Here is a 56316-nt window from a genome sequence, read left to right as displayed (position 1 = left end):
CCCTGGTGCGTGCCCGGGCCTCCCGGCCCGGCGCTCCCGCGGGGGCGCGCCCCGAAGGCCTTTCGCCCTGGCGTTACGGTGGCCCTACCGGCGACACTTGTGCGGCCGCACAGGCTGTACGGTGCCGCCGACCACAGCAGGCCGCGGTCCGGTGATCCCGGGTCGGCGGCGGAACGAGGAGGAGTTCTGGTGTCCCGCCGCAGAATCGGCTTCTGGTACCGGCTCGCAGCCGTCATCGCCAAACCGCCGCTTGTCGTTCTCTTCAAGCGGGACTGGCGCGGAATGGAGCACATTCCGGCCCAGGGCGGATTCATCACGGCGGTCAACCACAACTCGTACCTCGACCCCCTGTCGTACGCGCATTTCCAGTACAACACCGGGCGGGTCCCCCGCTTCCTGGCGAAGGCGCCGCTGTTCAAGCCCGCCTTCGTCGGCGCGATACTGCGCGGCACCGGCCAGATCCCCGTCTACCGGGAGAGCACCGACGCCGCCAACGCCTTCCGCGCCGCGGTGGACGCGATCAACTCCGGCGAGTGCGTCGCCTTCTACCCGGAGGGCACGCTGACCCGCGACCCCGAGATGTGGCCGATGGTGGGCAAGACAGGCGTCGCCCGGGTCGCGCTGATGACCAAGGCCCCCGTGATCCCCGTCGCCCAGTGGGGCGCCAACGAGGTCATGCCGCCCTACGCCAAGGACAAGAAGGTCCGCCTCTTCCCGCGCAGGACCCTGCGGGTCGTCGCCGGGCCCCCGGTGGACCTGTCGGCCTTCCACGGTCAGGAGGCCAACGCCGAAGTGCTCAGGGACGCCACCGACACCATCATGGCCGCGGTCAGCGAGCTGCTGGGCGAACTGCGCGGCCAGACACCGCCCGCCGAGCGCTTCGACCCGCGCAAGAAGAAGGGGACCACCAAGTGACGACGCGCTGCGCGGTCTACGGCGCGGGCTCCTGGGGCACCGCCTTCGCGATGGTGCTCGCGGACGCGGGCGCCCAGGTGACCATGTGGGGCCGCCGCCCCGAAGTGGTCGAGGCCGTCAACAACACGCGCAGCAACCCGTTCTACCTCCCCGGGACCGAGCTGCCCGCGACGATCACCGCGACCACTGACCCCGCCGAGGCCGCCCGGGACGCGGAGTTCGTGATCCTCTCCGTACCGTCGCAGACGCTCCGCGGCAACCTGGCCGAGTGGCAGTCGCTGCTGCCCCGCGACTCGGTGCTGGTCAGCCTGATGAAGGGCGTCGAACTCGGCACGGCCAAGCGGATGAGCGAGGTCATCGAGGAGGTCGCCAAGGCGGGCCCGGAGCGCGTCGCCGTGCTGTCCGGCCCCAACCTGGCCAAGGAGATCGCCGCGCGGCAGCCCGCCGCCTGCGTCGTCGCCTGCCGCGACGAGGCGGTCGCCAAGCGGCTGCAGGCCGCCAGCCACACCGCCTACTTCCGCCCGTACACCAACACCGACGTCGTCGGCTGCGAACTGGGCGGCGCCGTGAAGAACGTGATCGGCCTCGCGGTCGGCATCGCCGACGGCATGGGCCTGGGCGACAACACCAAGGGCTCGCTGATCACGCGCGGACTCGCGGAGACCACCCGGCTCGGTATCGCGCTCGGCGCCGACCCGCTGACCTTCTCCGGACTCGCCGGCCTGGGCGACCTGGTCGCCACCTGCTCCTCCCCCCTGTCGCGCAACCACACCTTCGGCTTCAACCTGGGTAAGGGCATGACGCTGCAGGAGACCATCGCGGTCACCCGGCAGACCGCCGAAGGCGTCAAGTCCTGCGAGTCGGTGCTCGACCTGGCCCGCCGGCACGGCGTCGACATGCCGATCACCGAGACCGTGGTCGACATCGTGCACAACGGCAAGCAGCCGGTCGTCGCGGTCAAGGAGCTGATGTCGCGGTCCGCCAAGTCGGAACGCTGACGTCCTGAACGGTAAGGTCAACGCGACATGAGCATTCAGCCTTCTTCCCGCAAGCCGCGCGTCGCCGTCGTCTTCGGCGGACGCAGCTCCGAGCACGCCATCTCGGTCGTCACCGCAGGCGCCGTACTGAGCGCGATCGACCGCGACAAGTACGACGTGCTGCCGATCGGGATCACCACCGACGGCCGTTGGGCGCTCACCGCCGACGACCCGTCCCGGATGGCGATCGCCGACCGCGCGCTGCCGAGCGTCGAGCAGCTCGCCGAGTCCTCCGACGGCTCGGTGATGCTGCCGGTGGACCCGGCCAGCCGCGAGGTCGTCTACAGCGAGCCCGGCTCGGTGCCCAAGGCGCTGGGCGACGTCGACGTCGTCTTCCCCATGCTGCACGGCCCCTACGGCGAGGACGGCACCCTCCAGGGCCTGCTGGAGCTCTCCGGTGTGCCCTACGTCGGCTCCGGCGTGCTCGCCTCGGCCGTCGGCATGGACAAGGAGTACATGAAGCGGGTCTTCATCTCCTTCGGCCTGCCGGTCGGCCCGTACCTGGTGATCCGCCCCCGCGAGTGGGAGAACGACCCCGCCGCGGCCCGCAAGAAGGTCGTGGACTTCGCGGCCGACCACGGCTGGCCGGTCTTCGTCAAGCCCGCCCGCGCCGGCTCCTCGATGGGCATCAGCAAGGTCAACGACCTCGCCGGACTGGACGAGGCGATCGAGGAGGCCCGCCGGCACGACCCCAAGGTGCTGGTGGAGTCGCTGCTGCGCGGCCGCGAGATCGAATGCGGCGTCCTGGAGTTCGAGGACGGCCCGCGCGCCTCCGTCCCCGCGGAGATCCCGCCGGTCACGGCGCACGACTTCTACGACTTCGAGGCGAAGTACATCGACTCCGCCGAGGGCGTCGTCCCCGCGCCGCTGACCCCGGAGCAGACCGCGGAGGTGCAGCGGCTCGCCGTGGCCGCGTTCGACGCGGCCTCCTGCGAGGGCCTGGTCCGCGCGGACTTCTTCCTGCAGGACGACGGCGAGTTCGTGATCAACGAGATCAACACGATGCCCGGCTTCACGCCGATCTCCATGTACCCGCGCATGTGGCAGGAGAGCGGCGTCGGCTACGCGGAACTGGTGGACCGGCTGATCCAGGCCGCGCTGCAGCGCCCCACCGGGCTGCGCTGAGCCGCGACCGGCCGGGAGCCGTAACCCGGGTCCGTCAGAGCTCGGAGGGGATCGTCGTCTCCACGGCGTGCCCGAGGTCGGTCAGCGGATTGACCTCGGGCTGGTACCTGGCGGGTACCGTCACCTCGACGAAGGCCTTGCGGCCGGTCGTCGTGAAGCGGTAGCCGTCCTCGGTCGGCTCGATGAGCCAGCTCACGCCGTTGACCTCCACCGCGTCCGCGGTGGGGTTGTACGCCGGGCTGCCCGGGGTCAGCATCTCGGGTCGCGGCACGCCGCAGCGCAGCACCACCGTAGGATCCCCCCATCCGGCGGTGAGGTCGGAGACGGGGCTCAGCGAACGCTTCGACAGGCCGTCGACCTTCCCCGGGAGCACGTCGTGGAGTGCGCCGCACATCCGGGCGGCGGAGGCGGAGGGCGACGGCACCGCGACCCCGCCCCCCTCACCGTCCGAGGCGGAAATCCAGACCGCCGCCGCGGAGAAGCACGCGACGGCGGACACGGAGACTAGCGCTACCCGGCGGTACATCACCCGCCGAGCCTACAGGGGGCCTACAGATGGACGACCGGACAGGTCAGGGTGCGGGTGATGCCCTCCACCTGCTGCACCTTCGCCACCACGAGGCGCCCCAGGTCGTCGACCGTGTCGGCCTGGGCACGCACGATCACGTCGTACGGTCCGGTGACGTCCTCGGCCTGGATGACCCCGGAAATCTTGGAGATCACCTCCGCTACTGCCGAGGCCTTTCCCACCTCGGTCTGGATCAGAATGTACGCCTGTACCACGGAACCTCCAGGGCGGCTACGAGGATCATGTGGGAGGGAACGTCACGGTACCGCGTCGCCGCATGCCGCGGGGAGACCCGCGCGGTACCGGCCGTGCCGAAGCCGCCGCGCAAGCGCACACAGAAGGGGACCGGCCAGGTGAAGGGGACAGTCAGATGAAGGGCACCGTGGGCGAACTGGGGGAGTTCGGACTCATCAGGGAGTTGACCGCCCGGCTCACCTCCAGCCCCGCCGTCCGGCTCGGACCGGGTGACGACGCGGCCGTGGTCGCGGCCCCGGACCGGCGGGTGGTGGCCACCACCGACGCGCTCGTGGAGGGGCGGCACTTCCGCCGCGACTGGTCCACCGCCTACGACGTGGGCCGCAAGGCCGCCGCGCAGAACCTCGCCGACATCGCCGCCATGGGCGCCGTGCCGACCGCGGTGCTGCTTGCCCTGGTCGTCCCGGCCGACCTGCCGGTGACCTGGCCGGTCGAGCTGATGGACGGCATCCGGGACGAGTGCCAGGTGGCCGGCGCCGCGGTGGTCGGCGGCGACGTCGTCCGCGGTGACACGATCATGGTCTCCATCACCGCACTGGGTGACCTGCGCGACCGTGAACCCATCACCCGGTCCGGTGCCCGCCCCGGCGACGTCGTCGCGGTCACGGGCTGGCTGGGCTGGTCCGCTGCGGGACTCGCCGTCCTCTCCCGGGGGTTCCGCTCCCCGCGTGCCTTCGTCGAGGCCCACCGCCGCCCCGAACCGCCGTACCACGCGGGTCCCGCGGCCGCGGAACTCGGCGCGACGGCCATGACCGACGTCAGCGACGGGCTCGTCGCCGACCTCGGCCACATCGCCGCCGCCAGCGGCGTCGCCATAGACCTGTCCTCCGCCGACATCGACATCCCGGCACAGATGGCCGACATCGGCCAGGCCGTCGGGGTCGACCCGCTGCACTGGGTGCTGACCGGGGGAGAGGACCACGCGATAGTCGCCGCCTTCCCCCCGGACACCAAGCTGCCCGCCCGTTGGCGGGTCATCGGCCGGGTGGTGAAGGCCACCACGGCGCCCCAGGTCACCGTGGACGGCGCCCCTTGGGACAAGGCGGGCGGCTGGGACCACTTCGGGGCCGAGTGACGGCGGCGACTAGATTCGCCGTATGACGATCCCACCGCGTGTGCTCACCGTCGCCGGCTCCGACTCCGGCGGCGGCGCGGGCATCCAGGCCGACCTGAAGACCATGCTCGCCCTCGGCGTCCACGGGATGAGCGTGGTGACCGCCGTCACGGCGCAGAACTCCCTGGGCGTCCAGGGCGCCTGGGAACTCCCGGTGGAGGCCGTACGGGCCCAGTTCCGCAGCGTCGTGGACGACATCGGCGTCCAGGCGGTCAAGACCGGGATGCTCTCCTCGGCCGGGCTCGTCACCGCCGTCGCCGAACTCCTCGCCCCGCTCGACGTCCCGGTGGTCGTCGACCCGGTGGGCGTCTCCAAGCACGGCGACCCGCTGCTCGCCGCCGACGCCGTCGAGGTCGTGAGGACGCGGCTGCTGCCGCTGGCCACCGTCGCCACCCCCAACCTGGACGAGGTGCGTCAGATCACAGGAGTCGTCGTGGACGGCGAACCGGCCATGCGCGAAGCGGCGGCGGCCGTCCTCAAGTGCGGCCCCCGCTGGGTCCTGATCAAGGGTGGCCACCTGAGCGGCGACGCCGTCGACCTGCTCACCGACGGGAGCAACGAGCACTGGCTGCGCGCCCCGCGGCATGACAACCGCCACACCCATGGCACGGGCTGCACCCTGGCGTCCGCCGTCGCCTCGTTCCTGGCGCGGGGGCTGGACGTCCCCGAGGCGGCCCACGCCGCCAAGGAGTACGTCACCGGCGCCATTGAGGCGGGCTTCCCCCTGGGCGGCGGCATCGGACCCGTGGACCATGCCTGGCGGCAGCGCTGACGGGCCCCCGGCAGGAGGGCACGGCAAAAAGCCGGTCCACCACGAGGGTGGACCGGCTCGGGTAGCCGCAAGGCTGCGCTACGACGTCCTATGCGTCAGCGCGCGACCTTGCCGGCCTTGATGCACGAGGTGCAGACGTTGAGGCGCTTCGGCGTCCGACCGACCACGGCACGCACCGTCTGGATGTTGGGGTTCCAACGACGGCGAGTACGGCGGTGCGAGTGCGAGATGTTGTTGCCGAAGCCCGGCCCCTTGCCGCAGACGTCGCAGTTGGCAGCCACGGGTCACTCCAAAGACTTCAGATGCGCTAACGGATAAATCCCGGCGGCGCCGATGTCCGTCCAAATGCATTGAAGGAAGACCGGTTGTGCCGAGGGACGGCCCGGGACAGCCCCGGGCAACCGGAGCAGCATACTACGTCCGCTCCTGTCCCTCGAAACTACCATGGTCAGCGGTACGGGGCGGGCGCCCGGAGGGCCCCGGTCCTCAGTACGCTGCCTGCGGACACCTCCCCACCCCAGGTCCCCGGCCGCCCCCGCAGGAGGAACACGTGCCGCCGACGCTCGACCCTCCCGCGGTGCGCGCATGGTGCCGGCTGTCCCTCCAGGCGCTGGGGCGGGCACGCGAGGAGATCGACGCGATCAACGTCTATCCCGTCGCCGACGGGGACACCGGCACGAACCTCTTCCTGACCGTGGAGTCCGCCGCCCAGTCCGTGGACGCCGTCTTCGAGGGCCACGCCGCCTCGGGCGGCACCCCGGACCTCACCTCGTGCCTGCGCTCCATGGCCCACGGCGCGCTCATAGGGGCGCGCGGCAACTCCGGGACGATCCTCGCCCAACTGCTGCGCGGCATGGCCGAGGTCCTCACCGAGGACGCCGGCGACCTGCGGCCGGCCCTGCGCCGGGCAGCGGAGTCCGCGTACCAGGCGGTCGCGCACCCGGTCGAGGGCACGATGCTGACCGTCGCCACGGCGGCCGCGGAGGCCGCCTCCGTGGTGAACGGCGATGTCCACGAGGTATCGCGGGCCGCGTACGAGGCCGCGCGCCTCGCGCTGGCGGCAACTCCGCGGCAGCTGGCCGTCCTCGGGGACGCCGGTGTCGTCGACGCCGGCGGACGCGGCCTCGTGGCCGTCCTGGGCGCCCTCGCGGACGCGGTCTCCGGCCAGGCCCCGATGGGCCCGCTCGACGACGCCCTGCGGGTGCCGCTGCCCAGGGGCGCGTCCCCGGTCGTGCCCTACGGCTGCGCGACCGCCGGGGACGGCGGCGACCCGCACGCGGTGCCCGGCGGGCCGGGATTCGAGGTCATCTACCTCCTGGAGGCACCCGACCGCGCCGTTCCCGCGCTGCGCATGCGACTGGACCGGCTCGGCGACTCCCTGGTGGTCGTCGGCGGGGACGGGCTCTGGAACGTCCACGTCCACGTCGACGACGTGGGCGCCGCCATCGAGGCGGGGATCGAGGCCGGACGGCCGTACCGCATCAAGGTGACGCACTTCGGGGACCAGGCCCGCGCGCTGGAACGCGGGCGCCGCGGGACGCCCGGCCGGCCGGCGGAGCGCGCGCTCCGGGCCGTCGTCGCCGTGGTGCGCGGCGAAGGCCTGGCCGAGCTCTGCGCGCAGGCCGGCGCCACCGTGGTCGCCGTACGACCCGGGGAGCAGCCCGCGAGCGGCGACATCGCGGAGGCCATCCGCCGCGCCCACGCCCGCGAGGTCGTGCTCCTGCCCAACGACGTCGAACTGCGGCACGCGGTGGGCGCCGCGGCCGAACAGGCCCGTGCGGAGGGCGTCCGCGTGGCCCTCATCCCCACCCGGTCCGCGGTCCAGGGCATCGCGGCCCTGGCCGTCCACGAGCCCACCCGGCGCTTCGACGAGGACGTCGTCGCCATGACCTCCGCGGCCGGCGCCACGCGCTCCGCCGAGCTCGCCGTCGCGGAGGCCCAGTCCTGGACCATGGCCGGGGTCTGCCAGGGCGGGGACGTCCTCGGCCTCATCGACGGGGACGTCGCGGTGATCGGCGGCAACCTCGTGGAGACCGGGATCATCGTCCTGGACCGCATGCTCGCGGCGGGCGGGGAGATGGTCACGCTCGTCATCGGGGCCGACGCGCCCGCGGATCTGGCGGACCGGCTCGAGGCGCACGTCCGCGACAGCCATCTCGCGGTCGACACGGTCGTCTACGACGGCGGCCAGGAAACGTGCCCCCTCCTCATCGGCGTCGAATAACCCCAGGCCCGGTTGTTGTGTGCGGGTCGTTTGTGGTTGCGGTTGGGGGGTTTTTCCCCGCCGCCCGCCCGATTGCCCCGGTGCGGTCAGTGCGGGTCTGCGCTCTGTTCGTCGGTGGGTCGGTGGCGCGCTGGCGCACGTCCTCAGCGCTCGCGGATTTGCCGGGTCATTCCGTCACCGGCATCACCGCTCGTCGCTTCCGGGCGCACCCCGCCACACCCCCTCCCGCTGCGTGGGCGCATGACGGCCGGAGGGGGTGCGGAGGCGAACTGGGGTGACCCCGGATTGCCTCTTCACCCGCACCGGCCGACCCGGTTTATGGACGGAGGAGGGCAGGCGGGCGGGAGACGGCCGCAGGGTGGGCGAGGAGGCGGTCCGGGGTTGCCGCAGGTGCCCTACTTACCCCCCTCCGGCCGTCAGTCGCCCCAACGACGGGAGGGGGTGTGGCGGGGTGCGTCCATGGGGGTCCCCCCGGCCGAAGGCTGGGGGAGACGAGCGGCGGATCCGGGACGGAATGTTCCGGCAAATCCGCGAGCGCTGTGGGGGTCCCCCCGGCCGAAGGCTGGGGGAGTGCGCCGGCGCGCCACCGACCCCCAACGCACACAGCGAGGCGGTCACTGACCGACCGGGGCAACAGGCGGGCGGGCGGGGAAAAGACCGCAACCGCAACCACAACGGCGCCGCAGACGAGGCACCGCCCGCACAATGTCCGTCGCGTGCGCAAAGATGGACGGGATGTCTGCTGCCCTTGACGAACCGCTCGCAAAATCCGTCGGCGGCCGCACCGCAAAGGTGTTCGCCGACCACCTCGACCTGCGCACGGTCGGCGACCTGCTGCACCACTACCCCCGCCGCTACGCGGAACGCGGCGAGCTGACCCGCCTGTCCGACCTCCCGCTCGACGAGCACGTCACCGTGGTCGCCCGCGTCGCCAAGGCGACGAAGAAGACGTACGGCCCGGGCAAGGCGCGCCTCGAGGTGGTCGTCACGGACGGCAGCGGCTCGCTGACGCTGGTCTTCTTCGGGCGGGGGGTGTTCAAGCCGGAGCACGACCTCCTCCCGGGCCGGCGCGGCATGTTCGCCGGCAAGGTCTCCGTGTTCAACCGGGCCCTGCAGCTGGCGCATCCCGAGTACCAGCTGCTGGACGCCGACGACAGCAAGGAGGCGGTGGACGCCTTCGCGAACCGGCTGATCCCGATCTACCCGGCGGTCAAGCAGGTCAACTCGTGGACGATCGCGAAGACCGTGGACACCGTGCTGACCTCCCTGGGCGCCACGCAGTGGGCCGGTACGGGCGAGCCGCTGCCGGCCGCGCTGCGGGAGTCGCGGGGGCTCGCGCCGCTGCCGGAGGCCCTGGAGAAGATCCACCGCCCGCGGTCCAAGGCCGACATCGCGATCGCCAAGGAGCGCCTCAAGTGGGACGAGGCCTTCGTGCTGCAGGTGGCCCTCGCGCGGCGCCGGGCGGCGGACGACGCGCTGCCCGCAGTGCCGCGCGTGCCGGCGGAGGACGGGCTGCTGAAGGCCTTCGACGCGCGGCTGCCGTTCACGCTCACCGAGGGCCAGCAGAAGGTGTCGGCGGAGATCTTCGCGGACCTGGCGACGGACCACCCGATGCACCGGCTGCTGCAGGGCGAGGTGGGTTCCGGCAAGACGATGGTGGCGCTGCGCGCCATGCTGGGTGTGGTCGACGCGGGCGGCCAGGCCGCGATGCTGGCGCCGACGGAGGTGCTGGCGCAGCAGCACCACCGGTCGATCACGGAGATGATGGGCGACCTCGCCGAGGGCGGCATGCTCGGCGGCTCGGACCTGGGCACGAAGGTCGTGCTGCTGACCGGTTCCATGGGGGCTGCCGCCCGCCGCCAGGCGCTGCTCGACCTGGTGACCGGTGAGGCCGGGATCGTCGTGGGCACGCACGCCCTGATCGAGGACAAGGTGCAGTTCCACGACCTGGGTCTGGTCGTGGTCGACGAACAGCACCGCTTCGGCGTCGAGCAGCGCGACGCGCTGCGGAGCAAGGCAAAGCAGCTGCCGCACCTGCTGGTGATGACGGCGACGCCGATCCCGCGCACCGTCGCGATGACGGTCTTCGGCGACCTGGAGACGTCCGTCCTGGACCAGTTGCCGGCCGGCCGTTCGCCGATCGCCACGCATGTGGTGCCGGCGAAGGACAAGCCGCACTTCCTGGCGCGCGCCTGGGAGCGGGTGCGCGAGGAGGTCGAGAACGGGCACCAGGCGTACGTGGTGTGCCCGCGGATCGGCGACTCGGACGATGAAGCGGACGCGAAGAAGAAGTCCGCGGAGGACGAGGCGGAGCGGCGGCCGCCGCTGGCCGTGCTCGAGACCGCCGAGCAGCTGGCCAAGGGGCCGCTGGCGGGGCTGCGCGTGGAGGTGCTGCACGGGCGGATGCAGCCGGAGGCGAAGGACGACGTGATGCGCCGCTTCGCCGCGGGCGACGTCGACGTGCTGGTGGCGACCACGGTGATCGAGGTCGGCGTCAACGTGCCCAACGCGACCGCCATGGTGATCATGGACGCGGACCGCTTCGGCGTCTCGCAGCTGCACCAGCTGCGCGGCCGGGTCGGCCGGGGTTCGGCGGCCGGCCTGTGCCTGCTGGTGTCCGAGATGCCGGAGGCGACCTCGGCCCGCGCCCGGCTGGACGCCGTGGCCGGGACGCTGGACGGCTTCGAGCTGTCCCGCATCGACCTGGAACAGCGGCGCGAGGGCGACGTGCTGGGGCAGGCCCAGTCCGGGACCCGTTCGTCGCTGCGCATGCTGACGGTGATCGACGACGAGGACGTGATCGCGGCCGCCCGCGAGGAGGCAACCTCACTGGTCGCCGCGGACCCCGAACTGGAGGGTCAGCCCGATCTGCGCAGCGCGCTGGAGAGCCTGGTCGACGCGGACCGCGAGCAGTACCTCGACAAGGGCTGACGGACCGTCATTGTCAGTGCCCCCTGGGAGAATGGACACAGTCCGCGCCGATCCGCTCGGGAATAGGCGTAGTTGGACCTTTGGGGGCTGATTTCATGTCGTTCCGTCATCTCAACGAACTGCCGCTCGGTGAGAAGGTCTTCCGGATCGAGCTCTCCAGCGACGACGACACCACCGTCACCCTGACCCTGGCCGGCTGGTCCGAGGACGACCCGGACACCCTCCTCGCCTCCGGCACGCTCACGCTGCCGCTGACCGACGTCCCGTCCCTGCGCATCGCCCTCAACCGCGCCCTGCGCGCCCTCGCGCTCGTGGCCGACGTCTCCGAGCCCATCCCCGACCGCGACGTGCTGCGCGAGCTCTTCCCGGGGCACGGCGCGCCCTGGGTGCCGCAGCACGAGGAGGAGCTGGTCCGCCGGTTCCACGACGGCGAGTCCATCGCCCGCATAGCCGCCCGCTTCGGCCGCACGCCCGACTCCGTCCGGACGAAGCTGCGTGAGCTCGGTCACGACCCGCGCCGCCCCGAGTACTGCCCGCCCGACGGCTGCCTGTCCTGGTCGCGCTACGCCTCGCCCGCGCTCGTCGGGACGGTGGTGGGTTCCCCCCTGCCGGAGGCCGGGGGCGAGCAGGGCCGGGACTGACCTACGTATCGTGGGGGAGCGGCGCCGCGCAGGCGCCGTTCCGCCCGCCCACGAGACGAGTGAGCCGCAGATGACCCGCGTGATCGCCGGAGCCGCCGGTGGCCGCCGCCTGGCCGTGCCGCCGGGCAACGGAACCCGACCCACCTCCGACCGGGCGAAGGAGGGGTTGTTCTCCACCTGGGAGTCGCTGCGCGGCGCCCTGCACGGGGCGCGGGTCGTCGACCTGTACGGGGGATCGGGCGCCGTCGGCCTGGAGGCGCTGTCGCGTGGCGCGGCGCACGTGCTGCTGGTCGAGTCCGATCCCCGCGCCGCCCGGGTCATCCGGGAGAACGTCCGCGTCCTCGGGCTGCCCGGGGCCGAGGTGCGGGCCGGCAAGGCCGAGAAGGTGATCGCGGGGGAGCCCCCGGCGGAGCCGTACGACCTGGTGTTCCTGGACCCGCCGTACGCCGTCACCGACGACGAGCTGCGCGAGATCCTGCTCACACTCCGTACCCGGGGCTGGCTCGACGCGGACGCCGTCGCCACCGTGGAAAGGAGCACCCGAGGCGGGGAATTCCGCTGGCCCGAGGGGTACGAAGGGATCAGGGCCCGCCGGTACGGCGAAGGGACGTTTTGGTACGGTCGCGCCGCCGACGTTACTGACGCGTCATGAACCACCCGCAGAACCCTCAGAGCGAGGAGTCACCGTTGCGCCGCGCCGTCTGTCCGGGGTCCTTCGATCCCGTCACCAATGGACACCTCGACATCATCGCCCGCGCCTCGCGCCTCTACGACGAGGTGTACGTGGCCGTGATGATCAACAAGTCGAAGCAGGGCCTCTTCTCGATCGAGGAGCGCATCGCCCTCATCGAGGAGGTCACCGCCGAGTACGGCAACGTGCGCGTGGAGGCCTTCCACGGCCTGCTGGTGGACTTCTGCAAGCAGCGCGACATCCCCGCCATCGTGAAGGGCCTGCGCGCGGTCAGCGACTTCGACTACGAGCTGCAGATGGCCCAGATGAACAACGGGCTGTCCGGCGTGGAGACCCTCTTCGTCCCCACCAACCCCACCTACAGCTTCCTGTCCTCCAGCCTCGTCAAGGAGGTGGCGCAATGGGGCGGCGACGTCGCTCACTTGCTGCCCCCCGTCGTGCTGGAGGCCCTCAAGAAGAAGCTCGCGCAGCAGTAGAGTCTGGGACGTGGACGTCCAGAAGAAGCTCGACGAGATCGTGGCCGCCGTGGAGGCCGCCCGGTCCATGCCGATGTCGGCCTCCTGCGTGGTCAACCGTGCCGAGCTGCTCGCCATGCTCGAAGACGTGCGGTCGGCATTGCCCGACTCGCTCTCCCAGGCCCAGCAGCTGCTGGGCGGGCGGGAGCAGATGGTCGAGGAGGCCCGGGCCGAGGCCGGCCGGATCATCGAGGCCGCGCACGCGGAACGCGGCTCGCTGATCTCCGACACCGAGATCGCCCGCCGCTCCCAGCAGGAGGCCGAGCGCATCGTCACCGAGGCGCAGCGCGAGGCCACCGAGATCCGGGCCGAGGCCGACGACTACGTCGACAGCAAGCTCGCCAACTTCGAGGTCGTGCTGACCAAGACCATCGGCTCGGTGGACCGCGGCCGCGAGAAGCTGCTGGGCCACGGCCCGGCCCTCGACGAGAACGGCTATCCGTACGAGGACGACGACGCGCCGGAGCGCAGCGGCGACCCCGAGACGCTGCGCCGCCGTGCCGACGAGTACGTGGACGCCAAGCTGGGCGCCTTCGAGGCGGTCCTCAGCAAGACCCTGGAGGCCGTCGGACGGGGCCGTCTGAAGCTCACCGGCCACCGCCCCATCGACGAGCTGGGCGCCCACATGGCCGCCCACGACGCGGACGGCGAGGGCCAGGTCCCCGGGCAGTCCGACGCCGAGTACCTCGCGGGCCTGGCCGCCCCCGTGGCCCCGGGCGACTACCGGTACGACCCGAACGCCGTGCAGCAGCCCGACTACGGCTACCAGCAGCCCGACCCGTACCAGCAGCAGGTGCAGCAGCCGGACCCGTACCAGCAGCAGGGCCAGGGGCAGTACGCCGACCCGTACGCCGCGCAGCCGCAGCAGGCGTACTACGACCCGAACTACGGCTGGCAGCAGCCGCAGCAGACCGGGTACGAGCAGCAACAGCAGTACATCCCGCAGCAGCACCAGCAGGGCCAGGGCGCGGCGCTGGACGAGACGAGCTTCTTCGACACCAGCATGATCGACCTGAACCGGCTGCGTGAGCTGGAGCAGGAGCGCGGTTTGGGCTGAGCCCGGGGGACCGGTATCCTGATCCCTCAGCCGTGTGATCCCCGGCGCTTTGGCGTGCCCGCCGTCGTGACGACGGGCACGCGCCGGACCGATGAAAGCAGGAACCCTGAACACCCGCCTCGACCACCGCAACCCGCTCGTGTTCGACACGCATGAGCTGGGTCGTCGTCCTGGGGCGATGAAGAAGGTCTCCCGCTCGGTGCCGGCCCCCAAGGACATGGGCATCGAGGTCATCGGTGTCCGCGAGGGCGCGGAGATCACGCTGGACCTCCGCCTGGAGTCGGTGATGGAGGGGGTGCTCGTCACGGGCACCGCCCGCGCACCGCTCTCGGGGGAGTGCGTAAGGTGTCTGGAGCCGGTCGAGCGCGAGCTCGAGACGGACTTCCAGGAGTTGTACTCCTACCCCGACGCCGACACCCGGACCGGTGGGCACCACAGTGCCGCCGACGCCGGTGACGACGCCGAGGAGGAGGACACTCTCTTCCTCGAGGGCGACCTGTTCGACCTCGAGCCCGTGCTGCGCGACGCGGTGGTTCTCGAACTGCCGCTGCAGCCGGTGTGCCAGGACGACTGTGCCGGTCTGTGCTCCGAGTGCGGGGCGCGGCTGGCGGACGACCCGGACCACCACCACGAGGTCACCGACATCCGTTGGGCGGCCCTGCAGGAAATCCAGCTGAGCGGTGCCGAGGACGGCGCCGACGAGAACCAGGAGAAGTAGCCGTGGCTGTTCCCAAGCGGAAGATGTCGCGCAGCAACACGCGCCACCGCCGTTCGCAGTGGAAGGCTGCGCCCGTGAGCCTGGTGGCGTGCGAGCGCTGCCACGAGCCGAAGCAGCAGCACATCGCGTGCCCGAGCTGCGGCACCTACAACCGTCGTCAGGTCCTCGAGGTCTGATCGGCGGGTGAGGGGCTCCATGTCGTCAGACGGCGCAACGTCGACGGACGCCGGTAAGGCAGCCTCGTCCCCCGCGGTTCTGGAAGGGCGGCTCGGGTACACACTCGAACCCGCCCTTCTGGTGCGTGCGCTGACCCACCGCTCGTACGCGTACGAGAACGGTGGTCTGCCCACCAACGAGCGCCTGGAGTTCCTCGGGGACTCCGTGCTCGGCCTGGTGGTCACGGACACGCTCTACCGCACCCACCCGGACCTCCCGGAGGGCACGCTCGCCAAGCTGCGGGCCGCGGTGGTGAACTCCCGAGCCCTGGCCGATGTCGGCCGCGGCCTCGACCTGGGCAGCTTCATCCGCCTGGGCCGGGGCGAGGAGGGCACGGGCGGCCGGGACAAGGCGTCCATCCTCGCGGACACCCTCGAGGCGGTGATCGGTGCGGTCTACCTGGACCAGGGTCTGGACGCCGCGTCGGAGCTGGTGCACCGGCTCTTCGATCCGCTGATCGAGAGGTCCTCCAACCTCGGTGCGGGACTGGACTGGAAGACCAGCCTCCAGGAACTCACCGCGGGCGAGGGACTCGGTGTCCCGGAGTACGTGGTCTCCGAGACCGGACCCGACCACGAGAAGACCTTCACGGCTGCCGCCCGCGTCGGTGGTGTCGAGTACGGCACCGGCACCGGCCGCAGCAAGAAGGAAGCAGAGCAGCAGGCCGCCGAGGCCGCCTGGCGCGGAATCCGTGCCAAGCGCGACGCGAACGGCACTGTCGCGAGCTGAACCCGTCAGGCCCGTCCGGCCGGCCCCGAAGGCCGCCCGGGCGGGCCTTCCGGTTCCCCGGGCGGGGAACCGCCGTCCGAGAGGAGCGCACCGCGTGCCGGAGCTGCCCGAGGTCGAAGTCGTACGCCGCGGTCTTGACCGCTGGGTGAGCGGCCGCACGGTCGCCCGGGCCGAGGTGCTGCACGCGCGTTCCGTGCGCCGCCACCTCGCCGGCGGCGCGGACTTCACCGCCCGGCTGGAGGCGCAGACCTTCGGTCCCGCCCTGCGCCGCGGCAAGTACCTGTGGCTGCCGCTCCAGGACTCCCCGCTGGCCCTCCTCGGCCACCTCGGCATGAGCGGGCAACTGCTCGTCCAGCCCGAGGACGCGCCCGCCGAGACCCACCTGCGGATCCGGATCGGATTCGAGGACGACCTCGGTACGGAGCTGCGCTTCGTCGACCAGCGCACCTTCGGCGGCCTGTCGCTGCACGAGTGCGTGCCCGGCGACCCGGAGCGCCTGCCGGTCCCCCTGTCGCACATCGCGCGCGACCCGCTCGACCCCCGCTTCGACGACGCGGCCTTCCACACCGCGCTGCGCCGTCGCCGCACCACGATCAAGCGGGCGCTGCTGGACCAGTCGCTGATCAGCGGGGTCGGCAACATCTACGCCGACGAGGCGCTGTGGCGGACCAGGCTGCACTACGAGCGGCCGACGGCGACCCTGACCCGTCCGGTCACCACCGAACTGCTCACCCACATCCGCGAGGTCATGACGGACGCCCTCGCCGCCGGCGGCACGAGCTTCGACAGTCTGTACGTGAACGTCAACGGGGAGTCCGGCTACTTCGACCGCTCCCTGGACGCCTACGGCCGTGAGGACGAGCCCTGCCGCCGCTGCGGCACCCCCATCCGCCGCCGCCCCTGGATGAACCGGTCGAGCTACTTCTGCCCGCGCTGTCAGCGGCCGCCGCGCGGCACGGCGGGCCCGGCAGCCCTCGGCGTCCGCTCGTCGTAGCGGCGTGCGGCCGCAGCCGCACGGCGGAGAACGTTCCGCCCACGCCCTCGGCGCGGCGCCGCAGCGCGTCGAACCGCGGTGCCCGCCGGAAACCCCCGGCGCGGGCGGGGCCGTACGGCGCACAATGGGCGGATGCTTCCCGACGGCCCGCCCTCGCCGCCCTCCACGCCCGCCCCCGCCGCCACGTACGCCGAGTCCGCGGAGCCGCAACCGGAGATCCCCCTGCTCGGCGGGGACGTGACCGAGGGCGTCGTCCGCGTCGGCGACACGGTCCGTCGTCCCACCGGCGCGCACAGCCCCCTGGTGCACGCCCTCCTCCGGCACCTGGAGGACGTCGGATTCCCCGGCGCCCCGCGCCTCCTCGGTATCGATGCGGTCGGCCGCGAGGTGCTGAGCTATGTCACGGGTGAGGTCGCCGGACGTCCGCGGCCCGCCTGGATCGCCGACGAGGACCGCCTCGTCTCGGTCGGCCGCCTGGTCCGTGCCTACGACGACGCGGCCACCGGTTTCACCCCGCCCGACGGCGTACGGGTCCCCGCCGGCCCCGCCCCGCATCCGGACATGCCCCCCGCGCCGGCCCACCCCGCCGAGGTGGTCGGGCACATGGACTTCACGCCCGACAACATCGTCTTCCGGGACGGCCGGGCCGCCGCGCTCATCGACTTCGACCTGGCCAGGCCGGTCCCGAGGGTCGAGGAGATCCACAACGCGATGCTCTACTGGGCCCCCATCGGCGACCCCGCCGACGCCGACCCGAGCCTGCGCGACGTCGACGTCCCCCGCCGCTGCCGCCTCCTCGCCGACGCGTACGGCATGTCCGGCACCGACCGCGGCCGTCTGCTGGAGGTCGCCGTGGTGCGGACCCGCCGCGCGTGGTTCTCGATGAAGCGCATGGCCGAGGCCGAGGGCGGCGGATGGGCCCGCATGTGGCACGAAGGCGTCGGCGACCAGATCAAACGCCGCGAGGCATGGCTGGAGCGCCACGGCTCGTCGATCGAGGCGGCGCTCACCGCTCCGTAGCGCCGGGGGAGCGCCGCTCACGGCCGGGCAGGACTCCGTACAGGTCGAGCGCCAATCCGGCCGACCACCCGAGGAGGCGCCCCGTGCCCCTCACCACTGGTTCCTCCACCGCGCCCCACCCCACTCAGCCGGAATCCGCCCCCGGACAGCGGACGGTCATGCCCACCTCTACGTACGCGGAGCCGGCCCCGTTCAACGCAACGCCGACGGCCGGCGACCGACTACCTCAGTAGCCGAAGTCCTGCGTCCACCAGGGGCCGCCCTCGCCGAAGACGGCGCCGACGCCGATCTTCTTGAAGTCGCAGTTGAGGATGTTGGCGCGGTGGCCCTCGCTGTTCATCCAGGCGTCCATGACCTCCTGGGCCGTGGCCTGGCCGCGGGCGATGTTCTCGCCGCCGAGGTTCTTGACGCCGGCCTGTGCGGCGCGGTCCCAGGGGTCGTCGCCGTCGGGGTCGGTGTGGTCGAAGAAGCCCCGGGCGGCCATGTCGGCGCTGAAGTCCGAGGCGAGCTCGGAGAGCTTCTTGTCGGTGTGCAGCGGCTGGCAGCCGGCGGTCGCCCGGACGGTGTTGACCAGGGCCAGGACGGAGACCTCGGCGACGCTCTGGTCGCCGTCCGGCACCTCGTCGTCGCCGGGCGCGGTGGTGGCCGCGGGCAGGGACGGGATGGCGGCCGGCGCGGTGGACGCGGAGGGCTGCGGCGCGGCGGGCGTGGTGGCGGTCTCGTCCGGGGCGGTGGTGGGAGCGGAGGCGGACGGGGCCGGCGGCGTCGCGGTGGTCGCGGGTGCCGACGGAGGGGCCACGGAGGGCGCGGTCGTACGGGCGTCCCCGCGGCTGGCGGGGGCCGAGGTGTCGCGGTCGGCGGGCACGGCGCCGACGTCCTGCGGGCTCGCGGTGTTCGGCAGCCCGGCGGCCTGGACCTGGCCGGGAGCGTCGTCGTGGTACGCGAACCCGCCGGAACCGTCCGGCGAGGGCAGCAGTCCGCTGGAGACGCCGATCGCGCCGACGGCCAGCGCGGCGGACGAGGCCAGCAGCCCGGTGCGCACCGGGTTCTGCTTGCGCCGCTTGGCCCTGCTGGTCTGCCCGCGGTGGCGCGGCGCCTCCGAGAACGGCGCCGGCTCAGAGGCTTTACGACTGTGGCGGCCCATCCGGTGCAGTCCTTTATGTCGACGGTGTTCACCCGAACGGGTGAGTCCTGTTGCGGCGCGACTGTACCGAAAGACAGGCGGGGCCGGTGTGAACCCTGTGCAACTTGCGCGTTAGCGTGCTTCCATGAACGACGCTGTCCGACTCACGGCCTGGGTGCGAGGCCGAGTGCACCAAGTGGGTTTCCGCTGGTGGACCCGGGTGAACGCACTGGACATCGGTGGGCTCGACGGCTATGTGAGCAATCTCTCTGACGGACGTGTGCAGATCGTGGCCGAAGGCGACCGGTCGCAATGCGACGGTCTGCTCGACCGGCTGCGGACCGGCGACACGCCCGGACGCGTCGACGGCGTCACCGAAATCTGGGGCGAGCCGCGCGGCGGCTATGAGGGCTTCGCGATCCGCTGAGGCGGAGTCCGGCGCACCGCCCCGTCCTCGCAGGTGAGGGGTGAGGTGACAGATCACCGGCAATCTCACGTGGCAAGAGCGACAAGGAGGTTGCCATTTCGCGCACCGCGTGCGAGGCTGCCGACATCGAGGACGCGGTGATCTTCGGGGAGCGATTGACGGCCCCGTCCTCCACGCCACGCGGGACGCCCGCGGCGCCCTTCTCGCGCCGTGTTTTCCAAGGCGCACCCGACGACCGGGCTGTGATCGTGTTGACCGTCCAACCAATTGGTGAGACGCTGGAAGCCCCGCGCACCGCAGCTGTAGGCATGGCAAAGGGCAGCTTCGGCGCACACGGCGCGGGTGCCTCTAACCCCTCACAAACGACCCACACCGCTCCCCGGTCGGTCACTCAGCGTGGAGGACCATCCATCATGGCAAAGGCGCTTCTCGGTTACGTCGGCGGTCCCGACCCGCGACTCCTCGCCGAGATGCGAAGGCTGCAGCAGCGTGTCCAGGACCTGGAAACCGAGCTCGTTCGGATCCAGGCCGAGAACGACGCGCTTGCCGCTGCTTCGCGCGAGCTCGTCGACGTACCTCACGCGGAGCCGGTTCTCGCCTGATCCGGCCTTTCGGCCGGTCAAGTGGAAACGACTCCGTTTGGGAATGTGCAAGGGACGCCCCGGCGTCCCTTCGTCGTTTTCCGCCCCGTTGCCCTCCCATGATCTCCGCCCTTGCATTGCATGTGCCCCCCGCATTCCTCGGTGAAACCGGGAGCGGGAGGTAGAGTCCAGCGGCGTGCACCTCAAGAGCCTGACCCTGCGCGGGTTCAAGTCATTCGCCTCGGCGACGACGCTGCGGTTCGAACCCGGAATCACGTGTGTCGTCGGCCCGAACGGTTCCGGCAAGTCCAATGTCGTGGACGCGCTTTCCTGGGTCATGGGCGAACAGGGCGCCAAGTCGCTGCGCGGCGGCAAGATGGAGGACGTGATCTTCGCCGGCACGACGGGGCGGCCGCCGCTCGGCCGTGCCGAGGTGTCGCTCACGATCGACAACAGCGACGGTGCCCTTCCGATCGAATACGCCGAGGTCACCATCACGCGGATCATGTTCCGCAACGGCGGCAGCGAATACCAGATCAACGGGGACACCTGCAGGTTGCTGGACATCCAGGAACTGCTCTCCGACTCCGGTATCGGCCGCGAAATGCACGTGATCGTCGGTCAGGGACAGCTGGATTCGGTTCTGCACGCCGATCCCATGGGCCGTCGCGCCTTCATCGAGGAAGCGGCCGGCGTCCTCAAGCACCGCAAGCGCAAGGAAAAGGCGCTGCGCAAGCTGGACGCCATGCAGGCGAACCTGGCCCGCGTCCAGGACCTCACCGGTGAGCTGCGCCGTCAGCTCAAGCCGCTGGGACGGCAGGCACAGGTGGCCCGCCGGGCGGTGGTCATCCAGGCCGACCTGCGCGACTCCCGGCTGCGGCTGCTCGCCGACGACCTGGTCACCCTGCGGGAGGCGCTGAACGCCGAGGTCGCCGACGAGGCCGCCCTCAAGGAGCGCCGCGACGCCGTCGAGACGGACCTGGCGGCCGCCGTGCAGCAAGAGGCGCGGCTGGAGGAGCAGGTCAGGGCGCTCGCCCCGCGGCTCGCCGACGCCCGGGCCACCTGGTACGGACTGTCGCAGCTGGCCGAGCGGGTCCGCGGCACGATCGGCCTGGCCGAGCAGCGGGTACGCCATGCCACCGCGCAGCCCGCCGAGGAGCGGCGCGGCCGCGACCCGGAGGACATGGAGCGCGAGGCGGCCCGTATCCGCGAGCAGGAGGCGGAGCTCACCGACGCCCTGGAGGCCGCGCAGCGCGCGCTGGACGACACGGTCGACCACCGCGCGGAGCTGGAACGCCGCCTCGCAGAGGAGGAAAAGGCCCTCAAGGCCGCCGCCCGGGCCATCGCCGACCGCCGCGAGGGCCTGGCCCGGCTGCAGGGTCAGGTCAACGCCGCCCGCTCCAAGGCCGGATCGGCCGAGGCCGAGATCGGCCGGCTGACCGCCGCCCGCGACGAGGCGCGCGAGCGCGCCGAGTCCGCCCAGGAGGAGTACGAGGAACTCCGCGCCCGGGTCGAGGACCTGGACGCCGACGACTCCGAGCTCGACGAACGCCTGGAGGCGGCCAAGGACGAGCAGGCCCGCGCCGACGAGGCCCACTCCGCCGCCCGCGAGGCCGCCACCGCCGCCGAACGCCGAAGGGCTGCCCTCGCCGCGCGCCACGACGCCCTCGCGCTCGGCCTGCGCCGCAAGGACGGCACCGGTGCCCTGCTCGCCGCGGGCGACCGCCTGGCCGGGTTGCTCGGCCCCGCCGCCGAACTCCTCACCGTCGCCCCGGGCCACGAGGTGCCGGTCGCCGCCGCGCTGGGCGCCGCCGCAGACGCCGTGGCCGTCTCCGGCCCGTCCGCCGCCGCCGAGGCGCTGCGGCTGCTGCGCAAGGACGACGCGGGCCGCGCCGCGCTGCTCGTCGCCGGTGGCACCGCCCTGCCGGAGGCCGCCGAGGTGCCCCCGGGCGCGCGGGCGGCGGCCGCACTCGTCGCGGGCCCCGACGAACTGCTCCCGGCCGTGCGCCGTCTGCTGCGGGACCACGTCGTCGTGGACACCCTCGCCGACGCCGAGTCACTGGTCGCCGCCCACCCGCGGCTGACCGCGGTGACCGCGGAAGGCGACGTCCTCGGCGCCCACTTCGCCCACGGCGGCTCGGCCGGCGCCCCCAGCCTGCTGGAGGTCCAGGCCGCGGTCGACGAGGCCGCCGCGGAGCTGGAGGCCCTGGCCGGGCGCTGCGAGGCGCTCGCGGAGGAGCAGGCCGCGGCCAAGGAACGCCGGTCGGCCGCCGCACGGGTGGTCGACGAGCTGACGCAGCGTCGCCGGGCCGCGGAGAAGGAGAAGTCGGCCGTGGCCCAGCAGCTGGGCCGGCTGGGTGGCCAGGCACGTGCCGCGGCCGGGGAGGCGGAACGTTCTGCCGCCGCCGTGGGCCGCGCCGAGGAGTCGCTGGCGGCCGCCGTAGAGGAGTTCGAGGAGCTCTCCTTCCGGCTGAGCGAGGCGGAGGCCGCCCCCGCCGAAGAGGAGCCGGACACCTCCGTACGGGACCGGCTGGCCGCCGACGGCGCCAATGCCCGCCAGACCGAGATGGAGGCACGGCTCCAGGTCCGTACCCACGAGGAGCGGGTCAAGGGCCTGGCCGGCCGCGCCGAAGGGCTGGACCGGGCCGCCCGTGCCGAGCGCGAGGCCAGGGCCCGGGCCGCCCGCCGCAAGGCGCGCCTGGAGTACGAGGCGCAGGTCGCCTCCGCGGTCCTGAGGGGTGCGCAGGGCCTGCTGGCCTACGTCCAGGTCTCGCTGGGGCGCGCGGACGAGGAGCGGGGCGCGGCCGAGCGGGCCAAGGCCGAGCGCGAGGCGGAGCTGGACACCGCGCGGCGCCGAGGCCGGGAGATGAAGTCCGAACTGGACCGGCTGACCGACTCCGTCCACAAGGGCGAGGTGCTGGGCGCCGAGAAGCGTCTGCGGATCGAGCAGTTGGAGGGCAAGGCGCTGGAGGAGTACGGCGTGGAGCCCGGGGGACTGGTCGCGGAGTACGGACCGGACGTGCTCGTGCCGCCGTCCGCGCCCGCCGAGGGCGAGGTGCTGCCGGAGGACCCGGAGCACCCGCGGAACAAGCCGCGCCCGTACCACCGGGGCGAGCAGGAGAAGCGGCTCAAGGCGGCGGAGAAGGCGTACCAGCAGCTGGGCAAGGTCAACCCGCTGGCGCTGGAGGAGTTCGCGGCGCTGGAGGAGCGGCACAAGTTCCTCTCGGAGCAACTGGAGGACCTGAGGAAGACCCGGGCCGACCTGCTCCAGGTGGTCAAGGAGGTCGACGAGCGGGTCGAGCAGGTCTTCACCTCCGCGTACCACGACACGGCCCGGGAGTTCGAGGGCGTCTTCTCCCGGCTCTTCCCCGGCGGCGAGGGCCGGCTGATCCTCACCGACCCCGAGAACATGCTCACCACCGGTGTGGAGGTCGAGGCCCGTCCGCCGGGCAAGAAGGTGAAGCGGCTGTCGCTGCTGTCCGGCGGCGAGCGCTCGCTGACCGCCGTGGCGCTGCTGGTGTCGATCTTCAAGGCCCGGCCGAGCCCGTTCTACGTGATGGACGAGGTCGAGGCGGCGCTGGACGACACGAACCTGCAGCGGCTCATCCGGATCATGCGGGAGCTGCAGGAGAGCTCCCAGCTGATCGTCATCACCCACCAGAAGCGGACCATGGAGGTCGCCGACGCGCTGTACGGCGTCTCCATGCAGGGCGACGGTGTGTCGAAGGTCATCAGCCAGCGCCTCAAGGACTGATCGACTTCAAGTTGTGAACGAATGAAGGGGATCTCGGGAGGATCCTCTGCTTCTTTGTGTCGAGATGGGCGGGTTTTACTTTGAGGATTGTAGGAATAAGGTCTGCGATGTTGTTTTAGTGTTCGAGTGATGGCGACTTGGGGAGTCCCGGCACTCGTTGCTCCTGCCCCCACCTGAGGGCTCAACGCAGAGTCCGGGAGATTCACCAGTGACCACCACCGCACGGAAGTCCCGAACGGCGGCCCGCTCCGGCGGCCCCGCCGACCACCTCGGGCACGTCGTCTTCATCACCGCGGCCGCCGCCATGGGCGGTTTCCTCTTCGGCTACGACAGCTCCGTCATCAACGGCGCCGTCGAGGGCATCCGCGGAAGGTACGACATCGGCCCCGCCGCGCTCGCCCAGGTCGTCGCCATCGCACTGATCGGCTGCGCGATCGGCGCCGCCACCGCGGGCCGCGTCGCCGACCGCATCGGGCGCATCCGCGTCATGCGGATCGCCGCCGCGCTCTTCACGGTCAGCGCCGTCGGCTCCGCCCTTCCCTTCGGGCTCTGGGACCTGGCGCTGTGGCGCGTCATCGGCGGCTTCGCCATCGGCATGGCGTCGGTGATCGGCCCCGCCTACATCGCCGAGGTCGCTCCCGCCGCGTACCGCGGCCGGCTCGGCTCCTTCCAGCAGGCCGCGATCGTGATCGGCATCGCCGTCTCCCAGCTCGTCAACTGGGGCCTGCTCCAGGCCGCCGACGGCGACCAGCGCGGTGAGCTGCTGGGCCTGGAGGCGTGGCAGGTCATGCTCGGCGTGATGGTCGTGCCCGCCGCCCTGTACGGGCTGCTGTCCTTCGCCATCCCCGAATCGCCCCGCTTCCTGATCTCCGCAGGGCGGATCGCCGATGCCGAGAAGGTGCTGCGCGACGTCGAGGGCGAGGACGCCGACACGGGCGCGCGGGTCGCCGAGATCCGCGAGCACATGCGCAGTGAGCACCGCTCCGGCTTCAAGGACCTGCTCGGCGGGCGCCTCGGCTTCGCCCCGGTCGTGTGGATCGGCATCGGGCTGTCGGTGTTCCAGCAGCTCGTCGGCATCAACGTGATCTTCTACTACTCGGCCACCCTCTGGCAGTCCGTGGGCGTCGACCCGAGCAGCTCGTTCTTCTACTCCTTCACCACGTCGATCATCAACATCGTCGGCACCGTGATCGCGATGTTGTTCGTCGACCGCATCGGCCGCAAGCCGCTCGCCCTCATCGGCTCCGTCGGCATGGCGGTCTCCCTGGGCCTGGTCGCCTGGGCCTTCTCCCACAAGACCGGCACCGGCGACCACATCAGCCTCCCCGGCACCGAAGGCGCCGTGGCGCTCGTCGGCGCGCACGCCTTTGTGCTCTTCTTCGCCCTGTCGTGGGGCGTGGTGGTCTGGGTCCTCCTCGGCGAGATGTTCCCGAACCGGATCCGCGCCGCGGCGCTCGGCGTCGCCGCCTCCGCGCAGTGGATCGCCAACTGGGTGATCACGGCCAGCTTCCCCAGCCTGTCGGACTGGAACCTGTCGCTGACCTATGTCATCTACACGGCCTTCGCGGTGCTCTCCATCCCCTTCGTCGTGAAGTTCGTCCCGGAGACGAAGGGCAAGACCCTGGAGGAGATGGGCTGAGGGCCCGCCGGCTTCGGCCGCGCCGCCCCCGTGGTGCCCGCACGGGCCCCGGGGCGGCGCGGCCGGCCCGGCCGCTCGCGACCGCCCGGTCAGTCCTTGAGCCGGGGCAGCACCTGCTCCGCGAACAGCCGCAGGCTCCGCCAGCCCTCCTCGACCGGCATCCCCCCGCACAGCGGGTGCAGCACGAGCGCGGCGGCCGGGTCGGTGCTCGCCTCCGCGAAGGCGACGCACTCGTCGGGCGTGATCACGCGGTACACGCCCTCGCGGCGCAGTTCCTCCGGGGAAGCCGCCGTGGAACGCACCGCCGAGCGGATGCCGGCGGACTGCCAGGAGGCGTAGGTGGCGGCCTCGTGGAACAGGTGCCGCCCGTACTCGGCCCAGGTGCGGTCGGGATCCTCGGACAGGTGGAGCAGCGGCACCTGCGGCGGGGGCATCAGGCACCAGCCCTCCGTGCCGTGCTCGGCGAGCTGCTCCCGGTAGTACGCCTCCAGCTCCGGCAGGTGGGCGCTGGGGAAGAAGGGCAGGCCGAACCGCGCCGCCCGGCGCGCCGCGGCGCGCGAGCTGCCGCCGACGATCAGCAGCGGGTGCGGGGAGCTGTGCGGGCGGGGCGTGACCCGCACGGTCCGGCCGCGGAAGGCGAAGGGCTCACCGGTCCACGCCTTCAGGAGCGTGTCCAGCAGTTCGTCCTGGAGGGCGCCGCGCCGGTGCCAGTCGACCCCGAGGGCCGCGTACTCCTCGGGGCGGTAGCCGATGCCGGCGACGGTGACCAGCCGTCCGCCGCCGACGTGGTCCAGCACCGCGAGGTCCTCCGCCAGCCGCAGCGGGTCGTACAGCGGCCCGATCAGCGCGGAGACGGTGACCGCGATCCGGCGGGTCGCGCCGAGGGCGGCCCCCGCGAAGGTGAGGGGCGAGGGCAGCCAGCCGTCGGGGGAGCCGTGGTGTTCCTCGGTCTGGAGGGTGGCGACGCCGTGCTCGTCGGCGTACCCGGCCATCTCCAGGGCGGCCCGGTAGCGGTGGCTCAGCACCCCGGGCGAGGCCGCGGGGTCGACGAGGTTGAAACGTACGACAGTGGCGGGCATGCGCCGACGTTAGCTGACGAACCGTCAGATGAACAGAGTCGCGGACGCCCGCCGGGTGGCTCCCGGTAGGGCGGGCCGCGTGACCGATACTGGACGGGTTATGGAAACCGTCATTCTTGCCGTAGTCATCGCCCTGGTCGTGATCCTGGCGGCCGGCGGGCTGGTGGTGGGCAGCCGCCGCAGGAAGCAGCTGCCCCCCGCGCCGCCCACCGAGCAGCCGACGATCACCGCGCCTCCCGCCGAACCGCACATCGGCGACGAGGCCGAGGCCCCGCGGGACGAGCCCCGCCGGACCATCGAAGAGGTCGAGCTCCCCGAGTCCGAGGACGCCTCCGCAGGCGGCGTCCTCGTCGAGGAGCGTCCGGCCGCCCCCGAGATCGAGCGGCCCGAGCCCACCGCCGGCCGCCTGGTGCGGCTGCGCTCCCGGCTCTCCCGTTCGCAGAACGCGCTCGGCAAGGGGCTGCTCACGCTGCTCTCGCGCGAGCACCTCGACGAGGACACCTGGGAGGAGATCGAGGACACCCTGCTCACCGCGGACGTCGGTGTCGCGCCCACCCAGGAGCTGGTGGAGCGGCTGCGCACGCGGGTGAAGGTGCTCGGCACCCGCACCCCCGCCGACCTGCGGCAGCTGCTGCACGAGGAGCTGCTGACCCTCATCGGCACGGACCTGGACCGCACGCTCCACACGGACGGCCTGCCGAACGCGGACGGGGCCGACCAGCCGGCCGTGCTGATGGTCGTCGGCGTCAACGGCACCGGCAAGACCACCACCACCGGCAAGCTCGCCCGTGTCCTGGTGGCCGACGGCCGCAGCGTCGTGCTGGGCGCCGCCGACACCTTCCGTGCGGCGGCCGCGGACCAGCTGCAGACCTGGGGCGAGCGGGTCGGCGCCCGCACCGTGCGCGGGCCCGAGGCCGGCGACCCGGCGTCGGTCGCCTTCGACGCGGTCAAGGAGGGCATCGCCGAGGGCGCGGACGTCGTCCTCATCGACACCGCGGGCCGGCTGCACACCAAGACCGGCCTGATGGACGAGCTCGGCAAGGTCAAGCGCGTCGTGGAGAAGCACGGCCCGGTGAACGAGGTCCTGCTGGTCCTGGACGCCACGACCGGCCAGAACGGCCTGGTGCAGGCCCGGGTCTTCGCCGAGGTCGTCGACATCACCGGCATCGTGCTCACCAAGCTCGACGGCACCGCCAAGGGCGGCATCGTCGTCGCGGTCCAGCGCGAGCTGGGCGTCCCGGTCAAGCTGATCGGCCTGGGCGAGGGAGCGGACGACCTCGCGCCGTTCGAGCCCGAGGCCTTCGTGGACGCGCTGATCGGCTCGTAGCCGGCGGCAGCGGTCAGCCTGCGGACAAAGGGGCGCACTCCCGGGAGTGCGCCCCTTTCTCATGGCTCACGCGCAGGCGCGGTCCCGGTGGCAGACGTACGCCAGCGTGCCGAGCAGCAGCCGGGCCTCCGGGGGCTGGCGGGCGGCGTCCAGCGCCGGCGGTCGCAGCCAGCGGACCGGGCCGAGGCCGCCGAGGTCGGAGGGCGGGGCGGTCACGTGGTCGCCCGGCCCGAGGCAGCGCAGGTCGAGGTCGGCGTCGTCCCAGCCCATGCGGTACAGCAGGTGCGGGAGCTCGGCGGCGGCCCCCGGCGCGACGAAGAACTGCGCCCGGCCGTCCGGGGTGGCGACGACCGGGCCGAGCCGCAGTCCCATCCGCTCCAGGCGCACCAGAGCGCGCACGCCGGATCGTTCCGCCACGTCGATCACGTCGAAGGTGCGCCCCACGGGAAGCATGAGCGCCGCGCCCGGCACGCGCTCCCAGGCGGCCACGGCCTCCTCGAGGGTCGCCCCGGCCGGCACCTCGCCGGCGAACTCCAGTACGTGGGCGCCCGGTGCCTCGCACCCCGGGTCACCGCAGGAGCACTGGCCGCCCCCGCGCGTGGCGCGCGCACCCGGCGCCACCGCCCATCCGCACAACCCGGTGTACTCCGCCACGGTGGTGCACGCCGAGGCGTGCGTCCGGCGGCGCGCGCCGGAGCGGATGTGTCGCATCTCCCGCATGCTGCCGATCGTGAAGCCCATGACACCCCCAACGGGTCGTAGTTGCCGATGGTTACGCCCGTGCCTGATCGGCATGTGTCAAGTGAATCGCTCCACGCGCACATGTAGTTCATTCGAAGGGGTGGCGAATGGTGGCGTTTTCGCTGGAGGCATCGCCGGATGGGTGATCGTAGGATTACTTTCGGTTTGCAAGCCCCGGAAGTGTGCGGGCCGGCGGGTATGCCGGAGGCAAGACTCGTAGGACACTGAGGCACTGGGGGCCAGGCAGGCAACGGCCCTCATCCCCGGAGGTGTTGGGCGACGGAATGGGGGCGTCACGGTGGGCGGCACACAGGACAAGCAGCCCAACGCGCAGTTGACCTCTTGGTTTGTGCGCAGCGGCTGGTCCAAGGGCGAACTCGCCCGTCAGGTGAACCGCAGAGCACGCCAGATGGGTGCACTGCACGTCAGCACGGACACCTCACGGGTGCGCCGCTGGCTGGACGGCGAGCAGCCGCGCGAACCCATCCCGCGCATCCTGTCCGAGCTGTTCTCCGAACGCTTCGGCACCGTCGTCCCGGTGGAGGACCTGGGGCTGCGCCCCGCCCACCAGCCGCCGGCCTCCACGGGAGTGGACCTGCCGTGGGCCGGGCCGCAGACGGTCCAGCTGATCAACGAGTTCTCCCGCAGCGACCTGATGCTCGGCCGCCGCGGCTTCCTCGGGACCTCCCTGGCGCTGGCCGCCGGCCCCGCACTCGTCGAGCCGATGCAGCGCTGGCTGGTGCCCACCCCCGCGTCCGGTGCCGACGTCCCCCCGCCGCGCGACTCCGGCGCCAGGGTCCGGCTCTCCGAGCCCGAGCTGGAGCTGCTGGAGGCCACCACGGTGATGTTCCGGCAGTGGGACAACCAATGCGGCGGCGGCCTGCGCCGCAAGGCCGTGGTCGGCCAGCTGCACGAGGTCACCGACCTGCTCCAGGAGCCGCATCCGCAGTCCGTCGCCAAGCGGCTCTACCGCGTCACCGCCGAGCTCGCGGCGCTCGCCGGCTGGATGTCGTACGACGTCGGCCTGCACCCCACGGCGCAGAAGTACCTGGTCCTGGCCCTGCACGCGGCCAAGGAGGCCGACGACCGCCCGCTGGGCGCCTTCGTCCTGTCCAGCATGAGCCGTCAGATGATCCACCTGGACCGGCCCGACGACGCACTGGAACTCATCCACCTGGCGCAGTACGGCAGCAGGGACAGCGCGAGCGCCACCACCCAGGCGATGCTGTACGCGATGGAGGCCCGCGCCTACGCCAACATGGGCCAGGTCAGCAAGTGCCACCGTGCCGTGCGGATGGCCGAGGACTCCTACACCGACTCCCGGCCCGCCGAGGACCCGGACTGGATCAGCTTCTTCAACGAGGCCGAGCTCAACGCCGAGAACGCCCACTCCTACCGTGACCTGGCGTACGTGGCCGGCCGCAGCCCCACGTACGCCTCGCTGGCCCACCCGGTGATGCAGCGGGCCGTCGACCTGTTCGCCAAGGACAGCGTCCACCAGCGCGCATACGCCCTCAACCTGATCGGCATGGCCACCGTGCACCTGCTGCAGCGCAGCCCGGAGGAGGCCGCCGACCTCACCGTCCAGGCCATCGACGTCGCCAAGCACGTACGTTCCGAGCGGGTGAACACCCGCATCCGCAAGACCGCCGACAGCGCCCTGCGCGACTTCGGCAAGGTCGCCGAGGTCGCCCAGCTCAGCGAGCGCCTGGCCGCCGACCTCCCCGAGGTCGCCGAGACCGCCTGACCGGCGGTCCGCCCCGCACCCCGGCCGCGGCCGGCCATCCCGACAGCCCGACTCGGCTCCCCCATGCCAGGTCAACCGGGTGGCTCGCCGCGGCCGGTCCTCGTCCACCGACGCGTCGTCCGCCGAGGAGGCGTCCCGGCGCGCCCCTTCGACGGCGTGGCGAGGTTTGTACACCCCGGCCCGCGCGGCACGTATACAGCTCGTCGGCCCGCCCGAGGGGTCACGGAGTCGTGACGGCGTCGTCATGGCGGCGCCCGCAGGGGCGGCGGTTCATCGCGTCGTAACACGGACGACTTCTTCGTCACGGTGACGAAACACCCGATGGCGTCGACGGAAACCCGGCTGGGACAACCTCATGGCGAAAACCGGCCCACCGAGCCCGCTTCCCGCACGGGCCGTTCGGATGACGAGGAGACGCCGATGGCAGCAGGCTTTTTGACGCTTGCCGCAGATACGCCCACGTTCGACAGCGGTAGCACGGCGTTCATGCTGCTGAGCGCAGCGCTGGTGCTCGTGATGACCCCCGGCCTCGCCTTCTTCTACGGCGGCATGGTGCGGGTCAAGAGCGTGCTGAACATGCTGATGATGAGCTTCATCGCCATCGCCATCGTCACCGTGCTGTGGACGCTCTACGGCTTCAGCGTCGCATTCGACTCCGGGAACGCCTTCTTCGGCGGCTTCGAGTGGGCCGGCATGCGCAACATCGGGATCTCCCAGCTGTGGGACGGCTACACCATCCCGGTCTACGTCTTCGCCGTGTTCCAGCTGATGTTCGCGATCATCACGCCGGCCCTGATCAGCGGCGCCCTGGCGGACCGGGTGAAGTTCACCGCCTGGTCGCTCTTCGTGGCCCTGTGGGCGACGGTCGTGTACTTCCCGGTCGCCCACATGGTCTGGGCTTCCGACGGCTTCCTCTTCACCCGCGGCGTGATCGACTTCGCCGGTGGTACGGCGGTGCACATCAACGCCGGTGCCGCGGCGCTCGGGGTGATCCTCGTCATCCGCAAGCGGGTGGGCTTCAAGAAGGACCCGTTCCGGCCGCACAACCTGCCGCTGGTCATGCTCGGCGCCGGTCTGCTGTGGTTCGGCTGGTTCGGCTTCAACGCCGGATCCTGGCTCGCCTCCGACGGCGTCGCGGCCGTGGCCTTCACCAACACCCAGGTCGCCACCGCCGCCGCGATGCTCGGCTGGCTCGCCTACGAGAAGATCAAGCACGGCTCCTTCACCACCCTCGGCGCCGCCTCCGGCGCGGTCGCCGGCCTCGTCGCCATCACCCCGGCCTGCGGCTCGGTCAGCCCGCTCGGCGCCATCGCGGTCGGTGTCATCGCCGGTGTGGCCTGCGCCGCCGCGGTCGGCCTGAAGTTCAAGTTCGGCTACGACGACTCCCTCGACGTGGTCGGCGTCCACATGGTCGGCGGCATCGTCGGCTCCCTGCTCATCGGCTTCTTCGCCACCGGCGGGGTCGGCCAGACCGCCAAGGGCGTCTTCTACGGCGGCGGCTTCGACCAGCTGTGGAAGCAGTTCCTCGGCGTCGGCGTGGTCCTCGCGTACTCGCTGGTCGCCTCGGCGATCCTTGCCAAGCTCATCGACCTGGTGATCGGATTCACCGTCAGCGAGGACACCGAGGTCGCGGGCATCGACCAGGCCGAGCACGCGGAGACCGGCTACGACTTCGCGGGTGTGGCCGGCGCGGTCCGCTCCGCCCTCTCCTCCCTGGACAGCAGCAGTGGCACCGGCACCCAGGTGACCGACGCCCCGTCGAAGAAGGTGGACGCGTGAAGCTCATCACCGCGGTCGTGAAACCGCACCGGCTGGACGAGATCAAGGAGGCCCTGCAGGCCTTCGGCGTCCAGGGCCTGACGGTCACCGAGGCCAGCGGCTACGGCCGCCAGCGGGGCCACACCGAGGTCTACCGCGGTGCCGAGTACACCGTGGACCTGGTGCCCAAGATCCGCATCGAGGTGCTCGTCGAGGACGGCGACGCCGACCAGCTGGTCGACGTCATCGTCAAGGCGGCCCGCACCGGCAAGATCGGTGACGGCAAGGTCTGGAGCATCCCGGTCGAGACCGCCGTACGGGTCCGGACCGGGGAGCGCGGTCCGGACGCACTCTGAGGACGCGGGGGCGCGGCCGGGAACCCGGCCGCGCCCCTTCGCACCACCGGATCCGAGCAGTTCCACCGCACGGCCTGCGACGGGAGACACAGTGACGGAGAACGTCGACGCGAAAGCCCACGACGGACACGCCCCTGCAGGCTACGCGGCGGCCCGGCTGGCCCTCCTGACCGGCGAGGGCCCGTCCGGGCCGCCGCGGCGCAAGGCGCTGGCCGCCCTCACCGACGGCTGGCTCGCCGACCTCGCCCGCGGCGCCGCCGACCGGACCGGGGCCCGTGGCTGGTCGCTGGTCGCCGTCGGCGGCTACGGCAGGGGCGAGCTCTCCCCGCGCAGCGACCTCGACCTGCTGCTCCTCCACGACGGCTCCGCCGGACCCGGGGACCTCGCCGGCCTCGCCGACGGGATCTGGTACCCGGTCTGGGACCTGGGGGTCGCCCTCGACCACTCCGTCCGCACCCCCGCCGAGGCCCGCAGGACCGCCGCCGAGGACCTCAAGGTCCAGCTCGGCCTCCTCGACGCCCGCCACGTCGCGGGCGACACCGCCCTCACCGCCTCCCTGCGCACCGCCGTCCTCGCCGACTGGCGCAACCAGGCCCCCAAGCGGCTCCCCGCACTCCACGAGCTGTGCATGGAGCGGGCCGAGCGCCACGGCGAGCTCTCGTACCTGCTGGAGCCCGACCTCAAGGAGGCCCGCGGCGGCCTGCGCGACGCCACCGCCCTGCGTGCCGTCGCCGCCTCCTGGCTGGCCGACGCGCCCCGCGAGGGACTGGAGGACGCCCGCACCCGGCTGCTCGACGCCCGGGACGCCCTCCACCTGGTGACCGGCCGCGCCACCGACCGGCTGGCCCTGCAGGAGCAGGACCAGGTGGCCGGCGCGCTCGGCCTGCTGGACGCCGACGCGCTGCTGCGCCAGGTGTACGAGGCCGCCCGGACCGTCGGCTACGCCTTCGACGTCACCTGGCGCGAGGTCGGCCGGGTCCTGCGCTCCCGCCAGATGCGGCCCCGCAGGCGCGGGCTGCTCGGCCGCTCCCGTCCCGAGCAGGCGAACGCACCCGAGCGCACCCCGCTCGCCGAGGGCGTCGTGGAGCACGAGGGCGAGGCCGTCCTCGCGCTCACCGCCAGGCCCGAGCGCGACCCCGTGCTGCCGCTGCGCGCCGCGGCGGCCGCCGCCGAGCACGGCGTACCGCTGTCGCTGCACGCGGTCCGCCGGCTGAGCGTGGCCCAGGCGACCAGGCCGCTGCCCGTGCCGTGGCCCGCCGAGGCCCGTGAACAGCTCGTCACGCTGCTGGGCGCGGGGGAGTCCACCGTGCAGGTGTGGGAGGCCCTGGAAGCGGAGGGCATGATCACCCGGCTGCTCCCCGACTGGGAGCGGGTCCGCTGCCGCCCGCAGCGCAACGCCGTGCACATCTGGACAGTCGACCGGCACCTCATCGAGTGCGCGGTGCGCGCCTCGCGCCTGACCCGCCGGGTCGGCCGTCCCGACCTGCTGCTCATCGCCGCCCTGCTGCACGACATCGGCAAGGGCTGGCCCGGCGACCACTCCGAGGCCGGCGAGGTCATCGCCCGCGACGTCGCGGCCCGCTTCGGCTTCGGCCGCGCCGACGTGGAGACGCTGGCCCTGCTCGTCCGCCACCACCTGCTGCTGATCGACACCGCGACCCGGCGTGACCTGGACGACCCCGCCACCGTGCAGGGGGTCGCCGACGCCGTCCGCGACTCCGAGACCCTGGAGCTGCTGCACGCGCTGACCGAGGCGGACGCCCTCGCCACCGGCCCGGCGGCCTGGAGCGCCTGGCGTTCCTCGCTCGTCGGCGACCTGGTCAAACGGGTCTCCGCCGTCCTGGCGAGCGGGGCGGTGCCCGAGCCCGCCGACCGCGAGCCCTCCGCGGAGGAGGAGCGCCTGGCCGTCGAGGCGGCCCGCACCGGCGGCCCGGTCATCGCGCTGCACGCCCACGCCGAGCCCGACCCCGAGGGGACCGCCCCGCGGACCGCGGAAGGCGAACCCGAGCCCGTCGGCGTGGAACTGCTGCTCGCCGTCCCCGACCGCCCCGGGCTGCTCGCCGCGGCGGCCGGGGTGCTCGCCCTGCACCGGCTCACCGTCCGCGCCGCCGACCTGCGCGCGGTCGACCCCATCGGCGACGGCCCGGTGACCCTCCTGCGCTGGCGGGTGGCCGCCGAGTACGGCTCGCTGCCCGAGGCGGCGCGGCTGCGCAACGACTTCGCCCGGGCCTTCGCGGGCTCCCTCGACATCGAGGCGCGGCTGGCGGAGCGCGAGTCCGCGCATCCGCGCCGTCGCGGGGTCACGCCCCCGCCGCCCCGGGTCACCGTCGCCCCCGGCAGTTCGAGCGCGGCCACCGTCATCGAGGTCCGCGCCCACGACGCCCCGGGGCTGCTGCACCGCATCGGCCGGGCCCTGGAGTCCACCGGCGTGAACGTCCGGTCGGCCCGGATCAGTACGCTCGGCGCCAACGCGGTGGACGCGTTCTACGTCACCGGCACGGCCGGCGATCCGCTCCCCGACGTACGCGCGGCCGAGGTCGCCGACGAGGTGGAGCGGGCCCTGCGCTGACGCGGTGGAGACCATTCGCGGGCCGGGCGGATACCCTTGAGGACGACCTGTTCACCCGCCCCCGACCTGAGGATCCGCGACCGACGTGTTCGACACCCTTTCCGACCGCCTCGCAGCGACGTTCAAGAACCTCCGGGGCAAGGGCCGCCTCTCCGAGGCGGACATCGACGCCACGGCGCGCGAGATCCGCATCGCGCTGCTGGAGGCGGACGTCGCGCTGCCGGTGGTCCGTGCCTTCATCAAGCAGGTCAAGGACCGGGCGACCGGGGCCGAGGTGTCCCAGGCGCTCAACCCCGCGCAGCAGGTCATCAAGATCGTCAACGACGAGCTCGTCGGCATCCTCGGCGGTGAGACCCGCCGCCTGCGCTTCGCCAAGCAGCCGCCGACCGTCATCATGCTCGCCGGTCTGCAGGGTGCCGGCAAGACGACCCTGGCCGGCAAGCTCGGCCTCTGGCTGAAGGGCCAGGGCCACGCCCCGCTGCTGGTCGCGGCCGACCTCCAGCGTCCCAACGCCGTCAACCAGCTCCAGGTCGTCGCCGAGCGGGCGGGCGTCGCGGCCTTCGCGCCGGAGCCCGGCAACGGCGTGGGCGACCCGGTCCAGGTCGCCAAGGACTCCCTCGAGCACGCCCGCACCAAGCAGTACGACGTCGTCATCGTCGACACCGCCGGCCGCCTCGGCATCGACGCCGAGATGATGCAGCAGGCCGCGGACATCCGCGACGCCGTGCAGCCCGACGAGATCCTCTTCGTCGTCGACGCCATGATCGGCCAGGACGCGGTCAACACCGCCGAGGCCTTCCGCGACGGCGTCGGCTTCGACGGCGTGGTGCTCTCCAAGCTCGACGGCGACGCCCGCGGTGGCGCGGCGCTGTCCATCGCGCACGTCACCGGCCGCCAGATCATGTTCGCCTCCAACGGCGAGAAGCTGGACGACTTCGACGCCTTCCACCCCGACCGGATGGCCTCGCGCATCCTGGGCATGGGTGACGTCCTCAGCCTGATCGAGAAGGCCGAGCAGACTTTCAGCCAGGCCGAGGCCCAGAAGATGGCCGAGAAGCTGGCCAAGGGTCCCAAGGAGTTCACCCTCGACGACTTCCTCCAGCAGATGGAGCAGGTCCGCAAGATGGGCTCGATCTCCAAGCTGCTCGGCATGCTCCCGGGCATGGGCCAGATCAAGGACCAGATCAACAACCTCGACGAGCGCGACGTGGACCGCACGGCCGCGATCATCAAGTCGATGACCCCGGGCGAGCGCCAGGACCCCATGATCATCAACGGCTCGCGCCGCGCCCGCATCGCCCGCGGTTCCGGTGTGGACGTCAGCGCCGTGAAGGGCCTGGTGGAGCGGTTCTTCGAGGCCCGCAAGATGATGTCGCGGATGGCCCAGGGCGGCATCCCCGGGATGCCCGGCATGCCGGGCATGGGTGGCGGCGCCCGTCAGAAGAAGCAGCAGAAGAAGGCCAAGGGCAAGCGGCAGAGCGGCAACCCGCTCAAGCGGGCCGAGCAGGCGAAGGCCGACGCCGAGCGTCGCGAGCAGCAGGCCGGCGGCGCCTTCGGCCTGCCGGCCGGCCAGGACGGCCAGAACTTCGAACTGCCCGACGAGTTCAAGAAGTTCATGGGCTGATCCGGCCCGGTTCCCGTACGGCGGCGGCACTCCCAGGAGAGGGAGCGCCGCCGCCGCGCGTGCATCATGGACCCATGCGCGTACACATCCGCCCCCCGGAGCCGGCCGACGCCCCCGCCTACCGGCAGGCGGTACTGCGGTCCGCCGAGCACGTCGGACGGTGGAACCCGGTGGAACCGGACGGGCTGCCCGAACTGCTGCGGCGGCAGGGCCCCGTGCTGCGGACGTTCCTGATCCTCGACGAGGAGAGCGGCGGCATCGTCGGCAAGTGCAACGTGGCCAACATCGTCATGGGGCGCTTCCGCAACGCCAGCCTGGGCTACGACAGCTACGTGCCCTTCGTCGGCACCGGGCGGATGAGCGAGGGCCTGCGGCTGGTCGTCGACCGCTGCTTCGCCCCCGAACCGCAGGGCCTGGGCCTGCACCGGCTGGAGATCAACGTGCAGCCGGAGAACGAACGGTCGGTCGCCATGGCCAAGCGCCTCGGCTTCCGTCACGAGGGCTTCACTCCGCGCATGCTCTACCTGAACGACGCCTGGCGCGACCACGAGCGCTTCGCGATCACAGCGGAGGAGTGGCCCGGGGCCTGAGGGGCGCCGGAGCGGTGCTGTCCTTATGGTCGGGATATGGGCAATCCCGTACCGCCCCGGCAGAATCCGGACGACCCATGGCGGACGGAGGGCGCGCCACCCTCGCCGCCCACCCGGCGAAGGCGCCGCATGGGCGGCTGGGGCGGCATGATCCTGGCGGCGCTCGTCGTCTTCCTCATCACCGACCTGGTGCTCTCGTTCTTCACCGGGCCCCGGCCGACCACGATCTCGTACACGGAGTTCGACCGGCAGCTCACCGCGGACAACATCTCGAAGATCTACTCCAAGGGCGACTCCATCGAGGGGCAGCTCAAGAAGAAGCAGGACGTGCCAGGGGCGGCCGAGGGCACGTACATGCAGTTCAAGACCCAGCGGCCGGTCTTCGCCGACGACGACCTGTGGGCGACCCTGACGAAGAACGAGGTCACCGTCACCGCGGAACCGGTGGTCCAGCAGCGCGGACTGCTCTACAACCTGCTGCTGTCGCTGGCCCCGGTGCTGCTGCTGGTGCTGCTCTGGCTCTACGTCTCCCGCCGGATGAGCAAGCTCGCGGGCGGGCTCGGCGGACTGGGCGGCATCGGCCGCAGGGCCCCGCCGCGGCCGGTCGTCCCCGAGCTGGGCGGCCGTACGACCTTCGCCGACGTGGCGGGCATCGACGAGGTGGAGGCCGAGCTCAACGAGGTCGTCGACTTCCTCAAGCGCCCGCAGGCCTACCGGGCGCTCGGGGCGCGGATGCCGCGCGGCGTGCTGCTCGCCGGGCCGCCCGGCACCGGCAAGACCCTGCTCGCCCGGGCCGTGGCCGGCGAGGCCGATGTGCCGTTCTTCTCCGCCTCCGCCTCCGAGTTCATCGAGATGATCGTGGGCGTCGGCGCCGGCCGGGTGCGCGAGCTGTTCGCCGAGGCCCGCAAGGTCGCCCCGGCGATCATCTTCATCGACGAGATCGACACCATCGGCCGCGCCCGGGGCGCCGCGGGCGGCATCGGCGGCCACGACGAGCGGGAGCAGACCCTCAACCAGATCCTCACCGAGATGGACGGCTTCTCAGGCTCCGAGGGCGTCGTCGTCACGGCCGCCACCAACCGGCCGGACGTCCTGGACCCCGCCCTGACCCGGCCCGGCCGCTTCGACCGCGTCGTCCACGTCAGCCCGCCCGACCGTACGGGCCGTGAGGCCATCCTCCGCATCCACCTGCGCCAGGTCCCCCTGGAGGGCGGCATCGACCTGACCGCCGTGGCCCGTGCGACGCCCGGGATGACGGGCGCGGAGCTCGCCAACCTCGCCAACGAGGCCGCGCTGCTCGCAGTCAAGCGCGGCAAGGGCGCCGTCGGGCAGAGCGAGCTCTCCGACGCCCTGGAGAAGGTGCAGCTGGGCGCGGCGCGCCCGCTCGTCATACCCGCCGAGGAGCGCCGCCGCACCGCCTACCACGAGTCCGGGCACGCCCTGCTCGGCATGCTGCACCCGGGCGCCGACCCCGTACGCAAGATCACCATCGTGCCGCGCGGCCGCGCCCTCGGCGTCACCCTCTCCACCCCCGACTCCGACCGCTACGCCTACACCGAGGAGTACCTGCGCGGCCGGATCATCGGCGCGCTCGGCGGCATGGCCGCCGAACACGTCGTCTTCGGGGTGATCACCACCGGCGCCGAGAACGACCTGGAGCAGGTCACCAACGTCGTCCGGGGCATGGTCGGCCGCTGGGGCATGAGCGAGAAGGTCGGCCCGCTCTCCGCGATCCCGGCCGACTCCCAGCAGCCCTACGGACTGTCCGCCGCCCCCGCCACCCTCGACGTGATCGACGCCGAGATGCGCCGGATCGTCGACGAGTGCTACGGGACCGCCTGCCGGCTGCTGAGCCGGCACCGCGAGCAACTGGACGCGCTCGCGGAACGCCTTCTGGAGGCGGAGACGCTGGAGGAGGACGAGGCCTACGAGGCGGCCGGCATACCGCGGCTCGCGAAGGCCGCCGAGTAGTCGCCGAGTAGTCGCCGGGCAACCGTCGCGTGGCCTCGGCCGCGGTCGCGGCCAGGTGCGCGCGGGAACGTCCCGGCTACACCCGGGCCACCAGGTACCGGAACACGTTCTCCATCCGGACCGTGCCGTTGGCGCGCCGGTAGACGTGCAGCACCTCACGCAGCTCCTTGCGCACCTGGTCCTCGTCGGTGGCCGCCACGGCGGCGTCGAAGAGCCCGGTCGACACCAGGCCGCGCACCGCGCTGTCCATGTCGGGGTAGCCGAACGGGCAGGACACCCGCCCCGAGCCGTCCGGGCGCAGCCCCGCGCCCCGCGCCAGGTCCTCCAGGTCGTCCCGGCCGCTGAGCCGCACCGCGGCCGCGGCGGTGGCGTCGCGCGGTTCGGCCAGCCGTGCCGCGACCCGCAGCACCCGCCCGGTGGCGCAGCGCTCGGGCGGCCCCCAGCCGGCCAGCACGACCGGGCTGCCCCGCTCGGCCAGGCCCGCCGCCGCCCTGAGCTCCGGGACCAGCGCCGCCGGCGCCGTCCCCGGGTCGAGGGCGGTGACCATCGTGAACGGCGCTCCGTCCGGCAGGGGGACCTCCTCCGGGCCGCCCGGCACGAGCCTGGTGCGCCCGCGCGACCGTACCGGCGGGGTGCCCCACTGCGGCTCGGGCAGCAGCCGCTGCCGGGCCAACGCGAGACGCCGTTCGTCCGGATCGCATCCCGTGACGACCGCGCCCCGGGCCGAGGCCATCAGCAGCGCGAGTCCCGAGCCGCACCCGATGCCGAGCAGCCGGGTGCGGGGGCCGACCTCCAATCGCTCGTGCACCGCCTCGTAGAGCGGTACGAGCATCCGCTCCTGGATCTCCGCCCAGTCACGCGCCCTGCCGTCGGTCCGGTGTGTCCGTGGGTGCCGTGCGAGCGTAGGTGTCATCGAGCGCCCCAATCAGCCGCGTCGCCGTCTCGCCGAAAGCCTTCCTCGTACGCCCCCCGGTTACGCCGCGCATGTTCTCTGTCACGCCGCGCATGCCCCCGGAGCCAGCCAACTCCCCTTCCGGGTCGTAGTCCAGAGGTTTGAACGTGAGGATTGCGCCGATTCCCGACCCGGCCGATTCACGTCCGGTGCCGCTGTCCCCGTACCATCTGCGGCATGGCAAAGGCTCCCGTACTCACGCCCCAGGCGGACGACTTCCCGCGCTGGTACCAGGACCTGATCAACAAGGCCGAGCTGGCCGACAACGGCCCGGTGCGCGGCACCATGGTCATCCGGCCGTACGGGTACTCGCTGTGGGAGCGGATGCAGCAGGAGATGGACGCGCGGATCAAGGAGGCGGGCGCCCAGAACGCGTACTTCCCGCTCTTCATCCCGCAGTCCTACCTGACCCGGGAGGCCGAGCACGTCGAGGGCTTCGCGCCGGAGCTGGCCGTGGTCACCCACGGCGGCGGCAAGGAGCTGGAGGAGCCGGTCGTCGTCCGGCCCACCTCCGAGACGATCATCAACGAGTACTTCTCCAAGTGGGTGCAGAGCTACCGCGACCTGCCCCTGCTCATCAACCAGTGGGCCAACGTGGTCCGTTGGGAGATGCGCTCGCGGCTCTTCCTCCGTACGAGTGAGTTCCTGTGGCAGGAGGGCCACACGGCGCACGCCACCTACGAGGACGCCCGCGACTACGCCGCGATGATCCACCGCGACGTGTACGGCGACTTCATGACCGAAGTCCTCGGCATCGACGTGGTCCTGGGCCGCAAGACCGCCCGCGAGCGCTTCGCCGGCGCCGTCAACACCCTCACCCTCGAGGGCATGATGGGCGACGGCAAGGCGCTGCAGCTGGGCACCAGCCACGAGCTGGGCACCAACTTCGCCAAGGCCTTCAACACCTCGTACCTGTCGAAGGAGGGGCAGCAGGAGCTGGTCTGGCAGACCTCCTGGGGCGTGTCGACCCGCATGGTCGGCGGCCTGATCATGTCCCACGGCGACGACAACGGACTGCGCGTGCCGCCGCGCCTGGCGCCGGTGCAGGCCGTCGTCCTGGCGATCAAGGGTGACGACGCGGTCGTCGCCAAGGTCCGCGAGATCGGCGACCGGCTCAAGGCCGCGGGCGTCCGCGTCCAGGTCGACGTGCGCACCGACACCCCGTTCGGCCGGCGCGCCGTGGACTGGGAGCTCAAGGGCGTCCCCGTCCGCGTCGAGGTCGGGCCGCGCGACCTGGAGAACGGCACGGCGATGCTCGCCCGCCGCGTCCCCGGGGGCAAGGAGCCGGTGGCGATCGACGAGCTGGCCGCGCTGCTGCCCAAGGTGCTGGAGGAGGACCAGGCCACGCTGCTGCGCCAGTCCCGCGAGCGCCGCGAGTCCCGCACCGTGGACGTGGGGACGATCGCCGAGGCCGCCGAGGCCGCGGCCACCGGCTGGGGCCGCATCCCGTGGGCGGACCTCGGCCCGGAGGGCGAGGCCAGGCTGGCGGAGCAGGGCGTGTCCGTCCGCTGCCTCCTCACCGAGGACGGCCGGGTTCCGGAAGCGGACGACGCGCCGGGTACCGTCGCGATCGTCGCGCGGGCATACTGACCGTCAACTGACTGAAAAGCGACGTACGTAATCGGCGGTACGTCCATGCTTGAGGCGGGTGCGTGACTTCTCCACTGTCCTCCGCACCCGCCCTCAGCCGTACGCATCATCCGGAACTGACTAGTACGTGCAAAATATTTGGGATGGCCCGGTATCGGAACACAGGGCGCCCCCGGCTCGTTGTCACGACGTGAGCACGACACCACCAGTCCTCGCCGCCGAGCTGGCAGTCGCATGGGCCGACATTCAACGGCACCATCCCGAACTGCCCGACCTGGCCGCCCCCGAGTCCCTGATCGGAGAGTCCTCGTCCGCGTGCGGCACGGAGCTCTCCTTCGAGCGCCTGCTGCACGAGGCCGTCCACGGAGTCGCCGCCGCACGCGGCGTCCGGGACACCTCGCGGGCAGGTCGCTACCACAACCGTCGATTCCTCGCCATCGCCGACGAGCTCGGCCTCGACCACTCCGAGGAGCCGCACCCCAGCAGCGGCTTCTCCCTGGTCCAGCTGCGCCCGGACACCAAGAAGCGCTACCGGGCGACGATCGACCGCCTGCAGCGCGCGCTCAGAGCGCACACCGCGGCGACCGCCGCCGACACCGCCCGCAGTTTCCGCGGGCCCGCCGCCCGGCACGGGTCCTCGGGCGGAGGCGTACGGGTGAAGGCGGTCTGCGACTGCGGACGCAACGTCCGGGTCGTGCCGTCCGTGCTCGCGCAGGCGCCGATCGTCTGCGGGGCGTGCGGTACACCGTTCCGGATTCCGGAGGCCGCGGCGGTCGCGTGAGCGCACGCCGCGGCACGGGGGCGGAACGGCACGGGGGACACCGCCGGCGGGGTCGCCGGCGTACGGCGGCATGCCCGCCGTATGGCAGAATGGTCAGCTGAGCACTCGGCAGCCGTGCAGGACCCCTCTCTCCTTCGGCTGACGCGTCCGTCGGGCGACCGGCTCCACAACCCCACGTGGCGGTCCGGCCTGCCCAACCACGTCAACACCAGGAGAACCCACTCCCGTGGCAGTCAAGATCAAGCTGAAGCGTCTGGGCAAGATCCGTTCGCCTCACTACCGCATCGTCGTCGCCGACTCCCGTACCCGCCGTGACGGCCGGGCCATCGAGGAGATCGGTCTGTACCACCCGGTCCAGAACCCGTCGCGCATCGAGGTCAACGCCGATCGCGTCGCGTACTGGCTGGGTGTCGGCGCGCAGCCGACCGAGCCCGTGCTCGCCATCCTGAAGAAGACCGGCGACTGGCAGAAGTTCAAGGGCGAGCCGGCTCCGGCCCCGCTCCTGGTCGCCGAGCCCAAGGCCGACAAGCGCGCCCTCTTCGAGGCCGCCGCCAAGGACGCCGGTGACGAGCCCAAGGGTGAGGCCATCACCCAGAAGGCCAAGAAGTCCGACAAGAAGGACGAGGCCGCCGAGGCGGCCGAGTCGACCGAGGCCTGATCGTGCTCGAGGAGGCCCTCGAGCACCTGGTCAAGGGCATCGTCGACAATCCCGACGAGGTGCAGGTCGCCGCGCGCACCCTGCGCCGCGGGAAGGTCCTCGAGGTCCGGGTGCACCCCGACGACCTCGGCAAGGTGATCGGCCGCAACGGCCGCACCGCCCGCGCCCTGCGCACCGTCGTGGGCGCGATCGGCGGACGGGGTGTACGCGTCGACCTCGTCGACGTGGACAACGTCCGCTGAGGTACGCAGCACCGGCACGGGCCGGGGGTGGCAATCGGGCCGCCCCCGGCCCGTGGTCTTATCCGACACGTGAGCACAGGAGCGCGAACAAGTGCAGCTGGTAGTGGGACGCATCGGCCGCGCCCATGGCATCAAGGGCGAGGTCTCGGTGGAGGTGCGCACCGACGAGCCGGAACTGCGGCTCGCCCCGGGCGCCGTGCTCGTCACGGACCCGGCCTCGGCCGGCCCGCTCACCGTCGAGACCGGCCGGGTGCACAGCGGCCGGCTGATGCTGCGCTTCGCGGGTGTCAAGGACCGCACCGGTGCCGAGGCACTGCGCAACGTCCTGCTCATCGCCGACGTCGACCCGGACGAGACGCCGGAGGACCCCGAGGAGTTCTACGACCACCAGCTGGTCGACCTCGACGTGGTCACCACCGACGGGACCGAGGTCGGCCGGATCAAGGAGATCTCCCACCTGCCGTTCCACGACCTGCTGGTTGTCGAACGGCCGGACGGCAGCGAGGTGATGGTGCCCTTCGTCGCCGAGATCGTCCCCGAGATCGACCTCGAGCAGCAGCGGGCGGTCATCGACCCCCCGCCCGGCCTGCTGGACGAGGCCGAGGCGGAGCAGTAGGACCATGCGCATCGACGTCGTCACGATCTTCCCCGAGTACCTGGAGCCGCTGAACGTCTCCCTGGTCGGCAAGGCCCGGGCGCGCGGCCAGTTGGACGTACGCCTCCACGACCTGCGCGAGTGGACCCACGACCGGCACAACACGGTCGACGACACCCCCTACGGCGGCGGGCCCGGCATGGTCATGAAGCCCGAGCCGTGGGGCGAGGCCCTGGACGCGGTCCTGGATTCGGGCGAGGGTGAGCCCGTGCTGGTGGTCCCCACCCCGAGCGGCCGCCCCTTCACCCAGGAGCTCGCGGTCGAGCTGTCCGGGAAGCCCTGGCTGGTCTTCACCCCCGCCCGCTACGAGGGCATCGACCGGCGGGTCATCGAGGAGTACGGCGACCGGCTCGACGTCCGCGAGGTCTCCATCGGCGACTACGTACTGGCCGGCGGCGAGGCCCCGGTCCTGGTCATGGTCGAGGCGGTCGCCCGCCTGCTGCCCGGCGTACTCGGCAACGCCGAGTCCCACCGCGACGACTCCTTCGCCCCCGGCGCGATGGCCGACCTGCTGGAGGGCCCGGTCTTCACCAAGCCCCCGGTCTGGCGCGACCGCGGCGTGCCGGAGGTGCTGCTCAGCGGCCACCACGGCAAGGTCGCCCGCTGGCGCCGCGACGAGGCCTTCCGCCGTACCTCGGAGAACCGCCCCGACCTGATCGAGCGCTGCGACCCGGCGACCCTGGACAAGAAGGACCGCTCGATGCTCGCCGCACTCGGCTGGGTGCTCGGCGAGGACGGGCGATTTGGGCGAGCCGCGGAGTCCGTGGAAGAATAGGCGGCTGCCGTAGTGCGTCCGGCGTGCGCCCCTGCCACAGGGGGACATGACGACCGTCCGACGGGCCGGCATTCGTATCACCACCACAATCCGCCGATGACCTGTGGCATGGGCGAAGAAAGCAGACGAACATGTCCCACGTGCTCGACACCGTCGACGCCGCGTCGCTGCGCAGCGACGTCCCGGCCTTCCGCCCGGGTGACACCGTCAACGTCCACGTCCGCGTGATCGAGGGCAACCGCTCCCGTATCCAGCAGTTCAAGGGCGTTGTCATCCGTCGCCAGGGTTCCGGCGTCCGTGAGACCTTCACGGTGCGCAAGGTCTCCTTCAGCGTCGGCGTCGAGCGTACCTTCCCGGTGCACAGCCCGATCTTCGAGAAGATCGAGCTCGTGACCCGCGGTGACGTGCGTCGCGCCAAGCTGTACTACCTCCGTGAGCTGCGCGGCAAGGCCGCGAAGATCAAGGAGAAGCGCGAGCGCTGAGCCCGCCGGGCGCATGCGGAGCCCTATAGGCTCTGCGCTCGATGGACACAGAGGTACACCCCCCGGAGCGCGACCGCGCCGATGCCGCCGAACGGCGGGATGAGCGGTCGCGCTTCGGCGTACGTACACAGCGGTACGCGCTGCTCGTCGTGGCGGCCGCGGCCGTGGTCGCGCTGGTCAACGTCTTCGTGGCGCAGCCCTTCGAGATCCCCAGCGGGTCGATGGAGAACACCCTGCGGGCCGGGGACCGGGTGCTTGTCAACAAACTGGCGTACCGTTTCGGCAGTACGCCGGCCAGGGGCGACATCGTGGTGTTCGACGGCAAGGGTTCGTTCGTGCAGGACTCCGGCGGGACCGACTTCGTCAAGCGCGTCGTCGGTGTCGGTGGGGACCGGGTGACCTGCTGTGACGAGGGGGGCAGGATCACCGTCAACGGGCGCCCGCTGGAGGAGACCTATCTTTATCCCGGGGACACGCCGTCCCGGGTAGCGTTCGACATCGAGGTTCCGAAGGGGAGGCTGTGGGTGATGGGTGACCACCGTGCCGACAGCCGGGATTCCCGTGACCATCTCGGTGACCCCGGCGGGGGCACGGTTCCGGTGGACAAGGTGATCGGCCGGGCGGAGGCGACCATTTGGCCGCTGGGCCGCCGCCGATCCCTCGACGGCGCCCATGGGTAGCCGCGGTCGGGCGCGTCCCGGCCAGCCGAGCCGAGCCGAGTACCTGGGCGAGGAGCCGGCGGGCCCGCGCAGGGGCGGCGGCCGGGCCGACCGGCGCAAGCTGGCGCGGAAGGTCAAGCGCAGGCGCCGTCGTTCCGCCGCCAAGGAGATACCCCTGCTCATCGGGGTCGCGCTGCTGATCGCGCTGGTGCTCAAGACCTTCCTGCTGCAGGCCTTCGTCATCCCCTCGGGCTCGATGGAGCAGACGATCAGGATCGGCGACCGCGTCGTCGTCGACAAGCTCACGCCGTGGTTCGGCTCCCGTCCGCAGCGCGGCGACGTGGTGGTGTTCAAGGACCCGGGCAACTGGCTGGACGGCGAACAGGCCCAGTCCGGCGAGGACCCGGTGGTCGTCAAGCAGGTCAAGGAGTTCTTCACCTTCATCGGACTGCTGCCGTCCGCGGACGAGCAGGACCTGATCAAGCGGGTGGTCGCGGTGGGCGGCGACACGGTGAAGTGCTGCGACGCCCAGGGGAAGGTCACCGTCAACGGGACCCCGCTGGACGAGCCCTACATCCATCCCGGGAATCCGCCGTCGGAGATCAAGTTCACGGTCAAGGTCCCGCCCAACCGGCTCTTCGTGATGGGCGACCACCGCTCCAACTCCGCGGACTCCCGCTTCCACCTCAAGGACGCGGGCAACGGCACCGTGCCCGAAAGCCTGGTGGTGGGCAGGGCGTTCGCCGTGGCCTGGCCGATGGGCCACTGGGCGGGGCTGAAGGAACCGGCGACGTATGCCGGCGTCGCCGCGGCCGGGGGTTCGGGCGCGTCTGCCGCGAGGGCGGGTCCGGGAGTGGCAACATCCAACAATCGGCAAGGAATGACCCCGCTCCCGACTCCTGCGGAACTTCCGCTCGTTATGGGGGCAGTGGGCTTGCGCCGCACATGGCGCGGGCGGCAGCGCGCAGCAAGCGGAGTAGGGAGTGGATGTGGGGGACCTGGTGGTCGGCGCAAGGTCCGGACGCGGAGAGCCGGAGGATCGGGACCCCATGTCGGGCGGCTCGGCGGGCAACGGCGAGGCGCCGGTAGGAAAGAAGGGCCCGGACGCGGGCGCGGAGACCTCCGAAGAGGCGAGGGACACGGACGACCGTGACGGCGGCGGGGAGAAGAAGCAGCAGCAGCGCTCCTTCTGGAAGGAGCTGCCGCTGCTGATCGTCATCGCCCTCGCGCTGGCCTGGCTGATCAAGACGTTCCTGCTGCAGGCGTTCTCCATCCCCTCGGCGTCGATGGAGAACACGCTCAGGATCGGCGACCGTGTCCTGGTCGACAAGCTCACGCCCTGGTTCGGCTCCGAGCCGGAGCGCGGCGAGGTCGTGGTCTTCCACGACCCGGGCGGCTGGCTCGGCGAGACCGTCCCGGTGGACACCAACCCGGTGACGAACGCGATCCAGAAGGGTCTGAGCTTCGTCGGTCTCATGCCGTCCGCGGAGGAGAAGGACCTGATCAAGCGGGTCATCGCGGTCGGTGGCGACACGGTGGAGTGCAAGGGCACCGGCCCGGTCAAGGTGAACGGCAAGGCGCTGGACGAGCCGTACATCTACCCGGGGAACACCCCCTGCGGCGACCGTCCCTTCGGCCCGATCAAGGTCCCGCAGGGCCGCATCTGGGTCATGGGCGACCACCGGCAGGACTCCCTGGACTCGCGTTACCACCAGAACCTGCCGGGCAACGGCACGGTCTCCGTGGACGAGGTCGTCGGCCGCGCGGTCGTCGTGGCCTGGCCGATCGGCAACTGGTCGACCCTTCCCGTGCCCAGCACCTTCGACCAGCCCGGCATCAACGCGACGGCCGCGGGTCTGCCGGTCGCGGGCGGACTGGCCGGTGCGGTCCCGCTGGTGATGTGGCGGCGGCGCCTGATCAACCGGACCGGCTGAGAGGGCTGCCGCCGGTCCGTACCCCCGGGTAGGGTGCGGACGCATGAGCACGAGCACACGCACGGGCACGCGGACGGCGACGGGGCGAGCGGGCGAACAGGGCGGCGGACGGACCGGACGGATGGTCTCCGGTCTGGCCGTCGCCCTCGGCTGTGTCCTCTTCCTGGGCGGTTTCGTCTGGGGGGCGCTGGTCTACCGGCCGTACACCGTCCCCACCGGATCGATGACCCCGACCGTGGACGCGGGCGACAAGATCCTCGCCCAGCGGATCGACGGCTCCGAGGTGCGGCGCGGGGACGTCGTGGTCTTCACCGACCCGCTCTGGGGCGACGTGCCCATGGTGAAGCGGGTCGTGGCGGTCGGCGGTGACAAGGTGGCCTGCTGCGACAAGCAGGGGCGGCTCACCGTCGACGGCAAGCCGGTCGACGAGCCGTACCGCCTGGACACCGGGAGCCCGGCCTCACCGACCTCCTTCTCGGCCACCGTGCCCCGGGGCAACCTGTTCATGATGGGTGACAACCGGGCGACGTCGGAGGACTCCCGCTTCCGCCTCGGCGACGCCGCCAACGGCTCCGTGCCGCGCAGCACGGTGTCGGCGCGGGTCGACGGCGTGGTCTGGCCGTTCGGCCGGGCGGGCATGGTCGACCGGACCGGGGCCTTTGCCGCGGCTGCCCTGCCGGGCGACGGCCCCTCCGATCCCGGTCCGCTGCGCACGGTGGGCGTGGCGATCGCGGCCGGCGTGGTCCTGATCTTCGCGGGTGCGGCCTACGGCCCGGTCGCGGACCGGGCCCGGCGACGTCGGGCGGCGCGGTAACCATGCGCAGGCGCGCGGCCCGGGTCGTCCTGCTCGACCCCTCCGACCGGATCCTGCTGCTGCACGGGTACGAACCGGACGACCCGTCCGTCACCTGGTGGTTCACCCCGGGCGGCGGGGTGGAGGAGGGCGAGAGCCTGGAGGCCGCGGCGCGCCGCGAGCTGGCGGAGGAGACCGGGATCACCACGGCCCTGCTCGGGCCGGTGCTGTGGGAGCGCTCGTGCGCCTTCGACTTCGACGGCCGGCGCTGGGAGCAGGACGAGTGGTACTACCTGGCCCGCACCGACGACCTCCGGGTGCACACCGGCGGTCTCACCGAGCTGGAACAGCGCAGCGTGGACGGCCTGCGATGGTGGACCTGCGGGGAACTGCTCGCCTCGCATGAGACGGTGTACCCGACCAGGCTCGCCGGGCTGCTGCGCACGCTGCTCGACGAAGGTCCCCCATTGTCCCCGATTCACCTGGGGACGGAGCGTGACTGACGCACAATGGGGGGACGTACGGCTGAAGGGGAACATGCCATGAGCGCCGAGGACCTCGAGAAGTACGAGACCGAGATGGAGCTGAAGCTCTACAGGGAGTACCGGGATGTCGTCGGCCTGTTCAAGTACGTGATCGAGACGGAGCGTCGTTTCTACCTCACCAACGACTACGAGATGCAGGTGCACTCGGTCCAGGGTGAGGTGTTCTTCGAGGTCTCCATGGCCGACGCGTGGGTGTGGGACATGTACCGGCCGGCGCGCTTCGTGAAGCAGGTGCGCGTGCTGACATTCAAGGACGTGAACATCGAGGAGCTGAACAAGGCCGACCTCGACCTGCCCTCGGACGACTCCGGCTTCAACGGCTGAGGCCGCCGGGGCCCGCGGGGCCCGCGGGTTGTCCACAGGCTTCCATCAAGATCGTCTCTTGGGCGCCACCTCCCTCACAGTGAGTGACGGAGGTGGTACGGATGAACGCCCGAGGAGCTTTCGGACGCTACGGCGAGGAACTGGCGGCACGGTCGCTGACCGAGGCCGGGATGACCGTGCTGGAGCGGAACTGGCGGTGCCGGCACCGCGAACGGCACGGCGAGATCGACATCGTGGCGGCGGACGGGGACGCGCTCGTCGTGTGCGAGGTGAAGTCACGCGCCGAGAGCTGCGGTGAGCACCCGATGGCCGCCGTCACCCCGCGCAAGGCCGAGCGGCTGCGGCGGCTGGCCGAGTGCTGGCTCGCCGACCACGGCGGACCGCCGCCGGGCGGCGTGCGGATCGACGTGGTGGGTGTGGTGCTGCCGGCCCGGGGCGCCGCCCGCGTCGAGCACGTGCGGGGGGTGGAGTGATGGGCTTCGCCCGTACGTGTTCGGTGGCGCTGCTGGGCGTGGAGGGCGTGGTCGTCGAGGTCCAGGCGGACCTGGAGGCGGGGGTCGCGGCGTTCACGCTGGTGGGGCTGCCCGACAAGAGCCTCAGCGAGAGCCGTGACCGGGTCCGGGCCGCCATCGTGAACAGCGGTGAGACCTGGCCGCAGAAGAAGCTCACGGTCGGTCTCAGCCCGGCCTCCGTGCCCAAGGGCGGCAGCGGTTTCGACCTTGCGGTGGCGTGCGCCGTCCTCGCCGCGAACGACCGCGTCGCCCCGCGCGACATCGCCGACCTGATGATGATCGGCGAGCTCGGCCTCGACGGACGGGTCCGCCCGGTCCGCGGCGTGCTGCCCGCGGTCCTCGCCGCGGCCGACGCCGGGTACCGCCATGTCGTGGTGCCAGAGCGCACGGTCGCGGAGGCCTCGCTCGTGCCGGGGGTCTCCGTGCTCGGGGTCCGCAGCCTGCGGCAGCTGATCGCACTCCTCAACGACGAACTCGCCCCCGAGGAGGACGAGGAGCCCGCCGACGGACGGCCCGACCCGATGCTGGCCGGCCTCACGCTGCCCGGCGCAGGCCACGGCACGGGGCTCGCCGACACCGGCACCCCCGATCTGGCCGAGGTCGCCGGCCAGGGCGCCGCGAGGACCGCCCTGGAGGTCGCGGCCGCGGGCGGCCACCACATCTACCTCAAGGGGCCACCCGGCGCGGGCAAGACGATGCTCGCCGAGCGGCTGCCCGGGCTGCTGCCGCCGCTCACCCGCCAGGAGTCGGTGGAGGTCACCGCCGTGCACTCGGTCGCCGGGATCCTGCCGGCCGGCCGGCACATGGTGGACCAGCCCCCGTACTGCGCGCCGCACCACTCGGCGACCATGCAGTCCCTCGTCGGCGGCGGGAACGGGCTGCCGCGGCCGGGTGCCGTCTCGCTCTCCCACAAAGGAGTGCTCTTTCTGGACGAGGCCCCCGAATTCAACGGTCAGACCCTCGACGCGCTTCGTCAGCCCCTGGAGTCCGGGTACGTGGTGATCGCCAGGGCCGCCGGGGTCGTCCGCCTTCCCGCGCGGTTCCTGCTCGTCCTCGCCGCCAATCCGTGCCCCTGCGGGCGGTACGGCGCTCCCGGGGGCCTGTGCGACTGCACGCCGAGCATGATCCGCCGCTACCAGGGACGGCTGTCCGGGCCGCTCCTGGACCGGGTCGACCTGCGGGTGGAGGTGGAGGCCGTCAGACGCTCCGAGCTGATCGGCGGCGCCGGCTCCGCCGAGTCCACCGCGGTGGTCGCGGGGCGGGTGCGGGAGGCCCGCGAGCGTGCCGCCGTCCGGTACGCGGACACGCCGTGGCGGCTCAACAGCCAGGTCCCCGGTCATGAACTGCGTACCCGCTGGGCCGTGGCGCCGGGGGCCCTTCGCTCCGTCGAACGGGACATGGAGCGCGGACTGCTCACCGCCCGGGGGCTCGACCGGGTCCTGCGGGTGGCCTGGACGGTCGCCGACCTCGCGGGCCGTGACCGGCCGGCCGGCGTCGACATGGAACGCGCCCTGGAGCTGCGCACAGGTGTGCGCCGCGGCATGGTGACGGCGGCGGGGGACGTGCGATGACGCGGATGCCGCCCGCATGGGACGGGGACGCCGGGCCGGACCCCGAGGAGGAGCCGCCTCCGTCCCCCGGGGAGCGCCTGGCCCGGGCCGCCGTGACGCGGATCGCCGAACCCGGCGACGGGCTCGTCGGCACCTGGCTGCGCGAGTTCGGCCCCGTCGAGACCGTACGAGCCCTCACCGCCGGTGAGGAGCTGCCCGGCGCGGGGGAGCAGCGGGCGGCCGGGTACGCCCTGCGGGCCCGCCGCACCCGGCCCGAGCAGGACCTGGTGGCGGCCCGGGCCACGGGCACCCGCTTCGTGTGCCCCGGTGACCCGGACTGGCCGCAGCAGCTCGACGACCTGGGCGACGAGCGCCCCTACGGGCTCTGGGTGAGCGGCGGCGCCTCGCTGAGGATGTGGGCGCTGCGATCGGTCGCCGTCGTCGGTGCCCGCGCCTGCACCGACTACGGCTCCCACATGGCGGCGTCCCTCGGCGCGGACCTGGCGGAGGCGGGCTGGGTCACCGTCTCCGGGGCCGCCTACGGCATCGACGGCGCCGCGCACCGCGGCGCGCTCTCCGTGACGGGGGCGACCGTCGGGGTCGTCGCCTCCGGAGTGGACGTGCCCTATCCGCCGGGTCATGCCGAGTTGATCGGACGCATCGCCGAACAGGGCCTGCTCATCGGTGAATTGCCGCCCGGTTCGCACCCCACCCGCAGTCGCTTCGTGCTCCGCAACCGCGTGATCGCCGCCCTCACCCGGGGCACCGTCGTCATCGAGGCCCAGTACCGCAGCGGTTCCCTGATCACCGCCCGCCGGGCCCGCAAGCTGGGCCGTTTCGTCATGGGGGTCCCGGGTCCCTGCACCTCGGCGCTGTCCCACGGGGTCCACGAGCTGCTGCGCGCCGACGGGGTCCTGGTCACCGGCGCCGCCGACGTCATCGAGCTCGTCGGCCGCATCGGCGAGGACCTCGCGCCCGAGCGCCGCGGTCCGGTCCTTCCGCGGGATCTGCTGCCGCCCGCGGCCGCCCGGGTACTGGAGGCCCTGCCCGCCAGGGGTGGGGTCGGCTGCGCGGAGCTCGCGCTCGCCGCGGGCAGCACCCCCGACGCCACGCTCACCAGGCTCCATGAGCTGCACGCACTCGGTTTCGTCGAAAGGGACGGCCCACACTGGAAATTGGCGCACGGGTGCGAGAACGCTCACACGGCGGAGGGAGGGCGCCAGCCGACACGCTCTCCCGGTGAACACACCATCAGGTGACAGGACGGTTCTTGACCTGGGACCCCCTGGATGGCGAGGTTATGGGGACGCCCGAACGTCGCCCTGAGCGACGCTGCCATCACGCTACGCTCAAGGAGGTTCGAGTCCCGCCCGTCCCTCAGGTCAACGCAGAACGGCTCAGATCGACGCATGCACCGGCACACTCCCGGGCACGAAGGCAGCACGGCGGCGACCGCCGTCACCGGAAACCCCCGCCCGCCCGCCCCCACCTCGCTCGACGCGCTGTGGCGGACCTACAAGGCCACGGGGGACGCGCGTCTGCGCGAGCAGCTGATCCTGCACTACTCGCCCCTGGTGAAGTACGTGGCGGGGCGCGTGAGCGTCGGCCTGCCCGCCAACGTGGAGCAGGCGGACTTCGTCTCCTCCGGGGTCTTCGGACTCATCGACGCCATCGAGAAGTTCGACCCGGAGCGCGCGATCAAGTTCGAGACGTACGCGATCACCCGGATCCGGGGCGCCATGATCGACGAGCTGCGCGCCCTGGACTGGATCCCGCGCTCGGTGCGCCAGAAGGCCCGTGCCGTCGAGCGCGCCTACGCCACCCTCGAGGCCTCCCTGCGCCGCACCCCGAGCGAGGCGGAGGTCGCCGCCGAGATGGGCATCGCCCTGGAGGAGCTGCACGGAGTCTTCAGCCAGCTCTCCCTGGCCAATGTCGTCGCCTTGGAGGAACTGCTCCACGGGGGCACCGAGGGCGGCGACCGGCTCACCCTGGTCGACACCCTGGAGGACACCGGCGCCGACAATCCCGTCGAGGTCGCTGAGGACCGCGAGCTGCGCCGGCTGCTGGCCCGCGCCGTCAACACCCTGCCCGAGCGCGAGAAGACCGTGGTCACCCTCTACTACTACGAGGGGCTCACGCTCGCCGAGATCGGCCAGGTGCTCGGGGTCACCGAGAGCAGGGTCAGCCAGATCCACACCAAATCCGTTCTGCAATTGCGCGCGAAACTGGCCGACGTCGGCCGTTGACGCCGCTTTGGCGACGGGTGTGCCCGGCGGGCGCACCACTTCCGTACAGTGGTGAGGTGCCCAAGATTCGAGCGGCCTCGGTGGCCGAGCACCGGTCGATGCAGCGCGACGCCCTGCTGGACGCCGCGCGCAGTCTGCTCTCCGAGGGCGGGACGGAGGCCCTGACCTTCCCCGCCCTGGCGGAGCGCACCGGGCTGGCCCGGTCCTCGGTGTACGAGTACTTCCGCTCCCGTGCCGCCGTCGTCGAGGAGCTGTGCGCCGTCGACTTCCCCGTCTGGGCGGCCGAGGTCGAGGCGGCCATGGCGGCCGGCCCCACCGCCGAGGCCAAGATCGAGGCCTACGTCCGCAGCCAGCTCGCGCTCGTCGGCGACCGCCGGCACCGGGCCGTGGTCGCGATCTCCGCGGGCGAACTCGACGCGGGCGCCCGAGAGAAGATCCGCGCCGCCCACGGCGGTCTGGTCGCCATGGTCGTCGAGGCGCTTGCCGTGCTCGGCCACCAGGAGCCGAGGCTCACCGCGATGCTGCTCCAGGGCGTTGTCGACGCCGCCGTCCGCCGGATCGAGCTCGGCGCCGCCGAGGAGCCGGACACCATCGCCGACGCCGCCGTCACCATGGCCCTGCGCGGCGTCCTGGGCTGACCTGCGAGGTCGCCTGCGGGCCGGACGGCGAGGCCATCGCGCCGCCCGCGGCCGTCCGGCAAGGGCACCCCGAAGACCGGCAGCAGCCGTGACGGTCCGCCGCGCAGCATCGCGTCCGGCAGCAGTGACAGCGGGTCGAGGTAGACCTCCCCGCGCAGCAGCCCCCAGTGCAGACAGCCGCCGGCGCAGTGCCACGGGCCCTCCGTGAGAGCCCCCACGACCTGGCCCGCGCCGACCTCGTCGCCCACCGCGACCGAGGCGAGCACCGGCTGGTACGTGATCCGCAGGCCACCGGCGAGCTCGATCGCCACCACCCCGCGACCCGCCACCTGCCCGGCGTACGACACCCTCCCGGGCGCCGCCGCGCGCACCGGTGCGCCGGGTCCCGCGCGCAGGTCCACCCCGCGGTGCCCGGCCGCCCACGGCACCGCCGGCGGATCGAACCCCCGCTCCACGACCGGCCGCCGTCCCCCGTCGCCCGGCGCCACGGGCCAGGCCCGGTCCGCGCCCCCGCCGACCGGGACGACCGGCGTGCGGACCGCGGCCCCCGCCGGGTGCGCGAGCCCCCCGAGCCACGCCAGTACCGCCAACACCACCACCGCATATGTCCTCATGCCCCAACGGTGACGCATCCGGCCGCCGCCGGACGATCATGGGACCGGCCTGTGGACAACCCCGGACGGCCCCCGTCCTCAGGCACGATGTCGCCCGCCGCTCCGGCGGTCCCGTACACTTTCCATGGCGATCCGGGTCACCGGGTCGACTTCGCACGCCCCGCCACCGCCCTACAGCGAGCGGTGGACGCGCTCCTCGGTCCCTCGTGGCACGGCGCGTTCGGGGCGTCAGGCGTGGCCGCCGTCCGGCGACCGCGAAAACCGAGTACCCCTAGGAGTACGGCCATGGCCGTCGTCACGATGCGGGAGCTGCTGGAAAGCGGCGTCCACTTCGGGCACCAGACCCGCCGCTGGAACCCGAAGATGAAGCGCTTCATCTTCACCGAGCGCAACGGCATCTACATCATCGACCTGCTCCAGTCGCTGTCGTACATCGACCGCGCCTACGAGTTCGTCAAGGAGACCGTCGCGCACGGCGGCACCATCCTCTTCGTCGGTACGAAGAAGCAGGCCCAGGAGGCCATCGCCGAGCAGGCGACCCGTGTCGGCATGCCCTACGTCAACCAGCGCTGGCTGGGCGGCATGCTCACCAACTTCTCGACCGTCTACAAGCGCCTGCAGCGCCTGAAGGAGCTCGAGGAGATCGACTTCGAGGACGTGGCCGCCTCCGGCCTCACCAAGAAGGAGCTCCTGGTCCTCTCCCGTGAGAAGGAGAAGCTGGAGAAGACCCTGGGCGGCATCCGCGAGATGCAGAAGGTGCCGAGCGCCGTCTGGATCGTGGACACCAAGAAGGAGCACATCGCCGTCGGTGAGGCGCGCAAGCTGCGCATCCCGGTCGTCGCGATCCTCGACACCAACTGCGACCCCGACGAGGTCGACTACAAGATCCCGGGCAACGACGACGCGATCCGCTCCGTCACCCTGCTGACCCGTGTGATCGCCGACGCCGTCGCCGAGGGCCTCATCGCCCGCTCCGGTGCCGCCACCGCCGGTGACAAGGCCGAGGGTGAGCCGCTGGCCGCCTGGGAGCGCGAGCTGCTCGAGGGCGACAAGGCGAAGGCCGAGGAGACCGCCGCCGAGGCCGCTCCGGCCGAGACGGCTGCCGAGGCCGCTTCGGCCGCCGAGGCTGCTCCGGCCGAGGCCGCTGCCGAGACCGCCGAGGCGCCCGCCGCCGACGCCGAGCAGGCCTGAGCCTCAGCCCGCCTTCCGATGCGTGTGAGGACGGCGGGGGCTCCGGCCCCCGCCGTTCGTCCGTAGAACCACCGCTCACCGGATCCACCGACTTCCGAGAAGAGACTGACAGACCATGGCGAACTTCACCGCCGCCGACGTCAAGAAGCTCCGCGAGCTGACCGCCGCGGGCATGATGGACTGCAAGAAGGCGCTCGAGGAGGCCGAGGGCGACCTGGACAAGGCCGTCGAGATCCTCCGCGTCAAGGGCCAGAAGGGCGTCACGAAGCGCGAGGGCCGCTCTGCCTCCAACGGCGCCGTGGTGTCCCTGATCGCCGGTGACAACAGCGAGGGTGTCCTCGTCGAGCTCAAGTGCGAGACCGACTTC

General features: G+C 72.2%; 55 protein-coding genes and 1 pseudogene (1 of these 56 cut by a window edge). 48 read left to right on the top strand and 8 right to left on the bottom strand.

The window, feature by feature from the left end:
• The first annotated feature begins 189 nt into the window (after positions 1–189).
• Genes ACFW3D_RS16985 through ACFW3D_RS16975 form a run of 3 tightly spaced genes read left to right on the top strand, consistent with a single transcriptional unit; the run spans position 190 to position 3077 of the window.
• Entirely contained in the window at positions 190–915 is a 726-nt protein-coding gene (locus ACFW3D_RS16985) for a lysophospholipid acyltransferase family protein (RefSeq protein WP_500504923.1), read from the top strand.
• Positions 912–1913, top strand: coding sequence for an NAD(P)H-dependent glycerol-3-phosphate dehydrogenase (locus ACFW3D_RS16980; RefSeq protein ID WP_500504922.1), 1002 nt, complete (start codon positions 912–914; stop codon positions 1911–1913). Before ACFW3D_RS16985 ends, ACFW3D_RS16980 begins: the two co-directional genes overlap by 4 nt.
• Positions 1914–1940: 27 nt before the next feature.
• Complete coding sequence (locus tag ACFW3D_RS16975; RefSeq protein ID WP_500504921.1) at positions 1941–3077, top strand: D-alanine--D-alanine ligase family protein; 1137 nt, start codon at positions 1941–1943, stop codon at positions 3075–3077.
• Positions 3078–3111: 34 nt separating this feature from the next.
• Here the strand turns inward: ACFW3D_RS16975 and ACFW3D_RS16970 are convergent, their stop codons facing one another.
• A complete protein-coding gene (locus tag ACFW3D_RS16970) occupies positions 3112–3576 on the bottom strand; it encodes a DUF3515 domain-containing protein (protein WP_500504920.1) in 465 nt (154 codons plus the stop codon).
• A 50-nt stretch (positions 3577–3626) separates the two neighbouring features.
• Positions 3627–3860: an Lrp/AsnC family transcriptional regulator gene (locus ACFW3D_RS16965; protein ID WP_018562083.1), complete on the bottom strand. Its 234-nt coding sequence runs from the start codon at positions 3858–3860 to the stop codon at positions 3627–3629.
• Between the two features lie 155 nt (positions 3861–4015).
• On the opposite strand from ACFW3D_RS16965, the gene ACFW3D_RS16960 reads away from it, so the two are divergent.
• Together ACFW3D_RS16960 and thiD are read left to right on the top strand one after the other, a co-directional pair.
• A complete protein-coding gene (locus ACFW3D_RS16960; protein WP_089224972.1) occupies positions 4016–4975 on the top strand; it encodes a thiamine-phosphate kinase in 960 nt (319 codons plus the stop codon).
• A gap of 22 nt (positions 4976–4997) precedes the next feature.
• Positions 4998–5786 (top strand): bifunctional hydroxymethylpyrimidine kinase/phosphomethylpyrimidine kinase, encoded by a 789-nt coding sequence (gene thiD, locus ACFW3D_RS16955; RefSeq protein ID WP_500504919.1) that lies wholly within the window; start codon positions 4998–5000, stop codon positions 5784–5786.
• A 95-nt stretch (positions 5787–5881) separates the two neighbouring features.
• On the opposite strand, the gene rpmB is transcribed toward thiD, so the two are convergent.
• On the bottom strand, positions 5882–6067 hold the full coding sequence (gene rpmB / locus ACFW3D_RS16950) for a 50S ribosomal protein L28 (protein ID WP_014628431.1): 186 nt from the start codon (positions 6065–6067) through the stop codon (positions 5882–5884).
• A gap of 269 nt (positions 6068–6336) precedes the next feature.
• On the opposite strand from rpmB, the gene ACFW3D_RS16945 reads away from it, so the two are divergent.
• From ACFW3D_RS16945 to ACFW3D_RS16895, 11 genes are all read left to right on the top strand, one after another.
• A complete protein-coding gene (locus tag ACFW3D_RS16945; protein WP_500504918.1) occupies positions 6337–8010 on the top strand; it encodes a DAK2 domain-containing protein in 1674 nt (557 codons plus the stop codon).
• Between the two features lie 726 nt (positions 8011–8736).
• Entirely contained in the window at positions 8737–10941 is a 2205-nt protein-coding gene (gene recG / locus ACFW3D_RS16940) for an ATP-dependent DNA helicase RecG (protein ID WP_500504917.1), read from the top strand.
• A 95-nt stretch (positions 10942–11036) separates the two neighbouring features.
• Positions 11037–11582, top strand: coding sequence for a helix-turn-helix domain-containing protein (locus tag ACFW3D_RS16935; protein ID WP_500504916.1), 546 nt, complete (start codon positions 11037–11039; stop codon positions 11580–11582).
• Between the two features lie 70 nt (positions 11583–11652).
• Complete coding sequence (gene rsmD, locus ACFW3D_RS16930) at positions 11653–12234, top strand: 16S rRNA (guanine(966)-N(2))-methyltransferase RsmD (RefSeq protein WP_500504915.1); 582 nt, start codon at positions 11653–11655, stop codon at positions 12232–12234.
• Positions 12235–12269: 35 nt separating this feature from the next.
• Entirely contained in the window at positions 12270–12749 is a 480-nt protein-coding gene (gene coaD, locus ACFW3D_RS16925) for a pantetheine-phosphate adenylyltransferase (RefSeq protein WP_220093307.1), read from the top strand.
• A gap of 10 nt (positions 12750–12759) precedes the next feature.
• A complete protein-coding gene (locus ACFW3D_RS16920) occupies positions 12760–13845 on the top strand; it encodes an ATP synthase subunit B family protein (protein WP_500504914.1) in 1086 nt (361 codons plus the stop codon).
• Positions 13846–13936: 91 nt separating this feature from the next.
• Entirely contained in the window at positions 13937–14563 is a 627-nt protein-coding gene (locus ACFW3D_RS16915; RefSeq protein WP_500504913.1) for a YceD family protein, read from the top strand.
• A 2-nt stretch (positions 14564–14565) separates the two neighbouring features.
• Positions 14566–14739: a 50S ribosomal protein L32 gene (gene rpmF, locus ACFW3D_RS16910; protein ID WP_026251550.1), complete on the top strand. Its 174-nt coding sequence runs from the start codon at positions 14566–14568 to the stop codon at positions 14737–14739.
• Between the two features lie 19 nt (positions 14740–14758).
• Positions 14759–15508: a ribonuclease III gene (gene rnc, locus ACFW3D_RS16905; protein WP_500504912.1), complete on the top strand. Its 750-nt coding sequence runs from the start codon at positions 14759–14761 to the stop codon at positions 15506–15508.
• Positions 15509–15602: 94 nt separating this feature from the next.
• The gene (gene mutM / locus ACFW3D_RS16900; protein ID WP_500504911.1) at positions 15603–16502 is read left to right on the top strand and encodes a bifunctional DNA-formamidopyrimidine glycosylase/DNA-(apurinic or apyrimidinic site) lyase; all 900 of its coding nucleotides are present in this window, start codon (positions 15603–15605) and stop codon (positions 16500–16502) included.
• A gap of 132 nt (positions 16503–16634) precedes the next feature.
• Positions 16635–17522 (top strand): phosphotransferase, encoded by an 888-nt coding sequence (locus tag ACFW3D_RS16895; protein ID WP_500504910.1) that lies wholly within the window; start codon positions 16635–16637, stop codon positions 17520–17522.
• 226 nt (positions 17523–17748) lie between these two features.
• On the opposite strand, the gene ACFW3D_RS16890 is transcribed toward ACFW3D_RS16895, so the two are convergent.
• Positions 17749–18666 (bottom strand): CAP domain-containing protein, encoded by a 918-nt coding sequence (locus ACFW3D_RS16890; protein WP_500504909.1) that lies wholly within the window; start codon positions 18664–18666, stop codon positions 17749–17751.
• Positions 18667–18790: 124 nt separating this feature from the next.
• On the opposite strand from ACFW3D_RS16890, the gene ACFW3D_RS16885 reads away from it, so the two are divergent.
• From ACFW3D_RS16885 to ACFW3D_RS16870, 4 genes are all read left to right on the top strand, one after another.
• Positions 18791–19072, top strand: a complete 282-nt coding sequence (locus tag ACFW3D_RS16885; protein WP_500504908.1) for an acylphosphatase — start codon at positions 18791–18793, stop codon at positions 19070–19072.
• Positions 19073–19485: 413 nt separating this feature from the next.
• Complete coding sequence (locus tag ACFW3D_RS16880; RefSeq protein WP_431948146.1) at positions 19486–19674, top strand: hypothetical protein; 189 nt, start codon at positions 19486–19488, stop codon at positions 19672–19674.
• A gap of 175 nt (positions 19675–19849) precedes the next feature.
• Positions 19850–23407, top strand: a complete 3558-nt coding sequence (gene smc, locus ACFW3D_RS16875) for a chromosome segregation protein SMC (protein ID WP_500504907.1) — start codon at positions 19850–19852, stop codon at positions 23405–23407.
• A 208-nt stretch (positions 23408–23615) separates the two neighbouring features.
• Positions 23616–25046, top strand: a complete 1431-nt coding sequence (locus tag ACFW3D_RS16870) for a sugar porter family MFS transporter (RefSeq protein WP_500504906.1) — start codon at positions 23616–23618, stop codon at positions 25044–25046.
• A gap of 89 nt (positions 25047–25135) precedes the next feature.
• On the opposite strand, the gene ACFW3D_RS16865 is transcribed toward ACFW3D_RS16870, so the two are convergent.
• On the bottom strand, positions 25136–26125 hold the full coding sequence (locus tag ACFW3D_RS16865; RefSeq protein ID WP_500504905.1) for an LLM class flavin-dependent oxidoreductase: 990 nt from the start codon (positions 26123–26125) through the stop codon (positions 25136–25138).
• A 100-nt stretch (positions 26126–26225) separates the two neighbouring features.
• Between ACFW3D_RS16865 and ftsY the strand changes: the two genes are divergently transcribed.
• Complete coding sequence (gene ftsY, locus ACFW3D_RS16860; protein ID WP_500504904.1) at positions 26226–27452, top strand: signal recognition particle-docking protein FtsY; 1227 nt, start codon at positions 26226–26228, stop codon at positions 27450–27452.
• A 66-nt stretch (positions 27453–27518) separates the two neighbouring features.
• On the opposite strand, the gene ACFW3D_RS16855 is transcribed toward ftsY, so the two are convergent.
• A complete protein-coding gene (locus ACFW3D_RS16855) occupies positions 27519–28193 on the bottom strand; it encodes a bifunctional DNA primase/polymerase (RefSeq protein WP_500504903.1) in 675 nt (224 codons plus the stop codon).
• A 298-nt stretch (positions 28194–28491) separates the two neighbouring features.
• On the opposite strand from ACFW3D_RS16855, the gene nsdA reads away from it, so the two are divergent.
• The 7 genes from nsdA to ftsH all read left to right on the top strand — a co-directional run bounded on the left by nsdA (position 28492) and on the right by ftsH (position 38808).
• The gene (nsdA, locus tag ACFW3D_RS16850; RefSeq protein WP_500504902.1) at positions 28492–29940 is read left to right on the top strand and encodes a transcriptional repressor NsdA; all 1449 of its coding nucleotides are present in this window, start codon (positions 28492–28494) and stop codon (positions 29938–29940) included.
• 420 nt (positions 29941–30360) lie between these two features.
• Entirely contained in the window at positions 30361–31719 is a 1359-nt protein-coding gene (locus ACFW3D_RS16845) for an ammonium transporter (protein WP_500504901.1), read from the top strand.
• Entirely contained in the window at positions 31716–32054 is a 339-nt protein-coding gene (locus ACFW3D_RS16840) for a P-II family nitrogen regulator (RefSeq protein WP_500504900.1), read from the top strand. The genes ACFW3D_RS16845 and ACFW3D_RS16840 overlap by 4 nt, the downstream gene beginning before the upstream one ends.
• Before the next feature lie 91 nt (positions 32055–32145).
• Positions 32146–34623 (top strand): [protein-PII] uridylyltransferase, encoded by a 2478-nt coding sequence (locus ACFW3D_RS16835; protein ID WP_500504899.1) that lies wholly within the window; start codon positions 32146–32148, stop codon positions 34621–34623.
• A gap of 85 nt (positions 34624–34708) precedes the next feature.
• Positions 34709–36247, top strand: a complete 1539-nt coding sequence (gene ffh / locus ACFW3D_RS16830; protein ID WP_500504898.1) for a signal recognition particle protein — start codon at positions 34709–34711, stop codon at positions 36245–36247.
• A gap of 74 nt (positions 36248–36321) precedes the next feature.
• Positions 36322–36837 carry a GNAT family N-acetyltransferase gene (locus ACFW3D_RS16825; RefSeq protein ID WP_500504897.1) on the top strand — a complete coding sequence of 172 codons (516 nt, stop codon included), beginning with the start codon at positions 36322–36324 and terminating at the stop codon, positions 36835–36837.
• A gap of 36 nt (positions 36838–36873) precedes the next feature.
• Positions 36874–38808 (top strand): ATP-dependent zinc metalloprotease FtsH, encoded by a 1935-nt coding sequence (gene ftsH, locus ACFW3D_RS16820; protein WP_500504896.1) that lies wholly within the window; start codon positions 36874–36876, stop codon positions 38806–38808.
• A gap of 76 nt (positions 38809–38884) precedes the next feature.
• On the opposite strand, the gene ACFW3D_RS16815 is transcribed toward ftsH, so the two are convergent.
• Positions 38885–39721: a class I SAM-dependent methyltransferase gene (locus ACFW3D_RS16815; protein ID WP_500504895.1), complete on the bottom strand. Its 837-nt coding sequence runs from the start codon at positions 39719–39721 to the stop codon at positions 38885–38887.
• A gap of 216 nt (positions 39722–39937) precedes the next feature.
• Between ACFW3D_RS16815 and proS the strand changes: the two genes are divergently transcribed.
• From proS to ACFW3D_RS16725, 18 genes are all read left to right on the top strand, one after another.
• Complete coding sequence (gene proS, locus ACFW3D_RS16810; RefSeq protein WP_500504894.1) at positions 39938–41350, top strand: proline--tRNA ligase; 1413 nt, start codon at positions 39938–39940, stop codon at positions 41348–41350.
• A gap of 190 nt (positions 41351–41540) precedes the next feature.
• Positions 41541–42131, top strand: coding sequence for a hypothetical protein (locus ACFW3D_RS16805; RefSeq protein WP_319140678.1), 591 nt, complete (start codon positions 41541–41543; stop codon positions 42129–42131).
• A 226-nt stretch (positions 42132–42357) separates the two neighbouring features.
• Complete coding sequence (rpsP, locus tag ACFW3D_RS16800; RefSeq protein ID WP_018562959.1) at positions 42358–42789, top strand: 30S ribosomal protein S16; 432 nt, start codon at positions 42358–42360, stop codon at positions 42787–42789.
• Positions 42790–42791: 2 nt separating this feature from the next.
• The gene (locus ACFW3D_RS16795; RefSeq protein ID WP_018562958.1) at positions 42792–43031 is read left to right on the top strand and encodes an RNA-binding protein; all 240 of its coding nucleotides are present in this window, start codon (positions 42792–42794) and stop codon (positions 43029–43031) included.
• A 91-nt stretch (positions 43032–43122) separates the two neighbouring features.
• Complete coding sequence (gene rimM, locus ACFW3D_RS16790; RefSeq protein ID WP_500504893.1) at positions 43123–43647, top strand: ribosome maturation factor RimM; 525 nt, start codon at positions 43123–43125, stop codon at positions 43645–43647.
• A gap of 4 nt (positions 43648–43651) precedes the next feature.
• A complete protein-coding gene (gene trmD / locus ACFW3D_RS16785; protein WP_500504892.1) occupies positions 43652–44461 on the top strand; it encodes a tRNA (guanosine(37)-N1)-methyltransferase TrmD in 810 nt (269 codons plus the stop codon).
• A 131-nt stretch (positions 44462–44592) separates the two neighbouring features.
• Positions 44593–44943 carry a 50S ribosomal protein L19 gene (rplS, locus tag ACFW3D_RS16780; RefSeq protein WP_500504891.1) on the top strand — a complete coding sequence of 117 codons (351 nt, stop codon included), beginning with the start codon at positions 44593–44595 and terminating at the stop codon, positions 44941–44943.
• A 41-nt stretch (positions 44944–44984) separates the two neighbouring features.
• Positions 44985–45623, top strand: a complete 639-nt coding sequence (gene lepB / locus ACFW3D_RS16775; protein WP_500504890.1) for a signal peptidase I — start codon at positions 44985–44987, stop codon at positions 45621–45623.
• Positions 45616–46755 carry a signal peptidase I gene (gene lepB / locus ACFW3D_RS16770; RefSeq protein ID WP_500504889.1) on the top strand — a complete coding sequence of 380 codons (1140 nt, stop codon included), beginning with the start codon at positions 45616–45618 and terminating at the stop codon, positions 46753–46755. Before lepB (ACFW3D_RS16775) ends, lepB (ACFW3D_RS16770) begins: the two co-directional genes overlap by 8 nt.
• Positions 46652–47536 carry a signal peptidase I gene (lepB, locus tag ACFW3D_RS16765; protein ID WP_500504888.1) on the top strand — a complete coding sequence of 295 codons (885 nt, stop codon included), beginning with the start codon at positions 46652–46654 and terminating at the stop codon, positions 47534–47536. The genes lepB (ACFW3D_RS16770) and lepB (ACFW3D_RS16765) overlap by 104 nt, the downstream gene beginning before the upstream one ends.
• A gap of 43 nt (positions 47537–47579) precedes the next feature.
• Complete coding sequence (gene lepB / locus ACFW3D_RS16760; protein WP_500504887.1) at positions 47580–48350, top strand: signal peptidase I; 771 nt, start codon at positions 47580–47582, stop codon at positions 48348–48350.
• A gap of 2 nt (positions 48351–48352) precedes the next feature.
• Entirely contained in the window at positions 48353–48832 is a 480-nt protein-coding gene (locus ACFW3D_RS16755) for an NUDIX hydrolase (RefSeq protein ID WP_500504886.1), read from the top strand.
• Positions 48833–48871: 39 nt separating this feature from the next.
• The gene (locus ACFW3D_RS16750) at positions 48872–49198 is read left to right on the top strand and encodes a DUF2469 domain-containing protein (protein ID WP_018562949.1); all 327 of its coding nucleotides are present in this window, start codon (positions 48872–48874) and stop codon (positions 49196–49198) included.
• A gap of 101 nt (positions 49199–49299) precedes the next feature.
• Positions 49300–49671, top strand: coding sequence for a YraN family protein (locus tag ACFW3D_RS16745; RefSeq protein WP_500504885.1), 372 nt, complete (start codon positions 49300–49302; stop codon positions 49669–49671).
• Entirely contained in the window at positions 49671–51281 is a 1611-nt protein-coding gene (locus tag ACFW3D_RS16740) for a YifB family Mg chelatase-like AAA ATPase (protein WP_500504884.1), read from the top strand. The genes ACFW3D_RS16745 and ACFW3D_RS16740 overlap by 1 nt, the downstream gene beginning before the upstream one ends.
• Positions 51282–51286: 5 nt before the next feature.
• Positions 51287–52519, top strand: a complete 1233-nt coding sequence (gene dprA / locus ACFW3D_RS16735; RefSeq protein WP_500504883.1) for a DNA-processing protein DprA — start codon at positions 51287–51289, stop codon at positions 52517–52519.
• A gap of 150 nt (positions 52520–52669) precedes the next feature.
• Positions 52670–53506, top strand: coding sequence for an RNA polymerase sigma factor WhiG (gene whiG / locus ACFW3D_RS16730; protein ID WP_500504882.1), 837 nt, complete (start codon positions 52670–52672; stop codon positions 53504–53506).
• A gap of 80 nt (positions 53507–53586) precedes the next feature.
• Complete coding sequence (locus ACFW3D_RS16725) at positions 53587–54144, top strand: TetR/AcrR family transcriptional regulator (RefSeq protein ID WP_500504941.1); 558 nt, start codon at positions 53587–53589, stop codon at positions 54142–54144.
• A gap of 191 nt (positions 54145–54335) precedes the next feature.
• Here ACFW3D_RS16725 and ACFW3D_RS16720 read toward each other — a convergent pair.
• Positions 54336–54758, bottom strand: a pseudogene (locus ACFW3D_RS16720) (peptidoglycan DD-metalloendopeptidase family protein); the annotation flags it as partial.
• 285 nt (positions 54759–55043) lie between these two features.
• On the opposite strand from ACFW3D_RS16720, the gene rpsB reads away from it, so the two are divergent.
• Both rpsB and tsf read left to right on the top strand, forming a co-directional pair.
• The gene (gene rpsB / locus ACFW3D_RS16715) at positions 55044–55949 is read left to right on the top strand and encodes a 30S ribosomal protein S2 (protein ID WP_500504881.1); all 906 of its coding nucleotides are present in this window, start codon (positions 55044–55046) and stop codon (positions 55947–55949) included.
• Between the two features lie 115 nt (positions 55950–56064).
• On the top strand, positions 56065–56316 hold the start of the coding sequence (tsf, locus tag ACFW3D_RS16710) for a translation elongation factor Ts (RefSeq protein ID WP_500504880.1). It continues 585 nt past the right edge of the window; 252 of the gene's 837 nt are visible here — the first part of the coding sequence; it begins with the start codon at positions 56065–56067; its stop codon lies beyond the right edge, outside the window.

The sequence above is a fragment of the Streptomyces sp. NPDC058864 genome, from assembly GCF_042742985.1.
In the GTDB taxonomy this organism is placed as follows: domain Bacteria; phylum Actinomycetota; class Actinomycetes; order Streptomycetales; family Streptomycetaceae; genus Actinacidiphila.
The sequence above is the reverse complement of the archived record's forward strand: the minus strand, read 5'-3'. Positions and strand labels throughout refer to the sequence as shown.

Coding starts and splice junctions, on each gene's coding strand:
- ACFW3D_RS16890 (WP_500504909.1), bottom strand. CDS start 18,666: ATGGGCCGCCACAGTCGTAAAGCCTCTGAGCCGGCGCCGTTCTCGGAG.
- ACFW3D_RS16750 (WP_018562949.1), top strand. CDS start 48,872: ATGAGCGCCGAGGACCTCGAGAAGTACGAGACCGAGATGGAGCTGAAG.
- ftsH (WP_500504896.1), top strand. CDS start 36,874: ATGGGCAATCCCGTACCGCCCCGGCAGAATCCGGACGACCCATGGCGG.
- rsmD (WP_500504915.1), top strand. CDS start 11,653: ATGACCCGCGTGATCGCCGGAGCCGCCGGTGGCCGCCGCCTGGCCGTG.
- rnc (WP_500504912.1), top strand. CDS start 14,759: ATGTCGTCAGACGGCGCAACGTCGACGGACGCCGGTAAGGCAGCCTCG.
- ACFW3D_RS16885 (WP_500504908.1), top strand. CDS start 18,791: ATGAACGACGCTGTCCGACTCACGGCCTGGGTGCGAGGCCGAGTGCAC.
- ACFW3D_RS16935 (WP_500504916.1), top strand. CDS start 11,037: ATGTCGTTCCGTCATCTCAACGAACTGCCGCTCGGTGAGAAGGTCTTC.
- ACFW3D_RS16960 (WP_089224972.1), top strand. CDS start 4,016: ATGAAGGGCACCGTGGGCGAACTGGGGGAGTTCGGACTCATCAGGGAG.
- rplS (WP_500504891.1), top strand. CDS start 44,593: ATGTCCCACGTGCTCGACACCGTCGACGCCGCGTCGCTGCGCAGCGAC.
- lepB (WP_500504888.1), top strand. CDS start 46,652: ATGTCGGGCGGCTCGGCGGGCAACGGCGAGGCGCCGGTAGGAAAGAAG.
- thiD (WP_500504919.1), top strand. CDS start 4,998: ATGACGATCCCACCGCGTGTGCTCACCGTCGCCGGCTCCGACTCCGGC.
- ACFW3D_RS16815 (WP_500504895.1), bottom strand. CDS start 39,721: ATGACACCTACGCTCGCACGGCACCCACGGACACACCGGACCGACGGC.
- ACFW3D_RS16865 (WP_500504905.1), bottom strand. CDS start 26,125: ATGCCCGCCACTGTCGTACGTTTCAACCTCGTCGACCCCGCGGCCTCG.
- ACFW3D_RS16855 (WP_500504903.1), bottom strand. CDS start 28,193: ATGGGCTTCACGATCGGCAGCATGCGGGAGATGCGACACATCCGCTCC.
- ACFW3D_RS16755 (WP_500504886.1), top strand. CDS start 48,353: ATGCGCAGGCGCGCGGCCCGGGTCGTCCTGCTCGACCCCTCCGACCGG.
- ACFW3D_RS16845 (WP_500504901.1), top strand. CDS start 30,361: ATGGCAGCAGGCTTTTTGACGCTTGCCGCAGATACGCCCACGTTCGAC.
- ACFW3D_RS16740 (WP_500504884.1), top strand. CDS start 49,671: ATGGGCTTCGCCCGTACGTGTTCGGTGGCGCTGCTGGGCGTGGAGGGC.
- lepB (WP_500504890.1), top strand. CDS start 44,985: ATGGACACAGAGGTACACCCCCCGGAGCGCGACCGCGCCGATGCCGCC.
- ACFW3D_RS16915 (WP_500504913.1), top strand. CDS start 13,937: ATGAAAGCAGGAACCCTGAACACCCGCCTCGACCACCGCAACCCGCTC.
- whiG (WP_500504882.1), top strand. CDS start 52,670: ATGCACCGGCACACTCCCGGGCACGAAGGCAGCACGGCGGCGACCGCC.
- proS (WP_500504894.1), top strand. CDS start 39,938: ATGGCAAAGGCTCCCGTACTCACGCCCCAGGCGGACGACTTCCCGCGC.
- ACFW3D_RS16745 (WP_500504885.1), top strand. CDS start 49,300: ATGAACGCCCGAGGAGCTTTCGGACGCTACGGCGAGGAACTGGCGGCA.
- lepB (WP_500504889.1), top strand. CDS start 45,616: ATGGGTAGCCGCGGTCGGGCGCGTCCCGGCCAGCCGAGCCGAGCCGAG.
- ftsY (WP_500504904.1), top strand. CDS start 26,226: ATGGAAACCGTCATTCTTGCCGTAGTCATCGCCCTGGTCGTGATCCTG.
- ACFW3D_RS16895 (WP_500504910.1), top strand. CDS start 16,635: ATGCTTCCCGACGGCCCGCCCTCGCCGCCCTCCACGCCCGCCCCCGCC.
- trmD (WP_500504892.1), top strand. CDS start 43,652: ATGCGCATCGACGTCGTCACGATCTTCCCCGAGTACCTGGAGCCGCTG.
- lepB (WP_500504887.1), top strand. CDS start 47,580: ATGAGCACGAGCACACGCACGGGCACGCGGACGGCGACGGGGCGAGCG.
- rpsB (WP_500504881.1), top strand. CDS start 55,044: ATGGCCGTCGTCACGATGCGGGAGCTGCTGGAAAGCGGCGTCCACTTC.
- recG (WP_500504917.1), top strand. CDS start 8,737: ATGGACGGGATGTCTGCTGCCCTTGACGAACCGCTCGCAAAATCCGTC.
- dprA (WP_500504883.1), top strand. CDS start 51,287: ATGCCGCCCGCATGGGACGGGGACGCCGGGCCGGACCCCGAGGAGGAG.
- ACFW3D_RS16825 (WP_500504897.1), top strand. CDS start 36,322: ATGCGCGTACACATCCGCCCCCCGGAGCCGGCCGACGCCCCCGCCTAC.
- ACFW3D_RS16880 (WP_431948146.1), top strand. CDS start 19,486: ATGGCAAAGGCGCTTCTCGGTTACGTCGGCGGTCCCGACCCGCGACTC.
- ACFW3D_RS16975 (WP_500504921.1), top strand. CDS start 1,941: ATGAGCATTCAGCCTTCTTCCCGCAAGCCGCGCGTCGCCGTCGTCTTC.